At 70.1% G+C, this 55,931-nt stretch carries 50 protein-coding genes; 27 read left to right on the top strand and 23 right to left on the bottom strand.

Translation table 11 applies throughout. The features are described from left to right. Positions 1 to 11: 11 nt before the first annotated feature. Both CXY76_RS06995 and CXY76_RS06990 read right to left on the bottom strand, forming a co-directional pair. The gene (locus tag CXY76_RS06995; RefSeq protein WP_104163528.1) at positions 12 to 1,304 is read right to left on the bottom strand and encodes an MFS transporter; all 1,293 of its coding nucleotides are present in this window, start codon (positions 1,302 to 1,304) and stop codon (positions 12 to 14) included. 504 nt (positions 1,305 to 1,808) lie between these two features. Next, positions 1,809 to 2,363, bottom strand: a complete 555-nt coding sequence (locus CXY76_RS06990; protein ID WP_199190218.1) for a GNAT family N-acetyltransferase — start codon at positions 2,361 to 2,363, stop codon at positions 1,809 to 1,811. 361 nt (positions 2,364 to 2,724) lie between these two features. Between CXY76_RS06990 and CXY76_RS06985 the strand changes: the two genes are divergently transcribed. Both CXY76_RS06985 and CXY76_RS06980 read left to right on the top strand, forming a co-directional pair. Beyond that, complete coding sequence (locus tag CXY76_RS06985) at positions 2,725 to 3,324, top strand: hypothetical protein (protein WP_104163527.1); 600 nt, start codon at positions 2,725 to 2,727, stop codon at positions 3,322 to 3,324. Continuing rightward, positions 3,321 to 4,946, top strand: coding sequence for an FAD-dependent monooxygenase (locus CXY76_RS06980; protein ID WP_104163618.1), 1,626 nt, complete (start codon positions 3,321 to 3,323; stop codon positions 4,944 to 4,946). Before CXY76_RS06985 ends, CXY76_RS06980 begins: the two co-directional genes overlap by 4 nt. A gap of 12 nt (positions 4,947 to 4,958) precedes the next feature. Here the strand turns inward: CXY76_RS06980 and CXY76_RS06975 are convergent, their stop codons facing one another. Then, positions 4,959 to 5,387, bottom strand: coding sequence for a nitroreductase/quinone reductase family protein (locus CXY76_RS06975; RefSeq protein WP_104163526.1), 429 nt, complete (start codon positions 5,385 to 5,387; stop codon positions 4,959 to 4,961). Positions 5,388 to 5,609: 222 nt separating this feature from the next. Here CXY76_RS06975 and CXY76_RS06970 point away from each other — a divergent pair, with 222 nt between their 5' ends. Further along, a complete protein-coding gene (locus CXY76_RS06970; RefSeq protein WP_104163525.1) occupies positions 5,610 to 6,548 on the top strand; it encodes a hypothetical protein in 939 nt (312 codons plus the stop codon). A 33-nt stretch (positions 6,549 to 6,581) separates the two neighbouring features. Here the strand turns inward: CXY76_RS06970 and CXY76_RS06965 are convergent, their stop codons facing one another. Then, positions 6,582 to 7,121, bottom strand: a complete 540-nt coding sequence (locus tag CXY76_RS06965) for a helix-turn-helix domain-containing protein (protein WP_104163524.1) — start codon at positions 7,119 to 7,121, stop codon at positions 6,582 to 6,584. 170 nt (positions 7,122 to 7,291) lie between these two features. Between CXY76_RS06965 and CXY76_RS06960 the strand changes: the two genes are divergently transcribed. Together CXY76_RS06960 and CXY76_RS06955 are read left to right on the top strand one after the other, a co-directional pair. Beyond that, a complete protein-coding gene (locus CXY76_RS06960; protein ID WP_158253854.1) occupies positions 7,292 to 8,497 on the top strand; it encodes an MFS transporter in 1,206 nt (401 codons plus the stop codon). Between the two features lie 143 nt (positions 8,498 to 8,640). Further along, entirely contained in the window at positions 8,641 to 9,429 is a 789-nt protein-coding gene (locus tag CXY76_RS06955) for a phosphatase PAP2 family protein (RefSeq protein WP_104163522.1), read from the top strand. Between the two features lie 34 nt (positions 9,430 to 9,463). Here the strand turns inward: CXY76_RS06955 and CXY76_RS06950 are convergent, their stop codons facing one another. Further along, positions 9,464 to 9,868, bottom strand: a complete 405-nt coding sequence (locus CXY76_RS06950; RefSeq protein ID WP_104163521.1) for a DUF1801 domain-containing protein — start codon at positions 9,866 to 9,868, stop codon at positions 9,464 to 9,466. 230 nt (positions 9,869 to 10,098) lie between these two features. Here CXY76_RS06950 and CXY76_RS06945 point away from each other — a divergent pair, with 230 nt between their 5' ends. The 3 genes from CXY76_RS06945 (at position 10,099) to CXY76_RS19520 (ending at position 13,566) form a co-directional block, all read left to right on the top strand. Continuing rightward, on the top strand, positions 10,099 to 11,076 hold the full coding sequence (locus tag CXY76_RS06945; protein ID WP_104163520.1) for an aldo/keto reductase: 978 nt from the start codon (positions 10,099 to 10,101) through the stop codon (positions 11,074 to 11,076). A gap of 118 nt (positions 11,077 to 11,194) precedes the next feature. Further along, positions 11,195 to 11,599, top strand: a complete 405-nt coding sequence (locus tag CXY76_RS19385) for a hypothetical protein (RefSeq protein WP_158253853.1) — start codon at positions 11,195 to 11,197, stop codon at positions 11,597 to 11,599. Beyond that, positions 11,596 to 13,566, top strand: coding sequence for a DUF2207 domain-containing protein (locus CXY76_RS19520; protein ID WP_199190217.1), 1,971 nt, complete (start codon positions 11,596 to 11,598; stop codon positions 13,564 to 13,566). The genes CXY76_RS19385 and CXY76_RS19520 overlap by 4 nt, the downstream gene beginning before the upstream one ends. Here the strand turns inward: CXY76_RS19520 and CXY76_RS06935 are convergent. Then, positions 13,563 to 14,072, bottom strand: coding sequence for a GNAT family N-acetyltransferase (locus CXY76_RS06935; RefSeq protein ID WP_104163519.1), 510 nt, complete (start codon positions 14,070 to 14,072; stop codon positions 13,563 to 13,565). The genes CXY76_RS19520 and CXY76_RS06935 overlap by 4 nt on opposite strands. Before the next feature lie 109 nt (positions 14,073 to 14,181). Here CXY76_RS06935 and CXY76_RS06930 point away from each other — a divergent pair, with 109 nt between their 5' ends. The 3 genes from CXY76_RS06930 to CXY76_RS06920 are packed head-to-tail and all read left to right on the top strand — an operon-like array spanning position 14,182 to position 16,242. After that, the gene (locus tag CXY76_RS06930; protein ID WP_104163518.1) at positions 14,182 to 14,550 is read left to right on the top strand and encodes a GntR family transcriptional regulator; all 369 of its coding nucleotides are present in this window, start codon (positions 14,182 to 14,184) and stop codon (positions 14,548 to 14,550) included. Then, positions 14,547 to 15,461: an ATP-binding cassette domain-containing protein gene (locus CXY76_RS06925; RefSeq protein ID WP_104163517.1), complete on the top strand. Its 915-nt coding sequence runs from the start codon at positions 14,547 to 14,549 to the stop codon at positions 15,459 to 15,461. Before CXY76_RS06930 ends, CXY76_RS06925 begins: the two co-directional genes overlap by 4 nt. 10 nt (positions 15,462 to 15,471) lie before the next feature. Continuing rightward, on the top strand, positions 15,472 to 16,242 hold the full coding sequence (locus tag CXY76_RS06920; protein WP_146073394.1) for a hypothetical protein: 771 nt from the start codon (positions 15,472 to 15,474) through the stop codon (positions 16,240 to 16,242). 28 nt (positions 16,243 to 16,270) lie between these two features. On the opposite strand, the gene CXY76_RS06915 is transcribed toward CXY76_RS06920, so the two are convergent. After that, positions 16,271 to 17,005, bottom strand: a complete 735-nt coding sequence (locus CXY76_RS06915; protein WP_104163515.1) for an HAD family hydrolase — start codon at positions 17,003 to 17,005, stop codon at positions 16,271 to 16,273. Positions 17,006 to 17,273: 268 nt separating this feature from the next. Here CXY76_RS06915 and CXY76_RS06910 point away from each other — a divergent pair, with 268 nt between their 5' ends. Further along, entirely contained in the window at positions 17,274 to 18,293 is a 1,020-nt protein-coding gene (locus tag CXY76_RS06910; protein WP_104163514.1) for an LLM class flavin-dependent oxidoreductase, read from the top strand. 276 nt (positions 18,294 to 18,569) lie between these two features. Continuing rightward, positions 18,570 to 20,441: a GGDEF domain-containing protein gene (locus tag CXY76_RS06905; protein ID WP_104163513.1), complete on the top strand. Its 1,872-nt coding sequence runs from the start codon at positions 18,570 to 18,572 to the stop codon at positions 20,439 to 20,441. A gap of 25 nt (positions 20,442 to 20,466) precedes the next feature. On the opposite strand, the gene CXY76_RS06900 is transcribed toward CXY76_RS06905, so the two are convergent. From CXY76_RS06900 to CXY76_RS06890, 3 genes are read right to left on the bottom strand one after another with little or no spacing between them, the layout of a single operon-like run. Then, positions 20,467 to 21,444 carry an NAD(P)H-quinone oxidoreductase gene (locus CXY76_RS06900; RefSeq protein WP_104163512.1) on the bottom strand — a complete coding sequence of 326 codons (978 nt, stop codon included), beginning with the start codon at positions 21,442 to 21,444 and terminating at the stop codon, positions 20,467 to 20,469. A 37-nt stretch (positions 21,445 to 21,481) separates the two neighbouring features. Then, complete coding sequence (locus CXY76_RS06895) at positions 21,482 to 22,483, bottom strand: DUF2332 domain-containing protein (protein WP_233199619.1); 1,002 nt, start codon at positions 22,481 to 22,483, stop codon at positions 21,482 to 21,484. Further along, positions 22,476 to 22,709, bottom strand: coding sequence for a hypothetical protein (locus CXY76_RS06890; RefSeq protein WP_104163511.1), 234 nt, complete (start codon positions 22,707 to 22,709; stop codon positions 22,476 to 22,478). Before CXY76_RS06890 ends, CXY76_RS06895 begins: the two co-directional genes overlap by 8 nt. A gap of 266 nt (positions 22,710 to 22,975) precedes the next feature. Here CXY76_RS06890 and CXY76_RS06885 point away from each other — a divergent pair, with 266 nt between their 5' ends. After that, positions 22,976 to 23,833: a hypothetical protein gene (locus tag CXY76_RS06885; RefSeq protein WP_104163510.1), complete on the top strand. Its 858-nt coding sequence runs from the start codon at positions 22,976 to 22,978 to the stop codon at positions 23,831 to 23,833. Positions 23,834 to 23,886: 53 nt separating this feature from the next. On the opposite strand, the gene CXY76_RS06880 is transcribed toward CXY76_RS06885, so the two are convergent. The 3 genes from CXY76_RS06880 to CXY76_RS06870 all read right to left on the bottom strand — a co-directional run bounded on the left by CXY76_RS06880 (position 23,887) and on the right by CXY76_RS06870 (position 26,026). Continuing rightward, positions 23,887 to 24,219, bottom strand: a complete 333-nt coding sequence (locus CXY76_RS06880; RefSeq protein WP_104163509.1) for a DUF4190 domain-containing protein — start codon at positions 24,217 to 24,219, stop codon at positions 23,887 to 23,889. Between the two features lie 14 nt (positions 24,220 to 24,233). After that, positions 24,234 to 24,959 carry an META domain-containing protein gene (locus CXY76_RS06875; protein WP_104163508.1) on the bottom strand — a complete coding sequence of 242 codons (726 nt, stop codon included), beginning with the start codon at positions 24,957 to 24,959 and terminating at the stop codon, positions 24,234 to 24,236. A 113-nt stretch (positions 24,960 to 25,072) separates the two neighbouring features. Further along, entirely contained in the window at positions 25,073 to 26,026 is a 954-nt protein-coding gene (locus tag CXY76_RS06870; protein ID WP_158253852.1) for a helix-turn-helix transcriptional regulator, read from the bottom strand. Positions 26,027 to 26,292: 266 nt separating this feature from the next. Here CXY76_RS06870 and CXY76_RS06865 point away from each other — a divergent pair, with 266 nt between their 5' ends. The 6 genes from CXY76_RS06865 (at position 26,293) to CXY76_RS06840 (ending at position 34,216) form a co-directional block, all read left to right on the top strand. Beyond that, positions 26,293 to 28,137: an MFS transporter gene (locus CXY76_RS06865; RefSeq protein ID WP_104163506.1), complete on the top strand. Its 1,845-nt coding sequence runs from the start codon at positions 26,293 to 26,295 to the stop codon at positions 28,135 to 28,137. 8 nt (positions 28,138 to 28,145) lie between these two features. Further along, a complete protein-coding gene (locus CXY76_RS06860) occupies positions 28,146 to 29,735 on the top strand; it encodes an SLC13 family permease (RefSeq protein ID WP_104163505.1) in 1,590 nt (529 codons plus the stop codon). A gap of 27 nt (positions 29,736 to 29,762) precedes the next feature. After that, a complete protein-coding gene (locus tag CXY76_RS06855) occupies positions 29,763 to 31,307 on the top strand; it encodes a leucyl aminopeptidase (RefSeq protein ID WP_104163504.1) in 1,545 nt (514 codons plus the stop codon). An 83-nt stretch (positions 31,308 to 31,390) separates the two neighbouring features. Then, a complete protein-coding gene (gene cls / locus CXY76_RS06850) occupies positions 31,391 to 32,845 on the top strand; it encodes a cardiolipin synthase (RefSeq protein WP_104163503.1) in 1,455 nt (484 codons plus the stop codon). Positions 32,846 to 32,867: 22 nt separating this feature from the next. Then, positions 32,868 to 33,554: a GAP family protein gene (locus CXY76_RS06845; RefSeq protein WP_104163502.1), complete on the top strand. Its 687-nt coding sequence runs from the start codon at positions 32,868 to 32,870 to the stop codon at positions 33,552 to 33,554. A gap of 158 nt (positions 33,555 to 33,712) precedes the next feature. Next, positions 33,713 to 34,216, top strand: a complete 504-nt coding sequence (locus CXY76_RS06840; protein WP_104163501.1) for a cupin domain-containing protein — start codon at positions 33,713 to 33,715, stop codon at positions 34,214 to 34,216. Here CXY76_RS06840 and CXY76_RS06835 read toward each other — a convergent pair. After that, entirely contained in the window at positions 34,178 to 34,864 is a 687-nt protein-coding gene (locus tag CXY76_RS06835) for a DedA family protein (RefSeq protein WP_104163500.1), read from the bottom strand. The two genes, CXY76_RS06840 and CXY76_RS06835, sit on opposite strands and share 39 nt — an antisense overlap. Positions 34,865 to 35,128: 264 nt before the next feature. Here CXY76_RS06835 and CXY76_RS06830 point away from each other — a divergent pair, with 264 nt between their 5' ends. After that, on the top strand, positions 35,129 to 35,995 hold the full coding sequence (locus CXY76_RS06830; protein ID WP_104163499.1) for a DUF4433 domain-containing protein: 867 nt from the start codon (positions 35,129 to 35,131) through the stop codon (positions 35,993 to 35,995). A gap of 239 nt (positions 35,996 to 36,234) precedes the next feature. On the opposite strand, the gene CXY76_RS06825 is transcribed toward CXY76_RS06830, so the two are convergent. The 3 genes from CXY76_RS06825 to CXY76_RS06815 form a co-directional block, all read right to left on the bottom strand. Further along, on the bottom strand, positions 36,235 to 36,789 hold the full coding sequence (locus CXY76_RS06825; RefSeq protein ID WP_104163498.1) for an MOSC domain-containing protein: 555 nt from the start codon (positions 36,787 to 36,789) through the stop codon (positions 36,235 to 36,237). Positions 36,790 to 36,824: 35 nt separating this feature from the next. After that, a complete protein-coding gene (locus tag CXY76_RS06820; RefSeq protein WP_104163497.1) occupies positions 36,825 to 37,646 on the bottom strand; it encodes a DUF4097 family beta strand repeat-containing protein in 822 nt (273 codons plus the stop codon). A 107-nt stretch (positions 37,647 to 37,753) separates the two neighbouring features. Further along, the gene (locus tag CXY76_RS06815) at positions 37,754 to 37,963 is read right to left on the bottom strand and encodes a hypothetical protein (protein WP_104163496.1); all 210 of its coding nucleotides are present in this window, start codon (positions 37,961 to 37,963) and stop codon (positions 37,754 to 37,756) included. A 150-nt stretch (positions 37,964 to 38,113) separates the two neighbouring features. Between CXY76_RS06815 and CXY76_RS06810 the strand changes: the two genes are divergently transcribed. After that, positions 38,114 to 38,845 (top strand): endonuclease/exonuclease/phosphatase family protein, encoded by a 732-nt coding sequence (locus CXY76_RS06810; protein WP_104163495.1) that lies wholly within the window; start codon positions 38,114 to 38,116, stop codon positions 38,843 to 38,845. A 113-nt stretch (positions 38,846 to 38,958) separates the two neighbouring features. After that, entirely contained in the window at positions 38,959 to 40,209 is a 1,251-nt protein-coding gene (locus CXY76_RS06805) for an exonuclease domain-containing protein (protein ID WP_104163494.1), read from the top strand. Positions 40,210 to 40,223: 14 nt separating this feature from the next. On the opposite strand, the gene CXY76_RS06800 is transcribed toward CXY76_RS06805, so the two are convergent. After that, positions 40,224 to 40,514: a GNAT family N-acetyltransferase gene (locus tag CXY76_RS06800; RefSeq protein WP_104163493.1), complete on the bottom strand. Its 291-nt coding sequence runs from the start codon at positions 40,512 to 40,514 to the stop codon at positions 40,224 to 40,226. Between the two features lie 96 nt (positions 40,515 to 40,610). Between CXY76_RS06800 and CXY76_RS06795 the strand changes: the two genes are divergently transcribed. After that, positions 40,611 to 44,123 (top strand): bifunctional RecB family nuclease/DEAD/DEAH box helicase, encoded by a 3,513-nt coding sequence (locus CXY76_RS06795; protein ID WP_104163492.1) that lies wholly within the window; start codon positions 40,611 to 40,613, stop codon positions 44,121 to 44,123. Between the two features lie 4 nt (positions 44,124 to 44,127). Here the strand turns inward: CXY76_RS06795 and CXY76_RS06790 are convergent, their stop codons facing one another. Beyond that, a complete protein-coding gene (locus tag CXY76_RS06790; protein ID WP_104163491.1) occupies positions 44,128 to 44,487 on the bottom strand; it encodes a hypothetical protein in 360 nt (119 codons plus the stop codon). 3 nt (positions 44,488 to 44,490) lie between these two features. Further along, the gene (locus CXY76_RS06785) at positions 44,491 to 44,997 is read right to left on the bottom strand and encodes a MarR family winged helix-turn-helix transcriptional regulator (RefSeq protein WP_104163490.1); all 507 of its coding nucleotides are present in this window, start codon (positions 44,995 to 44,997) and stop codon (positions 44,491 to 44,493) included. Positions 44,998 to 45,107: 110 nt separating this feature from the next. On the opposite strand from CXY76_RS06785, the gene CXY76_RS06780 reads away from it, so the two are divergent. Continuing rightward, positions 45,108 to 45,740: an NADPH-dependent F420 reductase gene (locus CXY76_RS06780; RefSeq protein ID WP_104163489.1), complete on the top strand. Its 633-nt coding sequence runs from the start codon at positions 45,108 to 45,110 to the stop codon at positions 45,738 to 45,740. 74 nt (positions 45,741 to 45,814) lie between these two features. On the opposite strand, the gene CXY76_RS06775 is transcribed toward CXY76_RS06780, so the two are convergent. The 3 genes from CXY76_RS06775 to CXY76_RS06765 all read right to left on the bottom strand — a co-directional run bounded on the left by CXY76_RS06775 (position 45,815) and on the right by CXY76_RS06765 (position 53,493). Continuing rightward, the gene (locus tag CXY76_RS06775) at positions 45,815 to 48,823 is read right to left on the bottom strand and encodes an SNF2-related protein (RefSeq protein ID WP_104163488.1); all 3,009 of its coding nucleotides are present in this window, start codon (positions 48,821 to 48,823) and stop codon (positions 45,815 to 45,817) included. An 84-nt stretch (positions 48,824 to 48,907) separates the two neighbouring features. Continuing rightward, positions 48,908 to 51,208 (bottom strand): bifunctional diguanylate cyclase/phosphodiesterase, encoded by a 2,301-nt coding sequence (locus tag CXY76_RS06770; protein WP_104163487.1) that lies wholly within the window; start codon positions 51,206 to 51,208, stop codon positions 48,908 to 48,910. Between the two features lie 116 nt (positions 51,209 to 51,324). Further along, a complete protein-coding gene (locus tag CXY76_RS06765; RefSeq protein ID WP_104163486.1) occupies positions 51,325 to 53,493 on the bottom strand; it encodes a S9 family peptidase in 2,169 nt (722 codons plus the stop codon). Between the two features lie 195 nt (positions 53,494 to 53,688). Between CXY76_RS06765 and CXY76_RS06760 the strand changes: the two genes are divergently transcribed. Continuing rightward, the gene (locus tag CXY76_RS06760) at positions 53,689 to 54,780 is read left to right on the top strand and encodes a hypothetical protein (protein WP_146073393.1); all 1,092 of its coding nucleotides are present in this window, start codon (positions 53,689 to 53,691) and stop codon (positions 54,778 to 54,780) included. A 120-nt stretch (positions 54,781 to 54,900) separates the two neighbouring features. Then, positions 54,901 to 55,931: hypothetical protein (locus CXY76_RS06755; RefSeq protein WP_199190216.1), on the top strand; the 1,031-nt coding region annotated here is incomplete at its 3' end.

Below are 55,931 nucleotides of genomic sequence, written 5' to 3'. Positions count from 1 at the left end.
GCCGGCCGCGGTCAGGGCGCCGTCGTTGCGGGCGCTGGGGTGAGGTCCGTGTTGTCCGCGGGGGAGGCATCCGCGGCCCGGCCGTGCACCCGGGTGGCCAGCACCGGCGCGAAGAACACCACGAGCAGGCCGGCCACGGGCACGAGGAGCAGCCCGTAGCGCAGCTGGGAGAGGTCGGCGATGGCGCCGATGATGGGCGGCGAGAACAGGAAGCCCAGGCGCAGCAGCCAGGCGACGATGGTGAGGCCGGTGCCGGCCCGGAAACCGGGCAGCTCGTCTGCGGCGTGCATCGCGGCCGGGATCAGGGTGGCGACGCCGAAGCCGGCCAGCCCGAAGCCCACGATGGTGCCCGGGATCGACGGGAAGGCCAGGGCGGTGCCCATGCCCAGGAACACGATGGCACCGCCGGTGCGGGCCACAGCGCGCTGGCCGAACCGGTCGACGAGACCGTCGCCGAGTAGCCGGCCGATGAACTGCATGCCCTGCAGGGCGATGAAGCCCAGCCCGGCCACCAGGGCGGATGCGCTGAGCGCGTCGGAGAGGTAGATGGCCGACCACGACGCGCCGGCGTCCTCGACGACGGCGCCGGAGGCGGCGATCACCACGAGCGCGCCGAGCACCAGCCACTTGCCCCACCGGGCGGGGGAGCGGGTGGGTGTGTCGGCGTGCGGTTCCGGGGCGGTGGCTTCGGGTTCGAGAGGCTCGGGTCCGGCCAGGAGGAACCTGTAGCTGTACAGGGCGAACAGGCTAAAGGTGACGGCGGACACGATGAGGTGCTGGCCGCGCGGAATGTCGAGCTGCGCGGCGGCGGCGCCGAGGAGTCCGCCGGTGACCGCGCCGATGCTCCACACCGCGTGGAAGGAGTTGAGGATGGAGCGTTTGTAGAGCCGCTGCACGCGCAGGCCGTGCGAGTTCTGGGCGACGTCCGTGATGGAGTCCATCGCCCCGGCCAGGAAGATGCCGGCGGCCAGGGCCGCCCAGCTGGGCGCGATTCCGGCCAGGATCAGGCCCACCGCGGTGAGCATCGTCGACACCACGGCGACCCGGGACGAGCGGAACCGGCGGATGAGCATGCCCGCGGCGAGCCCGGCGATGAGGGCGCCGAGCGGGAACGCGGCGACGGCGAAACCGAATTCGGCGTTGCTGAGCCCGAGCTCGGACTTGATCGCGGGATACCGGGGGATCAGGTTGGCGAACAGGGCGCCGTTCGTGAAGAACAGCACGGCCACGGCGAACCGGGCGCGACGCACGGTCACATCGGGGCGGTCTGCGGTGCGTTCTGCGAAGCGGGCGGGAGGCGTCATTGCGTCAGCGGACTTTCTGGTGGTGGTGAGTGGCCGTCGGCCCCGTTGTTGAGCGCGGGCACGGGTTTCAAGCTTGGCACGGATGCCGGTGGCGGCGCACCTGGTCGCGCGGGCGGCATCCGGTGCGGTGGGGGTGCGTTGCGGTGGGCATCCGTTGCGGTGGGCATGCGCTGCGGCGGGTGTGCGTCGATGGATGCGTGTGTCGTGGCGCAGGTTTGTTCTCGTGGCGCGGGTTCTTTTGGTGGCGCAGGTTGGCGGTGGTGGCGCAGGTTATTGCGGGCGATATGCTGCGCCACGAGCACTATCCTGCGCCACGAGCACTATCGCGCGCCACGAGAGTGGGCGGGGCGGCGGTGCGCAACGAGTGTCGCGGCAGATGTCGTTCTCCGCGGCAGGTGTTGTCCTCGGCGGCACAGGTTAGAGCACGTGCCGCCGCAACAAAGGTGTGCCGCGAGAACAAAGCAGTGCCGCGAGAGCCGGGCGCTGCTGCCCGGGCGGTCCGGCTCAGCCGACGGGCAACTCGAAGATGGTTTCCAGGCCGTCCTCGTCGTCCCACTGCTCGCCCACCTCGACGAAGCCGAACTGGGCGATGAGGGCGCGCGAGGGCAGGTTGTCGGGGCGGATGGTGGCCCGCACCACCGTGACGGCCGGCTCGATGCGGGCGCGTTCGAGTAGCGCGGTGAGTGCGGCGCGGGCGTAGCCCTGCCGCCGGTACGCGGCATCCACGGCGTAGCCCACCTCCACCATGCCGGTGTCATCCGGAGGGCCGTGGTAGCCGGACTGGCCGACAGCGAGCCGCCGGGTGGGGTCGTAGATGACCCGGGTGATCCAGCTGGCGGCGGCCGGTGTAGCGGCGAGCTGGCGGCTGCGGTAGCGCCAGGTGTTGGCGTTGGCCCGTTCAACGAAGAAGGGGCTCAGCTCCACCGCCGCCTGCTCGTTGGCCAGGTCGAGGTCCTCCTGGGCGAGGGCGTCGATGGTGACCTGGCTCAACTGCACGAGGTGCACGGTGGGCGCCACGGTCGATGGCCACGGGTCGTCGAGCGAGGAGATGGGGATCATGGGTCCTTCGGGGCCGTGCCGGGTGGGGCTGATGGTGGACGGGCCACCTGGAGTCGTGAACGCGTTGTCGGCAGCAACCGGGGCCGCTTTCGAGCACGCGCACCTGAGGGTATCGCTCAGTGCACAGGTTTTTCGAGGATTTTTCCGGGGTTCGCCCAAGCGTGCACGGGGTGCCGGTGGCGGGCGCGCCGCGGGCCACCCGGGCACACATCGTGGCGCAACCGTGCACGCGCTGGTGCTTACCGGGCGAATCCCCCGGCCGAACCGGGCCTTCCCCGGAGTGGACGGGCTGCCTATGCTGGCAGCGTCGTGGACCGGCCGCCGTCGACGGGTGCTGGCCCTGGTAGCGGGAGGAGCGACCATGATGAGCGAGAAACCGCCCCTTCCGCTGGGCCCGGTGGTGCGGGGCCTGGCCGCCTGCGTGGCACGCACCGGCATGCTGCTCGCGCAGCGGCGCATCCACTTGCCACGGGCGAACGCCGGCAAACGCCTGTCGTTCGCCGACGGCAGCCGCGCGGTGGTCTACCGCGAAACCGTGGTGGACCGGGCTGCGGCCCAGGCGCCGGCGGTGTTGGTGGTGGGGTTTCGGTTGCGACTGTTGCGCGGCCGGGCGCACCGTTGGTTTCGGGTGCAGAGCATCATGAACACCCCGCTGTTCGTCGGGTTTCCCGGCTACGTGTCGAAGCTGTGGCTCACCCACGACATCAACGGGCTGTACCGGGGCATCTACGAATGGGACGGCACGGAACTCGCCGAGACCTACGCCCGCACCCTGTGGCGGGTGCTCGCGCTGGGCAGCGAACCGGGGTCGATCCACTACGCCGTGCTGCCCGGAGTGCACCGGGACGAGTTCCTGCGTGACCCGTACCGGTATTCGGCTGGAGCGGACGGCGTGGCGGGGGACTGGTGGCGCCCGGCCGAGCCGATGTCGGCCAAGCGCCGGGTGCGCGAACCGGCATGACCGATTTCGACGTCGACCTACTGGTCGTGGGGGCCGGCACCACCGGCCTCACCCTGGCGCTGCAGGCCGTCGACCACGGGGCCCGGGTGCGCATCGTCGAACGCCGGCCGGAGGAGTTCCGGCCGTCGCGGGCGATGGTGATGCATCCGCGCACCCTCGAACTGTTGCGTCCGCTGGGGGTGACGGATGCCCTGCTCGCACTCGGTGACCCCTCACCGTCGGTGCGGCTGCACCTGCGCTCGCGGGTGGTGCCGGTGTCGATCGAGCACCTCGATCTGCCCGGCACCGCGTTTCCCCACCTGCTCCTGGTGCGGCAGTCCGACGTGGAGACCGTGCTGGCCGCGGCGCTCGCCGAGCGTGGCGTGGCGGTGCAGCGCGGTGCGGAGGTGGTGCGGCTGGCGCGGCTGCGTCAGGGCGGTGCCCGGGCCGTGCTGCGCACCGCGGACGGCGAGCCGGACGAAGACGTGCTCTGCCGCTACCTGGCCGGCTGCGACGGGTCGGCGAGCCTGGTGCGCCGGTCGGTGGGCGGTTTCCTCGGCGGCGACTATGACCAGGAGGTGGTGCTCGCGGACGTGGAGCTGGGCCCCGCCGGCGCCGGGTCGCGGGCGGTGGCGCCGGTGATGCTCGAGACCGGGGTCGCGCATGTGGTCGTCGGGCGGCAGGGGCTGGTGTTCCTCTTCAACATCGGCGAACGGGCCACCTGGCGGATGCTCGCCACCCGGCGGGCGGGCGACGACCGGCAGCCGTTCGGCCAGCCCGGGCCGCCGGTGCCGCAGGACCAGCTGCAGCAGCTGGTCGACGAGGCCGGGCTGCCCGCGCAGATCACCGAGGTGGCCTGGTCGGCCCAGGTGCGGCTGCAGCACCGGATCGCCAGCCGGTTCAGCCGGGGTCCGCTCTTCGTGGCCGGCGATGCCGCCCACGTGCACTCGCCCGCGGGCGCGCAGGGCATGAACGCCGGCATCCACGACGCCGTGAACCTCGGCTGGAAGCTGGGGTTCGCCGCCGCGGCCGGGTCCCTGGCCGCCCGGCCCGGTTCGGCGCTGCTGGACTCCTACGCCCTGGAGCGTCGCCCCGCCGACCGGGCCGTGCTGCGCCTGACCCACACCATGTATTGGGCCGAGGCGAGCCTGCATCCGCTGGCCCAGCTCGGCCGGGCCGTGCTGGTGCCGCTGGCCGCGCCGCTGCTGCCGTGGCTCACCCGGCAACGCCGGCTCACCGCGGTCGGCGTCCGAACCCTCTCGCAGTTTCGGCTGCGGTACGCGCACAGTCCGCTGTCGTTGGAGGTGCGCGCCTCACTCACCCCGGTGCGTGGCGGGCTCGCTCGGCGGGTGCTGCGGCCGGGCTCGAGGGTGGCCGACACCCTGGTGCGCTGCCAGGGCCGCCGGGTGCGCCTGCACGCGTTGCTCGCGCGGCCGGGAGTGCACATCCTGCTGCAGGCCGACGCGCGCGAGGTGCCCGAGCGGATGCTGGGCCCGCTGGTGCACAGCTACCGGCTCGACGATCGGCCCGGCACCGGAATGCTCGTCGTGCGGCCCGACGGCTACGTGGGGTTGCGGGCTCCGGTGCTCGACGAACCGCACCTGGCAGCCTGGCTGCGCCTGGTGGGGCTGCCCGTGCGGTGAGGGACGACCGGGTCAGCTGCGCACCGGTGCTTCGCAGAGTTCGAGCCGGAAGATCGGATGGTCGGCCAGATCCGGCAGCTCGGCCAGAAACGGCCGGGCCCGACGGCCCAGTTTCTCGAGGTAGTCGGCGGCAACCTGGTCGTGTTCGAGGCCCCGCAACTCGGTGGCCCGGTACGGGTGACGACGCCACCGGATGCGCAGCTCGCAGCGTCCGGCGACCCGGAGATTGCGCACCCACTGGGTCTCGCCGCGGCCGGCGATGACATACCGGTGGCCCTCGAACCGGAACGGTGCCACCGGGGTGCTGAACTCGAGGCCGCTGATGCGACCCCGCACGATGAGGGTTGGAGTACCGCAGGCCTGGGCGACCGGGTTGACGACGTGCACCATGAATCGGCTGGGCGGCAGGTAACCGCGGCTGCGAATGGGCGTGCTGCTCAAGGTGGGCCTCCGTTCAGTGTCCTCGGTGCGGGGCGCATCCGCCTCATGCCAGACACGGTACTGCCGCGGCCGGAGCCGGGGAAGGTGCCCGTGCGGTCCTCCCGAACCCCGAGCGAGATCCCCCGATCGGGGGTATAACTCCTGCAGAGGTGTGTCCGCGGGCGGGCCATCCGCGGCTCATCGGGGGGGTGTTTTCTGGTCGGGCAGGTCCTACGGTGAGGTATGGACTGGGTGGGCGATGTGGGGCGCGGCGAGTGGCTGCGCGAACTGCTGGACGTGCAGTGGCGGAACATGCACTCCGCGGTGCCGCATGGTTTCGAGGCCTACGCGCGGGTGTTCCACCCCGTCGCGATTGACCGGCCCATCGGCCCTGGAACCTGGTCCGGCCCAGATCGTGGTTTTCCGTCGGGCATCGAGTACGAGTCCGTGTCGTGGGCGCGGGTGGCCGAGGTCTGGGGTGCCACCATGCATCCGCTGGCGCAGTCCGGCCGGCTGTACCGCGGGGTGCCCAACGAGTACAACGAACTCGTCGACGGCGACGGCTGGCGGTACTCCCAGCCCGCCGTGGGCAATCTCGACGTGGCCGTGCTCTCCGTCGTGGCCGCGCACCTGGCCGCCCACACCGGCACCCCGGATGCCGGAATCGCAGCCGTGTGGGAGGGCTGGGGCGGCCTCGTCAGCGGGATGGGGGTCTCCACGATCATGGTGAGCGACGACGGGGCTGCCGAGCCCGCAGCCGAGAGCGCGAGTGAGACCGGCGACGCGTTGCTGCGGCAGGCGGCGCTCGCCGCGATGCTCGAGCCCGCCGATTCGCCGGCCCCCGGCCTGCTGCCCGCCGACGTGTCATCCGGTGCTCGCCTGCAGTTGCCCGGGCGGGACTACGTCTTGTTCGACGCGGGCATCCGCCGGTTCGTCGACCCGGCCTGGGTGACGGATGCGCCGTGGACCGATTCGAGGTGGCCGCAGTCGCCGAGTCTGATCTGGCCCGACGACCACGCCTGGGTGCTGGTGAGCGAGATCGACTTCGACTCCACGGTGATCGCCGGTTCCCGGGCACTCGTGGACGCACTGGTCGCCGATCCCACCATCGAGGTCCTGGAGTTGCCGGAGGGCGCCGACCTCACCTCCGAGGGTGACACGGTCAACCTCCCGCAGCGCTGACCGCCGCCGACCCCGGCGGGCGCAATTCGGCCGTCAGTGGTGTGCGGCGGCGAGGGGGCGAATCGGACCGATCTCGAGGTCGTTCTCGCCGGGGCCGGGCACGATGGCGATGTCGGCGGGGTCGATGACCTGGCCGTCGGGGGCCACGAACGCGATCGTGGCGGCCTCACCGGTCTCGGCGTGCTGGTACAGCCGGCTGGGGCCGTGGCCGGAGGGCCGGAATTCGTTGCCCCACTGGGCGAGGGCGCCCAGCACCGGCAGCAGGGCCTCGCCGGCTGCGGTGAGGTGGTAGTCGAATCGCTCCCGGGCGCCGGGTTCGCGATAGCCGCGGCGTTCGAGGACTCCCGCGTCCACGAGCGAGCACAGCCGTGAGGTGAGGATGTCGGTGGGGATGCCGAGCACCCGGCGGAAGTCGCTGAACCGGGTGTGCCCGCGGAAACCCTCCCGCACGATCAGGATCGTCCACCGGTCGCCGAGTACCTGCATGGTGCGTGCGATGGAGCAGCGCAGGTCGTCGCCGGAGCGTTTCGGCGTCACGGGTGTCGGGGGAGCATCGGAAGATTCCGTTGTCATGCCCCCATCCTACATTGACTTGGAATACCCAACCCAGCCTGCTAGCGTGACGGAACGGCCGCCATCCGGCGGCCGGCCCTGCAATGGTGCGGCGCGCATCCGTTCCCCGATGGCAGACCTCGCCCCAGAACCTGGTCCCGCCGGGGGCCCGTCGTTCGGTTTGGAGCCGCATGTCGCCATCCCACCCCGCCGCCCGATTCTGGACGGCAGCCTCGGTGGCCATGCTCGCCCTCTGGGCCAGCGGTTCACCCACCATGATTTATCCGCTCTACGCCGAGGACTGGGCCATGACCCCCGCGGCCACGACCACCCTGTTCGCGGTGTATCCGCTGGTGCTGGTGGTGGTGCTGCTGGTGTTCGGCGACCTCTCCGACCACATCGGACGCCGCACGGCCCTGCTCGCCGGGGTCGCCGCGATGTTCCTGGGCGCCCTGCTCTTCGCTCTCGCGCCGTCCGAGGGCTGGCTGTTCGTCGCACGGGCCTTCCAGGGCCTGGGTGTGGGGCTGGCGATTGCACCGGCCAGCGCCGCCATGGTGGAGTTCAACACCCGCGGTGGCACGGCCAGGGCCAGCTCGGTGAACACGGCAGCCACCGCGGTGGGGCTGGCCGTGGCCACGATCATCGCCGGGGCCCTGGTGCAGTATGCCCCCAACCCGCGCCAGCTCAGCTATTGGGTGGTCGTGCTTGTCGCGGCGCTGGTCTTCCTGGCCGTGCTCACCCTGCCCAGGCACGTGGCCGGCGCCGAAACCTCCAGCCGGTGGCGGCCCCGGGCGATCCGGGTGCCGGAGGGTCTCCGCGGCGTGGTCACCGCATCCGCGCTTGCGATCACCACGGCCTTCGCGGTGGGCGCCGTGCTGCTCTCGCTCGGTGCACAGATCTCGGTGGACCTCATCCACTCCGACAACACCCTCGTGTCCGGGCTGGTGCTCGCAATCACATCGGTGGTGATCGGCATCACCGCGTTGGCCGCCAAACGGATGCCCGCCCGCCTCGCCATCGGCCTCGGCGGCCTGGCCAGCGCGTCGGCGGTGGCGTTGCTCGTGCTCAGCGCGGCCACCGCGTCGCTGCCGGTTTTCGCGGTCACCTCGGTGGCGGCCGGGGTGGGCTACGGGCTGCTGTTCCTCGGCGGGTTGGGCCTGCTCAACCAGCATGCGCCTGCGCACCACCGGGCGGGCACCATCTCGGTGGTGTACACCGTGGCCTACCTGTTGCAGGGAATCGTCGCCGTGCTGCTCGGCCTGGAGGCCACCGCGGTGGGCCTGCAGACGGCGCTCGGCGTCGCCGCCCCGGTGCTGATCGTGCTGGCGCTGAGCACCTCCGTGGTGGCGACGGTGCTCGGCCGCGGACCGGGTCGGGTCACCGTGCAGGAGGGGTAGCGTCGGGGTCCGACTGGATTTTCACCGTCGTCGCTGTGTAGGGTCATTCTCCACCGGCGGGACGCACTCGCACTAAGAATTACCTGCACCACCCGAAAGGACACCATGCGCCGACGCATCCGAGTCTCGATCGGGCAGCACTGATGAGCGCACCCTCGAACACCAAGCGGGAACGCTTGCGTGCCCTGAACGAGAAGTTCATCGTGCAGGACCGCTGGCGCACGGCCCGTGAACGCACAAGGCTCTACCTGATGGCGGTGGCGCTTGTCGTCATCGGTGTGGCCGGCTTCCTCGTGATACTCGCCGACGTCGTGCAGCGTGATGACGTGGCGAGCATCGATTCCCCTGTCAACGCCTGGCTCATGCAGAGCCGTACCGGAACCGTGACCGCGATCATGATCGGGCTCGCGATCGGGTTCGGGCCGGTCGCGCTGCCCGTGGTGGTTCTGGGAACCATCGTCCTCTGGGCATTCCTCGCCAAGCACCTCTGGCGGCCGCTGCTGCTGGCGCTGGGCACGCTCACCGGGCTGGTTCTCGTTCAGGCGATCACCCGCCTCGTCGAACGCGGGCGACCGCCCGTTGACCTCATGCTCTTCGGCGTCGACACCACCTATTCGTTTCCGTCCGGGCATGTGTCGGGTGCCACGAACTTCCTCCTGCTGCTCACCTACCTCATCTACTCGCGTCGGGCGGCGCGCCGGCGTGTGGCGGTGCTGGTCGGTGTGGTTCTGGTGGTCGCCATCGGGCTGGCCGCAATCAGTCGGGTCTACCTGGGCTACCACTGGCCGACGGATGCGCTCGCATCGGTCTGCCTGGCCCTCGCGATTCTCGGCGGGGTGATCGCCCTGGACACCTGGCGCACCGTGCGGGTGCGCCCGAGTGGGGGCGATGATGCGGCCGGGGCGGACGGGCGCGAGGCGACGGCAGCGTAACCTTAGCGGGCTCGCTGAGGCGGCGCACCGCGCGTCAGGCCGAGGGACCGGCCGGGGCGAGCCAGGCACGGACGACTCCGACGGCCGCGTCCTGTTTGGCCGCCAGGTCGGCGAGGTCGGTCACGAGCAGGCTCGCCCGAATATCGGAGTGCCAGGTGAGCAGGCCGTGCGGGTCGCCGGTGAAAGCGGATGCGGCATCCCTGTTCTCGGCGATGGTCGCGCCCCGGTGCAACACCAGGCGCACCCCGTTCTTGCCCTGAGCGCTGATCGTGGCCTGATCGACCCCGTCGAGCACATAGCTGGGGGAGTTCCACTTGATGTGCTCCTGAGCGGCGGGGTTGGCCTCGTGCACGAGCTGCCGCAGCGCCTCGATCACGGGCAGGCGCTCCACGGGCTGCGCGGCGAGGAACTCCTCTACGGAGCGATATCGATCGACCATGAATGGAGCGTACCGCGGGTGTCGGCGGGGCAGCGAGGGCCCGCCGAACCTCGCGTGCGAGCTGTGCGGGTCAGGCGCCGCTATGCGGGTGGCGCGCCACCCGCATAGCGGCGCGGCTCCCGCGCACCGCCGGGCTTCATCCGCGACGGCGCAATTGACGCCAGCTCGCCCAGGCGGTAGACACGAGTGAAGGCGTCTGAAGTGCTCGGTTTCGCAACGAAGGGAACGCCATGAAATATGTGCGACTGGGCAGCACCGGCCTCGAGGTATCGGCGATCACGCTGGGCTGCATGAGCTTCGGCAATCCGATGCGCGGCAACCATTCCTGGACCCTGCCCGAGGAGACCAGCCGCCCCCTGATCTGGCAGGCGCTGGAAGCCGGCATCACCACCTTCGACACCGCCAACGTGTACTCAGACGGCAGCAGCGAGGAGATCCTCGGCCGGGCGCTGCGGGACTTCAGCACGCGGGACCAGTACGTGCTCGCCACGAAGGTGCACGGGCGGATGCGCCCGGGCCCGAACGGCGCCGGACTCTCGCGCCGCGCCATCCTGGCCGAGATCGACCACAGCCTCACCCGGCTGGGCACCGACCACGTTGACCTCTACCAGATCCACCGCTGGGACCCGCTGACCCCGATCGAGGAGACCATGGAGGCGCTGCACGATGTGGTCACGGCCGGCAAGGCCCGGTACATCGGCGCCTCGTCGATGTACGCCTGGCAGTTCGCGAAGGCGCAGTACACCGCCGATCTGGGCGGATTCACCCGCTTCGTGTCGATGCAGGACCAGTACAACCTGCTCAACCGCGAGGAGGAACGCGAGATGCTGCCGTTCTGTCTCGATCAGGGCGTGGGCGTGCTGCCGTGGAGCCCGCTGGCCCGCGGCAAGCTCACCCGCGACTGGCACGACACCACCGACCGCTCCGAAACCGACACCTTCGGCCAGACCCTGTACAAACAGCACGAGGAGGGGGACCGCGAGATCGCGGCCGCCGTGGCCCAGGTCGCCGCCGAGCGCGCGGTGCCGCGCGCGCAGGTGGCGCTGGCCTGGGTGCGCCAGCAGCCGGCCGTGACATCACCCATCGTGGGCGTCACCCAGGCGCACCACCTCCTGGATGCCGTCGCCTCCGTCGACCTCACCCTCACTACCGACGAGCTGGCCCGCCTCGCCGCCCCCTACCGGCCGCACGTTCCCGAGGGCTTCTAGGCTCCGCTCCCGCCGGGTCGCCTGGCCGCCGGCCCGTCAGCGAGGCGGATGTCGGTGGCTCCGTTTAGCCTGCCGTCACCTACTCACCAACCCTCGTGCCGAGAAAACGGAGCAGATCATGAGGGTATTGGTGGCGACCTCGGCAACCCAGGGCACGCGGGAGACGGATTTCGCCTACTGCATAGAGGGCGAGCTGATTTGGCTCCATCCGATGTGCTCGGCGAGCGAGAATAACCCCTACGGATCGTGCGGGTGCGGACGTTCGTTCTCCGGCCTGAGCTCGACCCGGCACACCACCACCGCAGTGGTGCGGGACATACCCGGGCTTACCCGGCAGGAGTACCTCGCCGCGTCCATGGCGGGACTTGAGCTGATGGGATGGTGCCCGGACTGCAGCGACCTGCCCGTGGCGGACTTCGTCGATTGGTTGCTTGCCGTGGCCGGGGACTTGCCCGAGGGGACCGTCGTGGAGCGGCAAGCTTTCGAAGTCACGGTGAGGGGGTCACTAGGCTCGGGGGCGTGACGCGTCTTGTGAAGGTCCTGTCCTCTCTCATCGTGACGGCAGTGCTGGCGCTGGGCGCCCCGCTGGCGGCGAACGCCGGCGCGGCGCCAAGCCTGGTCGGAAGCGTGTCCGCGGCCGTGGCGACCGACACCTCGAACTTCAGCTTCGCCCTCTACGCGGGGGAGTACTACCTGGGCCGCGACGACGCCGGGCACTCCACCCTGCGCACGGTGGAGACCTTCGTGGCCGAGTTCCCCGACTTCGACCAGAACCGCGGCATCATCCGCGCCATCCCCAACGACTACGACGGTGTGCCGCTGCACACGACGGTCGAGTCCGTCACCGATGCCCAGGGTGAGCCGGTGTACTTCGCGACCGAGATCAACGGTGGTTTCACCGAGCTGGCACTCGGCACCGACGAGTTCGTGCGCGGCACCCAGACCTATGTCATCAGCTACACCCAGCAGAACGTGGTGCGCACGTTCGCGGACACCAACGCCGACGAGCTCTACTGGGACACCAACGGCACCGGTTTCGACCAGCCGTTCGGCGCCGTCGCCGCCCGCGTGCACGTCGATCCGGCCATCACACCCTTCCTCACCGGCACCAGCGCCTGCTACACCGGGGCGCAGGGCGAGAGCGGCGACTGCCAGATCGTGCAGGAAGCCGACCCGGATGCCGTAGCCCCGGACGCCGCGGCCCCGGCCGGCCAGATGTTCACCGCCGAGGCCACCGACCTGGGCCCGGGGGAGAACCTCACCGTGGCCATCGGCTTCACGCCCGGCACCTTCGTGCAGGTGCCCGCCGAGGCGCGGCCCGACGCCGATAACGCGTCCGGTTTCGGTCCCTCGGCCGTCCTCGGCGGGTTCCCGTTCGGGCTGCTCGGCATGCCCGTGCTCGGCGGCGTGTTCGCACTCGCCTGGGCCTTCGTGCGCCCCCGCGACCCGAAGGGCGGCACCATCATCGCCCAGTACAGCGTCCCGGACGGCTACAACCTCCTCGAGGCCGGCGACCTCATCGGGCGATCTGTCACGGCCATTGCCGCGCAAATCGTGAGTTTCGCGGTGCGCGGCAACGTGCGCATCCTCGACTACCCGGTGAGCGCCGACGGCGGCGACTACACGCTGCAACTGCTCTCGACCGACGGCGTCGACGACCAGGAGCTCGCCGTCCTCGCCACCATTTTCCCCGGGCTGCCGGACGGTGCGGTCTGCGAACTCGGGGTCACCAACGACGCGCTCGCCCGCGGGCTCAAGGCCGCGGCGACGGATGCGACGGTTCGCAACACCGCCCGCGGCTGGCGCGCGCGACCGGCGCTGACCAGGGCGAGGATTCGCCTGCTTATCGGTCTCGGCGCGCTGGCGGCGCTGGTCGTGGGTGTTCTCGCGATCGTCGATCCGCCCGCGATCTGGTGGACTCCGTTGCTGCTCCTCGTCGCAGCCGCCGTGATCGTGGGCGTCGTTGCGGGGAGCCGGCCGCTGCTGCTCACCGCGGCGGGCCGTGAACGGCGCGACTACCTCGCCGGCATGAAGGTGTACCTCGACCTCGCCGAGGCGGACAGGTTCCGCATGTTGCAGAGCCCCGAGGGTGCGCTGCGCGTCCCCGTGCCGCGATCCGTGCCTGACGCCGCCGCATCCGCCGCATCCGCCGCTTCTGCCGAATCCGCCCCCGACACCGTGGAACTCGTGAAACTCTACGAAAAGCTGCTGCCGTTCGCGGTGCTCTGGGGTGTCGAGAAGGAATGGGCCGCGGAGCTCGCGGTGTACTACGAGCGGGAAAACACTCCGCCGGGCTGGTTTGTGTCGCAGAACGCCTTCAGCGGCATGTACCTGACTTCGGCGCTGAACGGGATCGTCAGTTCGGTACAGACGACACAAACGCCGACGTCTTCGTGGTCTAGCAGCGGGGGCGGCAGCTTCTCCGGTGGATCCGGCGGTGGCGGGTTCTCCGGCGGCGGAGGAGGCGGCGGTGGTGGCGGCGGCCGTTAGAGCGGCTTGACCATCTCGATCTCCATGGCACTGGAGTCCAGGACGTACTGAACCCGGTGTCCGGACTCGGTGAATCCCCGGCGGAGGTAGGCGGCGCGGGCGCGGGAATTGTCCTCGTGCACGTGCAGGGTCAGCACGGCGCCCTCGCTGCGGGCCCACTCCTCGATCGCGCCGAGCAGGGCGTCGAAGACTCCGGCCTCGCGGCCGCGGTGGTCCGGTGACACGTACACGCCCACCAGCAGCGCGCCGGTGGTCGCGTCCGGAACGTAGCCGCCCATGGTGCCCACCCAGCGACCGGCCGAATCGATCGCGACGAGGGCGATGCCGTGTTCGGCGGTGCCGCGGGCGGCACGCATCCGCCATTCGCTGTCGGAGTGGCCGAGGGCATCCTGCAGGGTCTCGCCGAACGCGATCGGGGTGTCCTTCAGCATCTCCAGGCGCAGCGCGCGCACCTCACGCCAGTCGTCCACCTGTGTGGCGCGGATGCTGAACCCCTCGGTAACCATTCGCCGAGCTTACCCAGTCGCGTGCGCAGGTCTTCGCGTCGGGGTCTTGCGTTCACGGCGGTCCTGTGGTTCATTAGTTAGGTAACTAACCACGGAGGTGGGCGTCGTGATGGATGAAGGTCGACCGATCTTTCAGCAGATTGCTGAGCGGGTCGAGAACGACATCCTGTCCGGCGCGCTCAGCGAAGAGGGCCAGGTGCCCTCGACCAACGAATTTGCCATGTTCTACCGCATTAATCCGGCCACCGCCGGTAAGGGCGTGAACATGCTCGTCGAGCAGGGCATCCTCTACAAACGCCGCGGGATCGGCATGTTCGTGGTCGCGGGTGCCCGGGAACGTATCACGGCACGTCGGCGTGAGCTCTTCGTGCTGGAGTACATCGCCCCAATGCTCGCCGAAGCCGCCAGCCTGGGCATCGCGCCCGACCAGATCACCCAGCTCATCGAGAACCAGCTCATCGAAAGGGAGACACGATGAACAGCCAGACCCCGGTCATCCAGGTGGATGGCCTCAGCCGCAGCTACCGGGACGTCGCGGCCCTGCAGGACGTGACGTTCACCCTCCAGCCCAACGTCATCTGCGGGCTGCTCGGCCGCAACGGCGCCGGCAAGACCACCCTGATGCGGATGCTGACCGGCCAGGCCTTCCCGAGCGCCGGCAGCGTGCGCCTCTTCGGCGAGAATCCGGTTGAGAACAGCGCCGTGCTGCAGCAGATCTGCTTCGTCTCGGAGGCTCAGCGTTACCCGGACGGTTTCCAGGCCCGGCATATTCTGGCCGGGGCCCCGTGGTTCTTCTCCAATTGGGATGCCGCGTTCGCCGATGAGCTGGTCGGCAAGTTCCGGCTGCCGCTCAAGCGAGACGTGAAAAAACTCTCCCGCGGCCAACAGTCCGCTCTCGGCGTCATCGTGGGCCTGGCCAGCCGGGCCAGCATCACGATCTTCGACGAGCCCTACCTCGGCCTGGATGCCGTGGCCCGGCACACCTTCTACGACACCCTGCTCGCCGACTACGCCGAGCAGCCCCGCACGATCGTGCTGTCGACCCACCTGATCGATGAGGTGAGCAACCTGCTCGAGCACGTGCTGGTCCTCGACGAGGGCCGCCTGCTGCTCGACCAGAGCGCCGAGAGCCTGCGCGGCAGCGCCTCCGCGGTAGCCGGACGGGCCGGCGACGTCGACAGCTTTGCCGAGGGGCGTCAGGTTCTGCATCGCGACACCCTCGGCGGCCTGGCCACGGTGACCATCGCGGGCCGGCTGACCGCCGCCGACCACCGCGCCGCCGCCGCCGCGAACCTCGAGATTGCGCCGGTGTCCTTCCAGCAACTGATCGTCGACCTGAGTACCCGATCGGCGCCGGCGCCCGCCGTGGCGTCGGTCGTCCACGAGTGAGGAGCATGTCATGACCGCAATCAGTACTGCACCTCCGGTGCCCCGCCTGTCCAACCGGCGCCGGACCATCAAGGTGATGCGGCTGCACCTGGTCAATCGCCTCACCTATGTCGGCATCCCCTGGATCATCACCGGCGTCGCCCTGGTTGTCTCGATCGTGGTGGCTCTGTTGATCTCAGCGTCGGTGCCCGAGGCGAACCGGCAGGACGCCCTGCAAGGGATGAGCTACAGCTGGGCGGTACTCTCGCCGCTCTGGTACCTCGCCGTGGTGGGCGTTCAGGCCGTGAACGCGGTGTTCCCGTTCGCGATGGGCTTCAGCATCACCCGCCGCGAGTACGCCCTGGGCACGCTGCTCACCTATGTCGTGATCGCGGCCTTCAACGCCACCGGCTGGGCGATCCTCACCGAGATCGAGCGTGCGATCAACGAGTCGGGTGTCGTTTTCCACCACTTCACGGCGCTCTGGTTCGGCGAGGCCGGCGCCGGAACCGTGTGGCTGTCGCTGTTCAGCCTGCAGATCCTGCTCTTCGCCGTCACGTCAGCGTTCGGAGCCGTCTACGCCCGCTGGCGGGCGATGGGAATGCTGGTGCTCTGGGTATCGGTGGCCCTGGTGGTGCTGGGCCTCATGGCCTTCGCGGTCCTCACCGGCATGGCCCCGCCGTTTCTCGACTGGCTGATGGGCATGCCCGCACCGAGCTTCTTCGCGGCGCTCCTGCTTCCGTCCGCGCTCGCGTTCGCGCTCGGCTGGGGAGCCCTGCGTCGGGCCCCACTGCGCGGGTAACGCGCCGCGGGCCGGGATCCCGCAGGAGTTATGCCACCCCGCGGGTGCTGATGGGGCGGGTGCTCGGGTAGCGGAACGAGAGCAGGTCGGGCAGGTCGAGCACCGAGGCGACCCGGCGGGTCTCCGGCACACCGTCGCGCGGGGCGGGCGCGACGAGAACGGCCTCCATGCCGTGCGCGCGGGGGCCGTCGAAGTCGGCGTCCCAGGTGTCGCCGACGAAGATCACCCGGGCCGGATCGGCATCCGCCCGGTCCAGGGCCGCCTGGTAGATCGCGGAGTGGGGCTTCCGAAAGCCCACCTCGAGCGACGTCACGATGTTGGCGATGAGGTCGGTGGCACCCATGGCCGCCAGCTGGCGGGGCACGACGGATGCGCTGTGCGTGTTCGAGACGATGGTGAGGGTGAAGCTCTGGCCCAGTTCCCTCAGCGTCTGGGCCATGCCGGGGATCAGCACCACTCCGCGCTCCCAGTCCGCCATGTTGCTCGCGGCGCCGGCGGCGATCTCGGTGGCGTCGGGTTCGCGGCCGAGCAGTCGCAGGATGGCGCGCCGCGACAGCTCCTCCATGGTGAACTCGCGGTGGTCTTCGTCGGACTCCGCGTTGAGCCGGTGGAAGGCGTCCAGCCAGGCGTCGGCGGTCTCTTGCTCGGTGCCGGCCGCGCCGAAGGCCCGCATGCTCGCGTGGGTGTCGGCGTAGCCCTGGCCCGCGCGGGAGTCCGCGTAGTTGACCAGCGTGCCGAAGAAGTCGAGGAACAGATGCCGCATGACCTCAGCTTGGCAGGGTGTGGGGCCTCGGCCGGTTAACGACCCGGCGCAGCCTCCTCAATCGGCACGGGTCGGGCGCCGCTATATGGGGCAGTAGGGCCGTTGTGCGGGCCAGGCGCCGGTCTGCGGGTGGCGCGCCACCCGCATAGCGGCGCCTACCCCGCGCAGCACCATCGAGCCGCCGCCGCCACCCCGCCGGCCCCCTCGGCGGCACAGAACCGCGGATGAGATCGGGAATACGCCACGGCCCGGCAACCTTGCACGAACCATGAAGAAGATCGGGTTCTTGTCCTTCGGCCACTACCAGGCGGTGCCGGGATCGCTCGTGCGAACCGCACGGGATGCCCTGCTGCAGACCGTGGAACTCGCGGTGGCGGCCGAGGAGCTCGGCGTGGACGGCGCGTCGGTGCGGGTGCACCACTTCGCCCCGCAGCTCGCATCGCCGTTCCCGTTGCTGGCCGCGATGGCCGCCCGCACCAGCCGGATCGAGCTGGGCACCGGCGTGATCGACATGCGCTACGAGAACCCGCTCTACATGGCCGAAGAGGCCGCGATCACCGACCTGATCAGCAACGGACGGCTGCAGCTCGGCCTCAGCCGCGGCTCACCCGAGACCGCACTGCGCGGCGCCGAGGCGTTCGGCCACGTGCCCCGGCCGGGCGAGAGCGACGCGGATGACGCCCGCGAGCGCACCGCACAATTCCGCCGCGCCATCAGCGGGGCCGGGGTCGCCGCCGCAAACCCGCAGCTCACCGGGCACAGCAACTTGCTCGCCATCCAGCCGCAGGCACCGGGCCTGGCCGAGCGCATCTGGTGGGGCTCCGGCAGCCGAGCCACCGCGAAGTGGACCGGCGAGCAGGGCATGAACCTGATGAGCTCCACCCTGCTCACCGAAGACACCGGCGCCGACTTCGGCGACCTGCAGGCCGAACAGATCGCGATCTTCCGCCAGGCGTGGACGGACGCCGGGCACACCGGCACTCCGCGAGTGTCGGTGAGCCGCAGCATCATGCCGCTGGTCACCGACGAGGACCGCCGCTACTTCGGCCTGCGCGCGCAGGCCGACAATCGCGACCAGGTGGGCCACCTCGACGGCGGTCTGGCCAGATTCGGCAAGAGCTACATCGGCGAACCCGATGTGCTCGTCGAGCAGCTGGCGCAGGATGCCGCGGTGGCGGCCGCCGACACCGTGCTGCTGACGGTGCCCAACCAGCTCGGTGTGGACTACAACGCGCGGCTGCTCGAGTCGGTGCTGCGATTCGTGGCTCCCGACCTCGGCTGGCGCTGACCGGCGTGAGGCTCCGGTCGCCTCACGGCCTCCTCGTACCTGCATCCGTGAGGGCTCGATCCCTTTTTGTCGAAATCACCCGCGAATGGGGGCTTAGGAGAGCTGCACACAGCCCCAGTGGCCGGTGCGGCGCTGCTAGGTTCGGAGTTACGAGCAGTTTGGGGACTGAGCCGTGAACGTACATGGCGTATCATCACAGCACTTCCCGCTGAGACGAGCGGGCAGTGCGCTCAGCCTGTCTGCCCTTCTTGCTCGCGCCCGGGCCGGTGACGCGTCATGACTGCATTCGATGACCTGGTGGCCCCGCTCCCGGCCGGCGCCACGGTACCGTCCGAGCCGCCGACATCCGACGCCCTGCTGGCCACCGTTGATTCGGTGGCGGATGGCATAGCCGACCTGAGCCAGGCCGACGGTGGTCGAGACACGACCCTGCCCGGCGGTTTTGTGGAGCTCGCCGACCTGCCGGGCCCGGCGCCAGACGATGACCTGCACCAGCCGGGCCACGCACCCGGCTTCCCGGCCTCGCTCGCCCGTCGGTCCACGATCGAGAGGCTGCTCGCCGAGAGCGCCCAGGCCAACCAGGACGGCCAGCACAATACCGGCGCCGCCCAGGCCGAACAGGTGCTCGCCGACCCCTTCATCACCCCCGGCCAGGAGGCCCGCGCCCGTCAGCTGCTCTCCGGCCACCGGCTGCGGTTGGGCGAGTTCGAGGCCTCAGTGCGGCACGGACTTCTCGCCCTGGAGTACCTCACCGCCAGCGGCGACCTGCTCGGCCAGTCGATGGTGCACTGCACACTCGCTCTCGCGTTCCACGAGACCGCGCTGGAAGAACCCGCGCTCGGCCACGTGCTCGGCGCTCTCGAAGCCGCGCGGGTCTGCGGCAGCCGCACGGCGGAGTTCTGGGCGCTGTCGCGTTCGTCGATGGTGCATCAGGCTCTCGGCGACGCCGAGCGCAGCATCGAGCTGGGCCGGCAGGCCCTCGCCCTGGCCGACACCCTCGGAGACCCGCAGGCCGAGTTCGCGGCGCGGAACAACCTGGGCGACAGCTACCTGGAGATCGCCCGGGCGCAGCGGGCCAAGGGCGAGGACGCCCAGGCGGCCCTGCACGACGGGATCGCCATCATTCGCGCCGCTGTGGCGCGATCGGTAGAGCAGCGGCACGCCTTCGACGAGACCATCGCGCGCACCAACCTCGTCGGGTTCCTCATGGAGCGCGGCGAATACGCCGAAGCGCGCCGGCAGGCCGGCCGGTCCAAGACCATCGCCATCACCAACGGCTACCGCAACCTGGCCGTGAACAACGATGCGCAGCTGGCCGAGGTGGCGCAGGCCGAGGGCCGCGTCGACCTGGCCTGCGCCATGATGAACGCCCAGCTCGCCGACCCGTCCGTGGCCGAGGACGCGGCCCTGAACGTGAAACTGCACAGGTCGCTCTACGAGATGCACCGCGACGCCGGCCGGTTCGAGCAGGCCCTGCACCATCACGAACGGCTGCACGTGCTGATCCTCGGACTCACCAGGCAGACCGCCGGGCTGCAGTCGCGGATGCTGATCAACTCCCTGGAAATCGAGCAGGCCCGCCACGAGGCGCAGCGTTCACAGCTGGAAGCCGAGATGCAGCGCATCCGCGCCGAGGAGCTCGACCAGCAGGCGCACACCGACCCGCTCACCCGGCTGCCCAACCGCCGGGCCCTCGACCGGCAGCTGCCCGAGATGATGCGCACCGCGAGGGAACGGTCGGAACCGCTCTGCGCGGTGATGGTCGACATGGACCACTTCAAGCGGGTCAACGACGAGCACGGTCACGCGACCGGCGACCGGGTGCTCACCACCATGGCCGAGATCCTCGGCGAGGCCACTCGCGACAGCGACCTCGCGGTGCGGGTCGGTGGCGAAGAATTCCTGCTGGTGCTCGGCAACACCACCCTCGACCAGGCCGTGCAGATTTGCGAGCGCCTGCTCGGCGAGGTGCGCACCCACCCGTGGGGCGTAGTCACGGCGGGGCTCCGCTGCACCGCCAGTGTGGGTGTCGCCCTGCTCAAGCAGGGGGAGAGCGTCTCCCGCTGGCTCGGCCGCGCCGATGCCGCCCTGTACGAGGCCAAGGCCGCCGGCCGCAACCGGGTCGAACTCGCCGGCTCCCGGGCCTGAGGCCGCACCGCCCGACCGGGCGCGCTCAGGGCACCAGCACGATCTTGCCCACGTGAGCGGATGCCTCCAACCGGCGATGCGCATCCGCCGCGTCGGCGAACGAGAACCTGCTGTCGACCACCGGCTTCAGTGCGCCGGATTCCAGCCACGGCCACACCCGGCTGAGCAGGTCGGCCATGATGGCCGCCTTCTCCACGGCGGGCCGGGCGCGCAAGGTGGTGCCCCAGTAGCGGCCGCGCTTCTGCATGAGATGGAACGGGTTGAAGACGGCGTCCTCACCGCTCTGGTTGGCGATCACCATGATGGTGCCGCCCAGGGCGAGCGCCGCCACATTGCGGGCCGCGTATGAGCCGCCCATGATGTCCAGGATCACGTCGGCGCCGTGCCCGCCGGTCGCGGCGAGCACCTCGGCCACGAAGTCCTGCTCGCGGTAGTTGATCAGCACCTCCGCGCCGAGCTGCCCGCACACGGCCAGCTTTTCGGCGGATCCGGCCGTGACCAGGACCCGGGCGCCGGCCAGCCGGGCCAACTGGATAGCGGTGGTACCGATGCCGCTGGCGCCGCCGTGCACGAGCAGGGTTTGGCCGGCCCTGAGGCCGGCGCTCATGAAGACGTTCGACCACACCGTCGCCAGCGCCTCCGGCAACGCGGCGGCGTCGGTCAGGTCAACCCCCTGGGGAACGGGCAGGGCGAGGTCCTGGTGCACCACGGCCTCGGTGGCGTAGCCGCCGCCGGCCAGCAGCGCGCAGACCCTGTCGCCGACGGCGAACCGGGTGACGGCGATCCCGGTCTCGGTCACGATGCCGGAGACCTCCAGGCCCGGCCACTTCGGTGCTCCCGCTGGGGACGGGTAGAGGCCCTGGCGCTGCTGCACATCGGCCCGGTTCACGCCGGCCCCGGCCACTTCGATCCGGATGTCGCCGGCGCCGACGACCAGGTCGGGGACGGTTTCGAGGGTGAGGGCGTCCGGGCCGCCTGGGGTGTGGACCACGAGTGCACGCATACCGCCATCTTAGAAGCGTGCCCGATGAGCGGCAGGCCTAGCCGACGATCCAGTCGAGGGTCTGTCCGTGCGCACCGCACCGGGCGAGGGGCCGGCCGTCGAGGGAGACGATGAAGTCGCCCGGCACCGGTGTCTCCGGCAGCAGCGCGTCGACTCGGGGCAGCACACCGACGCCGTCCAGCGAGATCCAGCGGCCGAAGCCGGTCACGGCATCCGCGAAGGCCGCCCGCTGCGCGGGAGCCAGGTAGACCAAAACCGCGGGACTGACGATGACCAGCGGCACTCCGTCCGGCGCGCGCGCGACCAGCGCCTCGAGATCCTGGGCGGCGTCCCCACCCACGAGCAGCGGTGGGTCCCGGCGCACGATCGCCATCGCCGCATCCAGTCGACGGCGACGCTCGGTCTGTTCGGGCCAGACGAGAGTCTCCAGCCAGCGCACGTCCTCGGGGTCGTGCACGTCCAACGGATTCAGGTCGAGGCCGGCGCGCCAGACGACCTCGGGCGGATGCTCCGGGAGCGGCACCGGCCCGGTGGTCTCGGCAGCGAGCAGTACCGGGCTGGGTCCGTCGGCCGGATCCACCCGCCGGCCTGAATAGTCGTAGCTGTACCGGTCGGGGTAGAGGCAGAGTCCCGCGCTGGCGCCGACCTCGATCAGGGCCACCCGCGGGCCGATCGAGGCGAGGACCGGCATGATCGCGGTGAGGCGGCGCGGCTCGTTGGTCTGGGTGGCGCGCACCCGCGCCTCGGCGGCGACCGCCGGCCAGTGCTCGAGAAGCCAGCGGCGGAAGACCGGATAACCCGACAGCGGTGCGCCGAGCAGGCGCGCGCAGGCGAAGATCAGGTTCGGCTGGCGTTTGGGCCGCGGCAGAGTGATGAGCAGGGCAAGGACCTCGGCATCGCCCTCGACCCCGCCGGCCCAGTCGGCGTAGAGCCCGGACTGACCCGGAGTCTCGAACAGCCGGAAGCGCCGGTACCAGTCGGCGGTCTTCTCCAGGTCCAGGGCGCGCTGCTCGGTGGGCGTCCGGGGGAGGTCAGGCACCGGTGCGGATGCGCTCCAGGAGTAGGGCGAACAGCAGGCTGGAGCGCTGCTCGTCGTTGATGATGTCGATGAGCTCGAGCACGGCCGCCCGGTCGGCTTCGGGGGCGTTGGCGACGTCGACGTCGTTGATGCTCTCGATTGCCGCGATGAGACGGTCGGCGCTGGTGGGAGCCCCGGCCCCAGCGGAGGAGGCGGGGGCCTGCGGAGTGTGATCTGTTGTGGGCATCTTTTTACGGTACCCCACCCGGCATTTGCCGCTCTTGGCGGCACGCGGTGCGAATAGCCCGCTGGCCGGGCATTCTCATGGACAAATCGGCACCGTTCGGGCCGCCGTGCGGCTCCCGTTCACATGGGTTTGGCAGGAAAAAGTGAGGTTCCGTTCAGGTAGCTTGGGCAGGCTAGGCCGCTTGCCCGACGCCGATCCACGCGCGTGGGCCAACCCAATTAGTAAGCGTGCCCGATGGAGCGCACCACGACACGACCTGGAAGTCTATGCGCCCCGATAACTCTCTGAACGCCACGCCCGAAATCCCCAGTACCAGCAGCACCCGTAGTACCCGCGCCGAGCGCAAGAGCCGCTCCCGCAGCAAGCGTCTCACCCTCCTCGCCGGCGGCCTCGTGCTCGCCGGGGTCGTGACCGGCACCGGTTTCACTGTGCAGTCGGCTGTCGCCGACCAGCAGCAGCAGGCCCAGCAGGAGCGCGACGACCGTGCCGCCGCCAAGGCCGCGGCCATCAGCAAGACCCACCTCGCCGCATCCGTGGCCCTGGTCGACGCCGACACCGCGCTCGATGCCGCCGTGGACAAGGTGGATGCGTCCGCCCTGTCGACCACCTCCAGCACACTGGCCGGCTACATCTCGATGCCGCTGGCCGAGGTGACCGAGCTCACCTCGCAGGCCAAGGAGCAGACCGCGTCCGTGCAGGCCGCCGCCGTCGAAGCGGACCGGGTTGCCACGGAGGCCGCAGCAGCGCAGGCCGCCGCCGACGCCCAGGCTGCCGCCGAGGCCCAGGCCGCGGCCCAGGCCGTCGCCGGCGGCAACACCCCCGCCGGGGCCAAGGCCACCGCCGCGAGCCTGGCCTCGTCACGGTACGGCTGGGGAGCGTCGCAGTTCTCCTGCCTGGCACAGCTGTGGGAGAAGGAATCCAACTGGTCGTACACGGCCTACAACGGTGACGGCGGGGCCACCGGCATCCCGCAGGCGCTGCCCGGCAGCAAGATGGCCTCGGCCGGCTCGGACTGGGCCACGAACGCCAGCACCCAGATCGCCTGGGGACTCGAGTACATCAACGGCTCCTACGGCACCCCGTGCGCCGCCTGGTCGCACTCGCAGGCGATGAACTGGTACTAAACCAGCCCCACCCCCGGCGAGTTGCCCAGGTGGGCAACTCGCCACGGCGCCGGTCAGGTCCAGTAGTTGTTCTGGTACAGAAAGACGATCACGCCCAGCTCCAGGGCGAGCAGCAGGTAGCCCACCCACAGTGCCGCGTAGGCGAAGGTGCGCCCGCTGGCCTCGCCGCGCGCAATGCGGGACAGGGTGACATGGCCCAGCACCACCCCGATCAGCGGCAGGATCAGCGCCAGCACGAAGCTGAGCACGGCCAGCGCTCCCGTCGCATCCGGGTTCGGGTCGATGGCGGCAGCGGCGGCGTTCTGGCGGATGCCGAACCGCAGCAGGAACACCAGCGCGATCGCGCCGCCCACGATGAGCACGATGGTGATCGGATAGGTGCCCATGCGCTGCCTCTTCCCTAGCGGGCCGTCAGTTGGCCGAGCACGGTGCCGTCGGCGGCCTGCAGCGTCATCACGCCGGCCTGCACCCGGCCCTGGGCGGCCTGGTTCAACCACTGGTCCACGCCCTCGCAGGCCATCAGCGTCGTCGCGCCGCCGGTGAAGAGAATCGCCTCGTCATCGGCCTGCTCCCACGCTCCGGTGAGCACGTTGCAGCCGTCGTTGCCGGAGTAGGTGCCGTCGGCCTCGATCGAGAGGAACGGCGCCGTCGGGGTGTTCGACTCCACCCAGTAGCCGATCGGGAGCCCCTGCGGGCCCACGGTGCTGTCGGTGGACCGCACCAGGGTGGTCTCGGTCGAGTCGAACGAACTGTGGATGACCAGCGTGTCACCGTCCACCTGAACCCGGGTGCCGCGGCTGACCGCCAGCGGCAGCTGGGCGCCGGGGCACGCCATCATCGTCTGGGGGCCGGAGGTCGTGGTCAGGGTGCCGTCGGCGTCGACCTCCCAGGTGCCCTGCACCCGGTTGCAGCCGTCGGAGGCGCTCCAGGTGTTGTCCTGCACGAAGGAGATGTACGGCTGCTCCGGGCTGTCGAAGGTCTCGTCGAGCACCCAGGTGCCCACGAGAGCGCCGGGCTGTACCGTGCCCGACGGGGAGGCCGCGTTCGGCGTTTGGATGGTGCAGCCGGCGACGACCAGCAGAAGGGCCGCGGCGGCAAGAAACCGGGCGGAGGGATGGGGTGCCATGACAGGAGACCTCTCGGCTGGGGAACATGCACTGGGTGAGTGCGGGTGGAGCGAGCTGCTGTTCTGCTCACTATGGAGTCAGCCAGCCCCGGGCAGGGGAAGCTGACGCGGAATCACGCATCCCGAGGCGCGGAACTGCGCTCGGCACCGGGAACCAGTTGATGGCTTCGATACTCCGAGGGAAGCATGGCATACCGCGCCTTGAAGCCGGCCCGCAGCTCGAAGGTGGAGCTGTACCCGGCCCTGGCCGCCACATCCGCAATCGTCAGGCCCGAGGAATGCGGCATAGTCAGCAGCACCGCGGCCGATTCGGCCCTCGCCCGGACGATCTCGTGGGCCACGGTGCCGCCGCTGCCCTCAAAGGCCCGCTGCAGGTGCCGCAACGAGACGCCAAGCTGCGCGGCCAGGGTCGCCGGGGTGAGGTCGGGGTCCCGGTGCCGCGCATCTATCTGACTGCGCGCCCGCACCCGCAGGCCCGTGCGCAGGTCCTCACTGTCCATCGCATAACCGTCGGCCTCCAGTAGCAGGCCCACCACGAGGTCCTCGATGGTGCGCTCCACCATCAGGGTGCCCACGCCGCTGGGCGACCAGGCGCTGTCGACGATCGACAGCGCGAACAGCCGCAACGGCAGACCGAGCGAGCCGGAATCGTCGATCGGCTGGTGGTCGCTGCGCACGCGCACCCCGCGTTCGGCGAGCCGGGACTGCGGCAGCTGGATGGCGAGACCGCGGGTCATTTCGGTGCTTTCCAGCGTCACGGAGTCCCAGCCCGGCACCGTGTAGCCGCTGATCGGGCGCAGGGTGCGCACCGGGCCGCCGCCGATCCGGATGCCCATCAGCCCGTTGAGCAGGAACACCACGTTCAGAAGATTCGGGGCCACCTCGGTGCTGCCGTCGAACCGGAACGGCGACTGCGTGGTGAGAGTCACCGAGGTCTGCCCGATCAGGCGCCGCTTCGCCGAGAAGTGGAACACCGTGGACTCCGGCACGAAGAACCGCCGGGCCAGCGCGGTCACCGCCCGGTCGGGCAGCGGAACCGGACCGGCCTGGGCAATGATGTGCTGCATGGCTCCGACGGGAATCGGTACCCACATGGTGCACCCCCGGTTGGTCTGAGCGGCGCCGCGAACAGCGGCCCTGGTCCTGACGTGAATTCACGCAGCACGGTACTGCGAGACACCGGTCCCGGCAACGGAGGTGGCCCACATTGGGCAATTTTGCGCCAGCGGTTAGGCAGACTCGCGCCAGATTCTGCACCGGCCGAATTCCCGGTCTTATGGTGACTCTCATTCAGGCCGGGTGAGTGACCGGGTGAGCGAGGGGATCAATAACCATGGCCGCACACACCCTGCCGGAGAGCCCGACGGCGCCACCACCGACGGCCTCCTGGCTGCCGCTGATCGTGGTGGTACTCACCCAGATCCAGGCCTCTTTCGCCGTGAATGCGCTCACGGTGTCGATGCAGGGCATCACCACCGACCTCGACACGCCGGCCACCAGTGTCGGAACGGCCATCACCGCCGGCACCTTCGCGATGGCGGCGTTCATCCTGCTCGGTGCCAAGGTCGGCGCCAAGTTCGGCTCCCGCCGGGTGTTCCAGATCGCCGTGGTCATCCACGGCCTGGCGATGGCCGCCGTGGCGCTCAGCGTCTCCCCGGCCATGCTCTTCGTGGCCCAGGCCGCCTCCGGCGCGGTGATCGCCCTCATCGCCCCGGCGCTGGTGGTGTTCATCGCGGCGAACTTCCACGGCGAGCAGCAGGCCAAGGCGATCGGCTACCTGGCCGCCGCCATCCCGGCCGCCGGCGTGCTCGCCCTGCTCATCGCCGGCACCTTCGCGTCGACGATCGGCTGGCGGTACTCCTTCGCGCTCATCGTGGTGCTCGCCGGCGTGAACCTGTTGCTCAGCTTCCGGCTCAAGGTGGTGCCGCCGCAGACGGAGGTCACCATCGACTGGGTGGGGGCGCTGCTCGCGGCAGGGGCCATCATCCTGCTCAGCTTCGGCTTCAGCGGGCTCAACACCTGGGGCGTGGTGCTGGCCACCGACGCGGCCCCGTTCAGCATCCTCGGTGTCTCTCCGGCGCCCATCCTGATCATCTTCGGCGCCATCATCGGCCAGGTCTTCTTCGTCTGGCTGCGCCGGCAGAAGGCCGCCCACCGGCCGCAGATCTTCGACCTCGAGGTTCTCAAATCGGGGTCGGAGAAGGCGACCACCTTCGCGATGGCGGCGATGCTCTTCGTCGGCACGGCGGCGAACTTCCTGATCCCGCTCTACATCCAGATCGTGCAAGGCCGGTCGAGTTTCCAGACGTCGATCGCGATCATCCCGTACACTCTGTCGATCTTCCTCGCCAGCACGCTCGTCGCCACCCTGTACCGCCGATACCCGCCGCACACCATCGCCAGGGTCGGCTTCGTGGTGGTGGCGTTCGGCCTCACCCTGCTCGCCTTCACCATCCGAAACGAGTGGGAACAGTTCGTCGTGATCCTCGGCCTCATTATCCTGGGCCTGGGCCAGGGCGCGATCGTGGCACTGGTGTTCAACACCCTGCTCTCGGCCGCGCCCAAACGGCTCGCCGGCGACGTGGGCGCCTGGCGGGGCCTGGTGCACAACATCTCCGGCAGCATCGGCATCGCCGTGGCCAGCGTCTTCGCGGTGGGCCTGCTCAGCGCCCTGATCAACACGAGCGTGACAGACAGCCCCACCCTGCCGCCGGAACTCACGGCACAGGTGCCGCTCGACAGTGTGAACTTCGTCACCAACGAGCGGCTGGAGGAGGTGCTCAGCGACACCACCGCCACCCAGGAACAGGTCGACGAGGCCGTGCTGATCAACGCGGCTGCCCGGTTGCTGGCCCTGAAGATCTCCCTGCTCGGCCTGGCCGGCGTCGCGCTGCTGGCCATCATCCCCGCCGGCCGGATGCCCGACTACCGNCTGAAGATCTCCCTGCTCGGCCTGGCCGGCGTCGCGCTGCTGGCCATCATCCCCGCCGGCCGGATGCCCGACTACCGGCCAGGCGACATCCCCCCGGTGCTCTCCAGCGGCGCGGAGCCCGACCCGGCCGAGGCCGACGGCGCCGCGGCCGAGGGCACCGCGGCGGACGGTGCCGCGCCGGACGCCACCGCTCCGCACCCAGCAGCGCCGCACCCCGCACCGCGCCACGCCGCCGCAGGGGAGTAGGCCGACCCGTGGACCCCATCGCGGTGACCCTGGTGGTGCTTGCAGTCGCCGTAGTGCTCTTCGTCTGGAACCGGCTGCCGGTGGAGATCGTGGCGATCGGGGTGGCGCTGGCCCTGTTCGCCACGGGAGTGCTGACCTTCGAGCAGACCCTGGCCGGCTTCGGTGACCCGGTGATCGTGTTCATCGCCGCGCTCTTCGTGGTGAGCGAGGCCCTCGACGCCACGGGCCTGACCACCTGGGCCGGCCAGCGGCTGGTTGCGCGCGCCGGCACCAGCCGGCGCCGGCTGCTGGTGCTGGTGATGCTGCTGGTGGCCGTGGTCACCGCGCTGATCAGCGTGAACGGCGCCGTCGCCGCGCTGCTGCCGATGGTGGTGGTTCTGGCCATGCGCATCCGTCAGCCCCCGTCACGGATGCTGATGCCCCTCGCGTTCGGCGCCCACGCGGGGTCGCTGCTGGCCCTGACGGGAACCCCGGTGAACGTGCTCGTCTCCGAACTGGCGGTGGACAGCGGCGAGCGGGCGTTCGGCTTCTTCGAGTTCGGGCTGGTGGGGCTGCCGCTGGTGACCGGCACAATCCTGATCACTGTGCTGTTCGGCGGCCGGCTGCTGCCCGACCGCGCCGCGGTCTCCGCTCCGCGCGACCTCAGCGCGCACGCGCAGACCCTCGCGGACCAGTACCGGCTGCCCGCCGACGGCGGGCCGGCCGGATTGCTCAACCGGGAGGTCGGCCTCACCGAGGTGCTGGTGCCGCCACGGTCGCCGTTCGTGGGCGAACACGTGTTCACCGGCATGGTCACCGACAGCGGCCGGCTCGTCGTGGTGGCCATCCAGCGCAGCGGCGACGACCTCACCGAGACCGTGCTGGTGCCGGGCGACCTGCTGCTGCTCCGCGGAACCTGGGACGCACTGGAGACCACCTCCGGCGACCCCGACGTCATCGTGGTCGACGAGCCGGACAGCATCCGCCGCCAAGCCGTGCCGATGGGACCGCGGGCCAAGCCGGCCCTGATCGTGCTGGCCGGCATGGTGATCCTGCTGGCCACCGGGCTGGTGCCGCCGGCGGTGGCGGCGCTGCTCGCCGCGTGCGCCATGGTGCTGCTGCGAGTGCTCACCGTGCCACAGGCGCACCGGTCGATGGCCTGGACCACCCTGATCCTGGTGGGCGGCATGATCCCGCTGTCCACCGCCATCCAGGTCAGCGGCGCGGCCGACCTCCTGGCCGCGGGACTGGTCGACGCGGTGGGCCGGATCGGCCCGGCGGGGGAGCCGAGCCCTGTGCTGCTCCTGTTGGGCATCGCTGTGGTCACCGTGATCCTCGGCCAACTGATCAGCAACATGGCCACCGCCCTGATCGTGGCGCCCATCGCGATCGCCATCGCCGGCGAAACGGGCATCTCGGCGCTGCCGCTGCTGATGGGCGTCGCCGTCGCCGCGGCCGCGTCGTTCCTCACCCCGGTGGCCACACCCGCCAACACCATGGTGCTCGGTCCCGGCGCCTACCGCTTCGGCGACTACTGGAAGCTCGGCCTGCCCCTGGTGGCGCTCTTCCTCGCCGTCGCGACCCTGCTGGTGCCCGTCTTCTGGCCCTTCCACCCCTGACCGTTCGCCCAACCCTAGGAGCCCCGCATGTCCCTCGGATCGCACAAACTCATTCCAGAGTCGTTCACCGCGGCACCCTCCCTCGACCCGGCAAACGCGGTGGGCGTGCTGGTGGTCAGCGAGGTGTCGGTGGGCCTGGATGCCGTCGGCTACCTCGTCGGGCCCACCGGGGACCTGCCCGACACAGTGACGGTGCCCCGCGAGGCGCTCGCCGGGCTCGGCTTCGACGCCAACCCGGGCCAGTCGCTGCTGGTGCCGCAGCAGTCCGGCCCGCAGCTCTACCTGGTGGGCACCGGCCCCGCCGAGGAGGTCACCGACGCGAGCCTGCGGGATGCCGCCGCCACCTTTGCCAGGGCCGCGCACCGGCACCCCCGGGTCGGCCTGCACCCGGGTGTCATGCCCCTGCCGCCCGAGCGGGTCGGGCAGCTGATCACGGAGGGCGTGCTGCTCGCGCGCTATCGGTACACCGTGGTGAAACCATCCAGCCGCCACGTGCCCCTCATCTCGCTCGACATCGTGGTCGCGCCGGAGCAGGCCGGCGCGGTGGCCGACGGCGCCCACCGGGGCGAGATCCTCGCCCGCGCCACCAACCTGGCCCGCGACCTGGCGAACACCCCGCCGAGCCACCTCACCGCCACCGACCTCGCCGACCTCGCGGTGCGGCTCGGCGCCGACCGTGACCTGGAGGCGACGATCTTCGACAAGGCCCAGATCATCGAGCTGGGCTGCGGCGGTCTGCTCGGCGTCAACGCGGGCAGCGTCGAGGAACCGCGCATCATCAAGCTGGTCTACCGGCCGGACCCCGCCCTGGCGGTGGCACCGGCCCGGCTGGCCATCGTGGGCAAGGGCATCATGTACGACTCCGGCGGCATCTCCCTCAAGCCCTCCGACCCCATGCACCTGGCGATGAAGATGGACATGGCCGGAGCCGCGGCGGTGCTCGGCGTCCTGACGGCGCTGAAGGACCTGGGCTGCACCACCCAGGTCACCGCGTTCCTGATGTGCACCGACAACATGCCCTCCGGCTCGGCGATGAAATTGGGCGACGTGCTGCACATCCGCGGCGGCACCACCGTGGAGGTCAAGAACACCGACGCCGAAGGCCGGTTGGTGATGTCGGATGCGCTGGTGCTGGCCGGCGAGGAATCGCCGGACGCGATCGTGGACATCGCCACCCTCACCGGGGCGGCGCTGATGGCGCTGGGCCAGCACACCGCCGCCGTGTTCGGCACCAGCCAGCCGCTCGTCGACCAAGCCGTGGCCGCCGGGCGGGAGGCCGACGAATCGCTTTGGCAGTTGCCGCTGGAGAAGCGCTACCGACCGCAACTGGACTCCGAGGTCGCCGACCTGTCGAACATGGGCGGCAAGTACGCCGGGGCCACCACGGCCGCGCTGTTCCTGGCCGAGTTCGTGGGAGACATCCCGTGGGCGCATGTGGACATCGCCGGGACCATGCAGGCCGACAAGGACGAGTCCTGGCGCAGCCAGGGGGCGACCGGATTCGGCACCCGGCTGCTGCTGGAACTCGCCCTGCGGTTCAGGCCGGTGAGCCCCGGAGCCCCGATGGCGTGATGCTGGTGTACGTTCACGTCGAGTCCACCCTGTTGACCTCGCGCACCGCGCCGTACCGCAGCACACAGCACTAAGGAGGAACGATGGTGGATTTTCAGGTCGGTGCCTGGCTGCTCGTGGCGCTGCACGCCCTGCTCGTGCTCATCGCCACGGTGTACGTCTCGGCCAACCGTCGGCCGTCCGCGGCCATCGCCTGGGTGCTGGCGATCATCTTCATCCCCTACCTCGGCGTGCTGATCTTCCTGCTGGTGGGTGTGGGGCGGCTGCCCAAGGCCCGCCGTGAGAAGCAGCACGAGGTGAATCAGCTGATCCTGGCCCGCACCGAGGGCCTGGACCAGGTGAGCCACCGCGACGAGTGGCCGGCCTGGCTCGGCTCGGCCGTGCGGCTGAACCGCAACCTCGGTGCGCTGCCCATGGTGGGCGGCAACCGGGTGGAGCTGCTGCCGGACTACGAGGACTCCATCAAGCGGATGGTGGAGGCCGTCGACGAGGCCACCGAGTTCGTGCACGTGCAGTTCTACATCCTGGTGCTCGACACCGTCACCCAGCCGTTCTTCGACGCCCTGGCCCGGGCGATCCAACGCGGCGTGCAGGTCAAGGTGCTCTCCGACTACCTCGCCTGCCTGATGCTGCCGCGCCGCAAGGAGACCATCGCGGCGTTCACATCGATGGGTGCCGAGTGGCATGCGCTGCTGCCGCTGCGGTTCTGGAAGGGCCAGTGGCGCCGGCCGGACATGCGCAACCACCGCAAACTCCTCGTCGTCGACGGGCGGCTGGGTTTCAGCGGTTCGCAGAACATGATCGACGCCACCTACCTCAAGCCCGGCAACCTCAAGCGTGGACTGCGCTGGCACGAGCTGATGATGCGCATCGAGGGGCCGGCGGTGCGCGAGCTGAACGCCGTGTTCCTCGCCGACTGGTTCAGCGAAACCGATGAGATCCTGCCCTTCGACACGTCGCCCATCGTGCTCGACCCCGCCCCTGACCTGCTCGACGCCCAGGTACTGCCGAGCGGCCCGAGCTTTGAGAACGACAACAACCTCAAGCTCTACGCCATGCTCATCCAGAAGGCCGAGCACCGGGTCAGCATCACCAGCCCCTACTTCGTGCCGGAGGAATCGACGATGCTGGCCATCGTCACGGCGGCGTCGCGCGGGGTGGAGGTGGAGCTGTTCGCCTCCCACATCGGCGACCAGGCGCTGGTGTACCACGCGCAACGGTCGTACTACGAGGAGCTGCTGCGGGCGGGAGTGTCGATCTACCTCTATGCGGAGCCCACGGTGCTGCACGCGAAGCACTTCACCATCGACGACGACGTGTCGGTGGTGGGGTCGAGCAATATGGACATCCGCTCGTTCAGCCTGAACATGGAGGTGTCGGTGCTTGTGCACGGCGCCGAATTCGTGCGGCGGATGCGGGTGGTGCAGGACGGCTACCGGGCCAACAGCAGCAGGCTCGAGCTGGCCGACTGGCTCAACAGGCCGGCCAGCGCCAAGGTGTTCGACAACCTGGCCCGACTGACCTCGTCGCTGCAATAGCTGGAGAAGGGGAGGTGCGCGGGTGAACGAGTGGGGCCAGCTGTTGCCGCTGGCGTTGACCATCGCGCTCAGTCCGCTGCCGCTGGCGGGACTGCTGCTGATCCTGCTCGCCCCCGACGGATTCAAGGCGGCGGCGGGGTTCAGCATCGGCTGGTTCATCGGGGTGCTGTTCTCGGCCACCCTGCTGGCGCTCCTGTCGTCGCTGCTGCCGCACGACAGGTCGGTCGGCACCCGCACGCTGCAGGTGGCGGTGCCGTTGCTGCTCGGCATCATTCTGATCGTGCTGGGCCTGGTGCAGTGGCATGACCGGCCGCAGCGCGGCGCAGAGGTGCCGCTGCCACGCTGGTTGAACGCGCTGGACCGGCTGACCCCGGTGCGGGCGACCATCATCGGCGTCGGCTACGCCGCGTTCCGGCCGAAGAATCTGGTGATGGCCGCCGCCGCCGGGGTGGTGATCCTGGGCGCCCACTCCGACCCCACCGGCATCGTGATCTCGGTGGCCGTGTTCACCGCGCTGGCCTCCATCACCATGCTCGGCCCGGTGCTCGCCTACGCGTTCGGCGGCCCCGCTGTGCGGGAGAAGCTGGTGCGCCTGCGCGGCTGGCTGGTGCGCAACATGCCGGTGATCACGGTCATCACGGTGTTGCTGCTCGGCGTCTTCCTGGTGCTGGTCGGCCTCGGTGAGTGGGCCGGCCAGCTGTTCCGCTGAGCCGGCCGCTGGGCGGCCAGCCGGCCAGCCGGGCTGAGCATAACTCCTGCTGAAATTCGGGCACCGCATCGGTCTCCGCGGAACGACGCGGCGGACGCCGGCGTGCGAGGAGAATTGCAGGAGTTATGCCCCCCCGCCCTCGACGATGGAGACCACCGATGGCCGCACAGGACCGAAACAGCCGCCTCGCCACCCGCCGCACGGCCGCCGGCGAGTTCATCGAACGCCTGGAGCGCCCGGCGCTGGCGATCGAACTGGGCCTGGAACCGCATCCGGAGGGCGGCTGGTACCGGCGCACCTGGACGTCGCCGGTGCCGGTGACACTCACGGATGCCGACGGCTCCGAACGGATGCGTCCGGCGGCCACGCTCATCCACTTTCTGCTGCCGGCCGGAGAATTCTCTGCCTGGCACCGGCTGTCCTCCAGCGAGATCTGGATCTGGAACGGCCAGGGCGCCGTGCACCTGGAACTCGGCGGCGACGGCGACGAACCCGACACCGAGACCAGCCCGGTCCTCGGCGGCCGGCTGCTGCGCGGCGAGCACAGCCAGGTGATCATCCCGGCGGATGTCTGGCAGCGCACCGTGCCCAGCGAGGAGGACGCCCTGGTGAGCTGCCTGGTGTCACCCGGCTTCGACTTCGCCGACTTCACGATGGAGTAGCTCCCGGTGCGGCGCCGGCGCTGACGCCCGGGTGGGGACGCCGGCCCGCCGGCGCACGACCCGCAGCACGATGGCGTCGATGAGCACGCCCAGCAGCAGGGCAACGGCCACGGCAAGCATCGCGCCCAGCAGCGGGTTGTGCCGCAGCCACGCGCCGGCGAGCACGCCGACCAGCACCGAGTAGGTGGCCCAGCCGAGCCCGCCGAGAGCTGCGAAGGAAACGAACCGGCGCAATGGAAAGCCCGTGGCGCCCGCGGTCATGTTCACGGCGACCCGGCCGACGGGGATGTACCTGGCCGTGAGCAGCAGCGATGCCGGCCGGCTCAGCAGGGCCGTGCGCGCCCTGGTAGCGATCCGCACCGCGCCGGGGCGGCGCTGCCAGCCGAAGCGAGTCAGGCCGATCCGGCGACCGATCAGGTAGGCGATGCTGTCGCCGAGCACGGCGCCCACCGCGACCACGCCGATGAGCCAGCCGAGGTTCGGCGTTCCGGCGGAGACGGCCAGGGCGCCGAGCGCCACGACCACCGTCTCGCTGGGAAGCGGCGGGAAGAAGCCGTCGATGACCACACAGAGGAACACGACAGGGTAGACCCAAGCCGACCCGGCCAGGGCGAGGACGAGGTCGTTGAGGGCATCAAAGGCAGGCATGTCCTCACGGTAAGGAGAGCCGTGCGGCGCCCGCGTCGGTCGGAGGGACGATTCGCTGCACCGTTGGGATGATCCGGGCCGCCGCAGCGTTCTGCGGCCTCGTCAGGGGGTCAGTGACCCGGTTGGGTCCGGATCGTCACCGGATCACCCCCGGATGGCCCCGGATGTGTCACCACGACCGGCGAAATGACCGTAACTTAGATAGGTAGGCACATGTCCGTCGAACCCGACGCGGTCGAGCCTACGCACACGAAAGGTTGAGTTGTGAACGAGGAATGCATCCACGGACTGGACGGGGAGCTGTGCGCCCTGTGTTTCCCACCCGCCGCCCCCGTCGCACCGACCGTGCCCGCTGCCCGCGCCCCGCGTGCCAGCCGAGCCCGCACCCCCGAGGCGCCGACGGCGCTGCGCACCATCGTCGCCCCGATCACCACGGGCACCGCTCGCACCAAACGCCACGACGACAAGGTCGGTGAGCAGCGGATCTACCACCTCACCCACATCCGCAACCTGCCCGGCATCCTCGCCACCGGCCGGCTCCTGGCCGACACCAGCGCCGACTGGGCCGACCGTCCCGTCGTCGACATCTCGTCGCCGGAAAACCGTAGCGCCCGCCGTGACGCCCGCGTCTCCGGCGCCGACAGCCTCGCCGTCGCCGACCACGTGCCCTTCTTCCTCTCGCCCAACGCCCTGGTCTGGGAGAACATCCGCGCGCAGTCCCTCGACCCGCGCCTGTCCGACGACGCCCACGACGCCGCCGCGTACGACTTCGTGATCCTGGTCTCGACGGTCAAGAAGGTGCTCGACGCGCAGGTCGCCGCGGCCGCCGACCCGTCCGCCACCCACTTCGCCGTGACGGATGGCGACGCCGCGTTCACCGCCACCCGCTTCGGCGCCACGGCCGACTCGGCCGACCGGATGCTGCAGACGCTGCGCGCCGACCTCGACTCCGATGCGATCCTCAAGGCCGAGCTGCTCGTGCCGGGCGAGGTGCCGTTCGGCCTGATCACGCTGATCGGCGTGGCCAACGATAGAGTGCGGGATGCGGTCAAGCCGATCCTCGCCACCCTGAGCCACAAGCCCAAGGTCGCCGTGTACCCGCCGTGGTTCCACCCCACCGAAGAGCTCTAACCGCCAGGCCGGGGCGCCGGTGTCCGTCCCGGATGCCCTCGTGCGGCACCGAGTTGCCGCAAGCCGCCCTTTCGGGAGCGTTTTGGGGGCACTTTCCGGCAACTCACAATGGAGTTCTTGCGTGAGTTGCCGCAAAGCGCCCTTGCGGGAGGGTGTTGGGGGCACTTTCCGGCAACTCGGCAGCCACGCACTCGGCAGCCACGCACTCGGCAGCCGGGCGCCCAGCCGGCACGGTTGAATTAGACGACGCCCAGGGGTTGCGGCTCACCGGCGGGCAACTCCACGCGCAGCGTGTCGCCGGGCAGCACGGTGCCGTCGGCGACGACGATGCCCATGATGCCGGCCTTGCGCACGATCCGGCCCGCGTCATCCGTGTGCTTGAGTGTCTTCTTGAGGCCCGACTGGAACTTGTCGATCATCGAGCAAGGGTCGCGCATGCCGGTGACCTCGACGACGGCGTCGTTGCCGAGGTGCAGCCGGGTGCCCAACGGCAGCGCCAGCAGGTCGATGCCGACGGTGGTGATGTTCTCGCCGAGCTGGCCGGGGGAGACGTCGAAGCCCTCGGCCGCGAGCTCGGCCAGCAGCTCCGAGCGCATCAGGTGCACCTGGGTGAGATTGGGCCGCGTCGGGTCGGTGCGGATCAGGTAACGGTGCTGGGTCGTGGCGCCGGCGTGCGAGTCGCCCTCGATGCCGTACCCGGCCACCAGGCGGATGCTGGGCACCACCGGCTTGCTGAACCGGTGCCTGTCGTCCCGGCTCACCGCCTCGACGGTGCCCGTCTGTTGCTCGCTCATGCCGCCATCCTGCCAGATCCGGCCCGGCCGGCGCACTAGCGGGTGGCTTCGATGGTGATGCCGCCGTTGGTGGTCCGCGCGCTGATGGAGCGGCGCGACGTGCTGTCGGAGGGCACGGTGTCGTCGGTCACGGTGCCGTTGGTGGTCTGTGCGGTGATCCGGTAGCTGACGTCGTCGACGGGCACCCGCACGGTGATCTGCCCGTTCGTGCTGCCGGCCTCGACAGTCTCCGGGGCATCCACGAACGCCAGGGTGACCGAACCGTTGGTGGTGGCGGCGACCACGGACTTCGAGACGGCGTCCGTCACCCGGATATCGCCGTTGGTGGTCTGCAGGTCGACCGGTCCAACCGTGCCGTCGGTCTCGATGACGCCGTTGGTCGTGGTGAGGGTGACCCGGCCGGTGAGCCCGGATGCGGCGATGCGGCCGTTCTCACCGGCCGCGGTGACCGGCAGCGCCTTGGGCAGTTGCACGGTCACCGTCACGGAGCACCGGGAGAAGATCTGGGCCCGGCAGCCGCCGCGCACCTCGGTCACGCCGCCATCGGTGTGGGCGGAGAGGGTGGGCTCGTTGCCGAAATACGAACCCGTCATGCGCACGTGCACCTCGTCGTCGGTGCTCGGTTCGAGCACGATCACGGCGTTGGGCAGCTCCACGCTCAGGCTGGTGCCCGGCGCGAGGTCGGCGCTCTGATCGACCGGACCGCTGCGGCCCCACAGCGCGATCACGAACGCCGCGATGAGCAGGAGCGCCCCCACGATCGGGATGAGGACGTACAGCAGGATGCGCCAGACGGGAGTCGGGTTCTTCCCGGCCGGCGGTGGCGGTGGCGGTGGCAGTGCTGAGGTGTCGGTCATGGCAGGCTCCCCGGATCAACGGCGCCGGGCGCGCCGGACCGGGCCGCGCGAGGCATCCGTGTTGGGGACGCTAGCAGGGTTGCCGGCGCCTCGATATGGCACCCGGGTCAGCGCTTGGTGATGTCCCTGCCGCGGTAGCGCAGCACGCGGGCACGCACCGAGAGGATGCCGCCGAGCACGAGGGCACCGATCGCCACGGGAAGCAGCGTCGTCAGCATTGTGTTGCCGGTGGCGGCGTTGAAGATCATGAGGGCCACGGCGAAACCGCTGCAGGCGAACGCGGCGACGGTATAGGTGGTGAACGACCAGGATTTCATGGGTAAGCATCCATTCTGTGGCGGTCGGCGTTTCGGGCGCCGGGCTGACTACACGGTAGCAGCGTGCCCCCGGCACGCGGCCCGATGCGGTGTTCGCCACGAAGCGAAAGTAGGCTGGATGTCTACCACCGATTCAGAGATAGGTCTGACGTGAAGGTCATCAGCTACAACCTGCGCAAGAACAGTGCCAGCGGGGAACTCATCGCCCTGGCCGAAGAGTACGACCCCGACCTGCTGTGCCTGCAGGAGTGCGACACGCTCGACCTGCCCGCCGAGGTCGGCCTGCTGCATCTGGCGGATTCCACCACCCGCAACCGGCTGGGCCTGGCCGTGTACTACCGGCGGGACCGGTTCACCGCACAGAAGACCCAGACCTTCGCGCTCAAGAAGTCTCTGCACGACCTCGTGCTCACGCCGGCGCACGAACGACTGATCGGCACCCGCCTGTTCGACATGGCCGCGCAGCGTGAGCTCGTCGTGGCGTCGTTCCACGCCGCGCCGCTCACGGCGCTGAACTCGCTGCGACGCAACCAGATTCGCTCGGCCCATGAGGAACTCGCCGTGCTCGGCCCCAACCTGCCGACACTGATGGTGGGCGACTACAACTACCCGATCTTCAAGAAGCACCTCAGCAGGGAGGTCAAGGAGTCCGGCTACGACCTCACCCTGAGCGACAGCCGCACCTACACGCGGTACAAGTTCTTCCGCGGCCACTTCGACCTGGCCACCTCGGTGGGGCTCACCATCGACAACGTCGAGACGCTGCCCCGCGGCACCTCAGACCACATGCCGATCCTGGTCACCTCGTCCTACACCAACGGTCCGGCCGAGGGTTCCCCGGAGGCCGCCGCGGCCCCTGTCGACGGCGAATTCTCGATCTAACCGGCACCCGCCCACCCCGCCCGGCCGCCGGCCGGTCCGCTGCCGCGCTTCCGCGGCACTCCTGACCCTGCCCGCGGGTCTAGAGTCAGGCATACAGATTGCGAAGGAGCCCCATGGCCGGTCCTGGTTTCGCCGTGATCGATTTCGAAACCACCGGCCTCTTTCCCGCTCATCACGACAGGGTCATCGAGCTCGCCGTGGTGCACGTCAGCGACCGGGGCCTCATCGAGGGCCGCTGGGAGACGCTGGTCAACCCGGGCCGGGACCTCGGCAGGCAGGACATCCACGGCATCCGGGCGGCCGACGTGCTCGACGCCCCCTCCTTCGCCGAGATCGCCCCGCGGCTCATCGAGTTGCTGCGCGGCCGCGTGGTCGTGGCGCACAACGCGAGCTTCGACATCCGGTTTCTGCTCGCCGAACTGAGCCGGGCCGGCCGGGCCGCGCCCGCCGAGATCGTCAGCCTGTGCACCATGCAACTGGCCCGCGATTTCCTGCCCGGCGCTGGACGCTCCCTCGCCGACTGCTGCGCGGCCCTCGACATCGACCCGGGCGCCGCCCACCGGGCCTCCGTCGACGCTCTCGCCACCGCCCGACTGCTCGCCGCGTACATCGAGGCAGCGGATGCGCCGGAGTTCTGGTTCGCGCACCTCGCCGCGGCCGCCGCGTCGCAGTGGCCGGCCGGCGAGGTGTCGTCGCTGCCGTGGTGCGCGCGCACGGTCTCGTCGCACCCGATGACCGCGGACTCCTTCCTCGAGCGCATCACCACCCGGTTGCCGGATGTGGCCGGCCCGGCCGAGTACGTCGACTACCTGGCCCTGCTCGATCGGTGCCTGCTCGACCGGGCGCTGTCGGTGCACGAGGCCCAGTCGCTGGTGCGGCTGGCCGGCGAACTCGGCCTGAGCCGGTCCACCTGTGAGGCGCTGCACCGGCAGTACTTCGCCGCGCTGACCGCGCTCGCCTGGTCGGACGGCATCCTCACCGGCGGGGAGCTCGCCGACCTGGTGAGCGTGGGCATGCTCCTCGCGCTGCCCACAGAGACCATCGCTGCGGCGCTCGACGAGACCCGGCAGCAGACCCCGGCCCCGGCCGCCGTGGCGCCGGCCGGACCCGGCTTCGTCCTGGTGGCCGGTGACCTCGTCGTGCTGACGGGGGAGATGAGCCGCACCCGCAGCGAGCTGGAGCGGGAGCTGCGCGAGCTCGGCCTGGTGCCGTGGCGGGCGGTGACCAAGAAGGTTAAGCTGCTCGTGGCCGCGGACGCCGATTCGCTCTCCGGCAAGGCCCGCAAGGCCCGCGACTACGGCATCCCCATCGTCGACGAGGCCACCCTGGCCCGCCTCGCCGGCGCGCGCTTCGCCGGGGCGTGAGCCGGTCGGGTTCGCTAGTCGCGCACCCGCAGCAGGTTGGCCCGCTCCGGATGCTTGGCGAACCACTTGCCCACGTACCAGCAGTCCGGCGACACGGCCCGGGTGCTGGTGGCCTCGACGTCGTCCATCGCGAACTCCACGACCTGCCCGGCCAGGCCCTGCCCGCGGCGGTGGGGATCGGTGAAGGTGTGGTTGAACGAGACGATGTCGCCCTGTACGCGGTAGTCGGCCAGGGCGGCGAGCTCGCCGTCGATGTAGAGGGCGTAGCGGGAGGCATCCGGTTCGTGCACGAGAACTGTGGTCACCCGTTAAGCGTAGACCGCCGCTTGCCCTGCGGGGAGCGGGCCGGTGTCGGTGGCCTCCGGTAGCCTGACCACATCCCAGCAGGTGGAGGCGCCTTCGTGTTCTTGCTCGATTCAACAGTGATCTTCAGTGCGAGCGACCTCGGCGCCGCCGCGGGCTGCGAGTGGGCCGTGATGCGAAAACTCGACGGCAAACTCGGCCGCATCGAGACCGTGCACGACGAGGGTGACGCCATGCTGCGCCGGGCCGGCGCTCTCGGCGACGAGCACGAGCTGCGCTATCTCGAACGGCTGCGGCAGAGCCGCGACGTGGTCGAGTTCGCCCGCCCGTCGATGCGGGACCTGCCGGAGGCGGCGGCCGCGACGGCGGACGAGTTCCGGGCCGGCGCCGACGTGCTTTTCCAGGCCACCTTCTTCGACGGCCGCTTCGTCGGGTTCGCCGACTTCATCATGCGCACCGAGGACGGCGCCTACGAGGTCTACGACACCAAGCTGGCGCGCTCGGCGAAGATCACCGCCCTGCTGCAGGTGGCCGCGTACAGCGACCAGCTCGACAGGCTCGGCATCCGCACCGGCGAGCAGGTGCACCTGCTGCTCGGCGACGGACGCACGAGTTCGCATAGGCTCCGTGACATCCTGCCCGTCTACCGCAAGCGCCGCGCCCGGCTCGAACGCCTGATCGACGAGCGGATCGCCGACCCGGAGCCCACCCCGTGGGGCGACCCGCGCTACGCGGCCTGCGGGCGGTGCGCGGCGTGCTCCGTTGAGGTGGAGGCGCACCGCGACGTGCTGCTCGTCGCCGGCATGCGGCTCACCCAGCGCCGGCACCTGCTCGAGGCTGGCTTGACCACCATCGAGGCCCTGGCGGCGAGCACCGGCCCGGTCGACGGGCTCGTGGACGCCACGACCGAGGCACTCCGCGCCCAGGCCCGGCTGCAGCTGCAGTCCCGCCAGCTCGCCACCGGGCAGTCCGGCCATGCCGACGCCCCCGCCTTCGAGGTCTACAACCCGGTGGCGCTCGGTGCCCTGCCCGAGCCCGACGCCGGCGACATTTTCTTCGACTTCGAGGGTGACCCGCTCTACAGCGAGACCGCCGTCGGCACCGACAGCCCGGAGTGGGGCCTGGACTACCTTTTCGGCCTCATCGAGACCGACGGCACCTTCCGTCCGTTCTGGGCGCACGACTACGCCGAGGAACGGCAGGCCCTGATCGACTTCCTGGCCTATGTGGCCAGGCGACGCGCCCGGCACCCCAATTTGCACATCTACCACTACGCCGCGTACGAGCGCACCCACCTGCTCTCGCTGGCGGCCCGGCACGGTGTGGGCGAAGACGCCATCGACGACCTGCTCCGCGACAACGTGCTCGTGGACCTCTACCCGGTGGTCAAGAAGAGCCTGCGGGTGGGCTCCCGCAGCTACTCGATCAAGAAGCTCGAACCGCTCTACATGGGCGACGAGCACCGCGAGGGCGTCGACAACGCCGCCGACTCCATCACCGAGTACGCCGACTCCCGCGACCTGTTCAGGGCCGGGCAGACGGATGCCGCTCAGGCCAAGCTCGACGCCATCGCCGACTACAACGAATACGACTGCCTCTCCACGCTGCGCCTGCGCGACTGGCTGCTCGCCCGCGCCGACGAGGCCGGCATCCCGCGCGCGGCCGCCCGGGACCTGACGCTCGACATCCCGGTGCGCGAGCCCAGCCCGGTCTACCTTGCCCTGGCGGCCGAGGTGGCGGATGCGCCGCCCGGCGACCGCACGGCCGACCAGACCGCGATCGCCCTGGCCTCCGCCGCCATCGACTACCACCGCCGGGAGGGCAAGAAGTTCTGGCAGGAGCACTTCGACAGGCTGCGCAACCCCGTCGACGAGTGGTCGGCCACCCGTGACGTGCTGATCGTGGCGCAGGTCACCGTCGAACGCGACTGGGGCCTCGTGGGCCGCGACCGCAACCTGTCCAGGGTGCTGCGCATCGAGGGCGAGCCGGCGCCGGGAAGTTCGCTCAAGCTCGGGCAGAAACCGTTCCTGCTCTACGACGCCCCCTACCCGCCGCTCGCCCAGGCCGGCGAGCCCGGCTCGAGGGTGGCGCACGAGCGCACCGAGATCACCGGGCTGGTCGACGAGGCCACCGGCGAAGAGGTGCTCTATGTCACCGAGAAGCTCGGCCGCGGCGTCGACGCCTACGACCAGTTGCCGATGGCGCTGACCCCGGCGACCCCGCCGCCGCCCGGTACGCAGGTGCCGGCGATCGCCGAGTGGGGCCAGCGGGTGCTTGACGCGTTACCGGCGATGCTGCCGGATGCGGCGCTGGACGTCTTGCGGCGGGTGCCGCCGCGGCGCATTTCGACAGGCTCAGCACAGAGGGTGGTCTCGACAAGCTCGACCAGCGGGGTCTACTTCGACAAGCTCAGCACGGCGTCGACAGGCTCGAGTGACATCACCACGGCCATCCGGGACAGCCTGCTCAGCATCGACAGGTCGTACCTGGCGGTGCAGGGCCCGCCCGGCACCGGCAAGACCTACACGGGCTCGCGGGTGATCGCCGAACTCGTGCGGGACCACGGCTGGAAGATCGGCGTGGTCGCCCAGTCGCACGCGACCGTGGAGAACATGCTCAGTGCCGTGCTCAAGGCGGGACTCGGCTCCGGGCACGTGGGCAAGAAGGCCAAGGCGGGGGAGCAACCCCGGGAGAACGGCTGGACCGCACTGGCGCCCAACCGTTTCGCCGAGTTCACCGGCCAGGCCGGCGGCTTCGTGCTCGGCGGCACGGCCTGGGACTTCAGCAACGCCGCCCGCATCGAACCGGGCTCGCTGGACCTGCTCGTGATCGACGAGGCCGGCCAGTTCTCCCTGGCCAGCACCATCGCCTCCGCAGTGTCGGCCCGGCGCCTACTGCTGCTGGGCGACCCGCAGCAGCTGCCGCAGGTGAGCCAGGGCTCGCACCCCGAGCCCGTGGACGTGTCGGCGCTCGGCTGGCTCACCGACGGGCACGATGTGCTCCCGGCCGAGTTCGGCTACTTCCTGGCCAAGAGCTGGCGCATGCACCCCGCGGTGTGCGCGCCGGTCTCCGCACTCTCCTACGAGGGCAAGCTCGAATCCCAGGCCGCCGCCCGGCACCTCGACGGGGTCGAACCCGGCCTGCATCCGCTGCCCGTGCCGCACACCCTCAACTCCACCTCGTCGCCCGAGGAGGCCGACGCCGTCGCCGGGCTGATCGGCTCGCTGCTGGGCCGCGCCTGGACCGTCAACGGCGCGAGCACCCCGCTCGGCCAGCAGGACCTCATCGTCGTCGCCCCCTACAACGCGCAGGTCGAGGTGATCCGCCAGCGGCTGGCGATCGACGGCTGGCACGATGTGAGCGTGGGCACCGTCGACAAGTTCCAGGGCCGTGAGGCGGCCGTGGCGATAGTGTCGCTGGCGGCATCCAGCGCTGAGGAGGTGCCGCGCGGGCTCGAATTCCTGCTGCTGGCCAACCGGCTCAACGTGGCCATCTCCCGTGCGCAGTGGGCGGCGTACCTGCTCTATTCACCCGCGCTCACGGATGCCCTGCCCCACAACGCCGGCACTCTCGCGCAGCTGAGCGCCTTCATCGAGCTCGTCGAAGGCTGAGGCTTCAGCGCCCGAGTTGCTCCGCGAAGCGCTCTGGCAGCACCACGTTGGCGCCGACCCCGGCGAAGAACGGTGCGACCTCGGTGGGTGTGTAGCCGGCGATGCCGCAACCGATCTCGGTCACCAGAAACCTCAGTTCCGGATGCTCGGCCGCGAAGCGAACGAATCCGGTCACCTCGTGCCGCAGCACGGCCAGTCCGCTCATGCTGTTGATCGCATAGGACTGCCCGTGCAGCCCGTGGCCCTGGCCCCAGACCGCGCCGAATTTCTCGTGGGCCAGTGCGGCGGCGCCGGCCGCGTGCAGCCCGGTCGCGTTGGACCCGAAGACGAAGACCTCGCCGGGTTCAAGCCGCGTGATCCGCATGACTCAGACTCCCGTCGGGGACCCGGGATTGAGGCGGTTGGTGGGATCGAGCTTCATCAACAGCTGGTTTGAGATGGCGTCGAGCTGCGCGATCTGCTCGTCGGTGAGCGGGTCGATCACGTTCTCCCGCACCGTGCGCACGTGCCCGGGCGCGGCGGCCTGCACGACGGCCCAGCCCTCCTCGGTGAGGCTGGCGTTCGTCGCCCGCCGGTCGCTCGGACACGGGGTGCGTTGCACGAGCCCGCGGTCTTCGAGCCGGCGCACCACGTGCGAGAGCCTGGGCAGGCTGGAATTGGTCATCGAGGACAGCCCGGTCATCCGCAGGGTGTGGTCGGGCGCCTCGGAGAGCATGGCGAGCACGTAGTACTCGAAGTGGCTCAGGTCCGAGTCGCGCTGAAGCTGGGAGTCGAGCAGGCCGGGGACCAGCTCCACCACGGCGACGAAACGCAGCCAAGCGTGCAGTTGGGCCTGGTTGAGTCCCTGCACGGCGGGCGTTTCGTTCGTGTCCATGTGGATAGCTTATCAAGCAGATCCAGCTTTAGTTGACGCAACAACTAAAAGCCGATACATTACTTGTAACAACAACCAATCATCCGCCGCAAGGCGAGAGGGAGTACGTCATGACGAGCATCAGCATCATCGGGGCAGGCAACATGGGAACCGCGATCGCGACGATCGCGGCCACGGGCGGCGCTTCAGTGCAGCTGCTGGCCCAGGACGCCGACAAGACCGCGGCGGCCGCGGCGCTGGCCGGCGCATCCGTCGTGTCGGGTGTCGTGGGCGATGCCCTCACCGGTGAGATCGTGGTTCTCGCCCTGCCCTACCCGGCGGTCGCCGGGGTGCTCGCTCAGTACGCCGGCCAGCTCGACGGCAAGATCCTCGTCGACATCACCAACCCGCTCGACTTCGCCACCTTCGACTCGCTCGTCGTGCCGGCGGACGGCTCCGCCGCGCAGGTCATCGCCGAGACGGTTCCCGGCGCCCGCGTGCTCAAGGCCTTCAACACCACCTTCGCCGCCACCCTGGCCACCGGCGGCGTCAACGGCGTCGCACCCACCACGGTGCTCGTCGCCGGCGACGACGCATCCGCCAAGGAGGCCCTGATCGCCCTGCTCATCGCCGGTGGCGTGCTCGCCCTCGACGCCGGTGCCCTCAAGCGCGCCCGCGAACTCGAGGCCCTCGGCTTCCTGCAGCTCACTCTCGCCGCGGGCTCCTCCATCGGCTGGACCGGCGGCTTCGCCCTGGTCAAGTAGCCAGCCCCTTTCGCGAACTGAGAGAAAAGCCCCAAGAATCCAAGATTCTTGGGGCTTTTCTCACGGTTCGCGGGCTATGCGAGCAAGGCGCGGATGTCGTCGGGGGTGAGGGCGGCCGCGAATACGGCATCGTCGTCGAGGACCGCCTCGACCAGCTTGGCCTTGGACTCCTTGAGCGCCATCACCTTCTCCTCGATGGTGTCGGCGGCCACCAGCCGGTAGACCATCACGTTGCGGGTCTGGCCGATGCGGTGGGTGCGGTCGATGGCCTGGTTCTCGCTGGCCGGGTTCCACCAGGGGTCGAGCAGGAACACGTAGTCGGCCTCGGTGAGGTTCAGGCCGAAGCCGCCGGCCTTGAGGCTGATCAGGAACACCGGTGCGTCCCCGGTCTTGAACTCGTCGATCACGCCCGGCCGGTCGGTGGTGGAACCGTCGAGGTAGCTGTACCGCACGCCCCGGGCGTCCAGGCGGGCGGCGGCCAGGGCCAGGTAGGAGGTGAACTGGCTGAAGATCAGCGCCCGGTGCCCCTCGGCGACCACCTCGTCGAGTTGCTCGAACAGCGCATCAAGCTTGCTGGAGGGCACGCCGGCATACTGCTCGTCGACCAGCGAGGCATCCAGGCTCAGCATCCGCAGCAGGGTGATCGACCGGAACACGATGAAGCGGTTGGCCTCCAGGTCGTCCATCAGGCCCAACAGCTTCTGCCGCTCGCGCTGCAGGAAGGTGTCGTAGATCTCCCGGTGTTCCGGGTCGAGGTCGATGTGGAGCACCTGCTCCTGTTTGGCCGGCAGGTCGCGGGCCACGACATCCTTGGTGCGCCGCAGCATCAGCGGGCGGATGCGCCGCCGCAGCCGGTCGATCAGCTCGCGCTGGGAGCGCACCTTGCGTTCGGCCGGGCGCAGGTACTCCTCGGTGAAGCGGCGGGCCGAGGGGAACAGGCCGGGGGCCACGATGGCGAACTGCGCCCAGAGTTCGAGCAGGTTGTTCTCCAGGGGCGTGCCGGTGACGGCCAGTTTGAAGGGCACGTCGAGGTCGCGGGCCGCGCGGTGCAGCTGCGAGGTGCGGTTCTTGACGAACTGGGCCTCATCGAGGATCAGCCCCGCCCAGCCGTGCGCCTGGTAGGCCTCGAAGTCGAGGCGCAACAGTGCGTAGGAGGTGACGAGCACGTCCACGCCGTCGGCCTGGTCGGCCAGGGAGCGGCCGCTGGTGGCCTGGGTGCTGGTCACCGAGCCCACGCGGAGGCCCGGCGTGAACCGGGCCGCTTCGGCGAGCCAGTTGGAGACCACGGAGGTGGGCGCCACGACCAGGAACGGCCGGCGGGGCTCCCCGGTGCCGGCGGGGTGCTGCACGGCGTGGCTGAGCAGCGCCAGCACCTGCAGCGTCTTGCCCAGGCCCATGTCGTCGGCGAGGATGCCGCCCAGGCCGTGCTCCCAGAGAAAGACCAGCCACTCGAACCCGGCCAGCTGGTACGGGCGCAGGGTGGCGTTCAGCCCGGCCGGCAGCGGCGTGGCCCGGGGCAGGGCCGCGGCATCCGCTTGACCGCGCTCGAGCTGCAGCAGCCCGCCCACCGCGGCCCGCCACGAGACGGCCTGCTCGGTCTCGTCGGCGAGGTCCTCGAAGTCCGACCACAGGCTGGCCTGGTGCCGGTTGATGCGCAGGCCGGTCTCCCATTCCGACAGCGCCCTGGCCTCCTCGATGAGTTCCCGCAGCCTGTCGAACACCGGCTGGGTGAGCGAGAGGTAGCTGTTGTCCACCAACAGCAGCTTCTTCCGACCCTTCGCCAGCGCCGTGAAGATCGGGTTGAACGGGATGCTGCGACCGTCGATCCGCACGATCACGCCGAGGTCGAACCAGTCGCGTTTCTCGGTCTCCACTGTCGTCACGATCAGCTGTGGGGTGCCGGTGAGCTCCCGGTAGTCCGGCTTCTCGCCGATCAGCTGCACCCGCACCCCCGGAATGGCGTCGAGCCGGGGCAGGGTTCGGTCGGTGTATTCGGCGGCGGACAGGCCCTTGAGGGTCACGGGCAGCGCGTCAGGGTCGGCGGGCGCGGACAGGTCGGGCAGGGCGGTCGTCACCCTGGCCAGGACCTCGTCCTCGGCCTGCTCGTCGCGGTCGCCCTGCCACTGCCAGTCCAGCCGCACGGCCTGCTTCGGTTCGAAGCTCACGGTGTGCACGAGCACCGGAGGAGGCGGCGGCGGGAACTCTACGGAGGCATCCGTGCTCACGATCGGCAGGCTGCGGCGCAGGGTCGGGTAGTACTCGCGCAGGAACTCGTCGACCTCGCCGGCCGGCACGACCAGGCCGGGCGCGCCCGCCGAGCGGTCGCCGGTGCTGCCGAGCAGACGGCGCTGCTCCGCGCTCAGCGGTTCGAGGCTCGGGGCCAGCACGATGGCCGGGTCGGCGCCGAGCCTGTAGGCGTAGACACCGTGGTCGCCGAGCGCGCCGGCATCGCCGACCGGATGCCGGTGCCCGTCGATGTTGAGCACGGGGGAGAGGGTGAGGGCCTCGGGGGTGTGCACGGCATCGAGCAGCACACTCGCCGTGGCGGCCACCGTCACGGCGGCGTCCTTGTGGCTGCCGGTCAGGCCGATGCCCAGCCGCTGCGCTTCGGCGAGCAGGTGCCAGAGCAGGGGGCTCTCGAACTCGTCGAGGTAGAGCCACTCGGTGTCCTGGCCGTTGTAGACCGGCCGGTCGACCCTGTGCAGCGGCACGAACTGGCAGAACCAGCGGTGCTGAGCAACGTTGAGGTTCTGCCGATTGAGCTGGTAGCCCACGTTGCTCCAGGTGATCGTGGACTTCACCCACTTGCCGGCGTCGCTGCGGAGCACCGGGCGCACGCCGAGCCGAACAGCGCCGGTCCTGGCCCGGGTGGCCGAGGCGCGCACGGCGGTGGCCCCGCGCCAACGGTCGTTGCTGCGGGGGGTCTGCTCCCGCAGCTCGAAGAGCAGTCCCATGGCCGTGCGCGCGCCGTCGCCGGGTTCGTCGACGGGCGGCAGGGTCGGCTCCGCCGGGGCCGGGCCGGTGAGTGCCTCAACGGCCGACTTCCAGTCGGCTGCGCCAGGTGACGGCGGGGTGGGCGGCATGGCTCAATGCTCTCACGCACCCACCGACAGCCGGGCCGAGGCCGGGGGCATCCGGTCAGGTCGGGCGTGGTCCGGTGTCGGTGGCTAGCGGATGGCCCGCAGCCCGACCGGCATCGGCGTGCGGGAGTCGAGCCAGCGCTCCAGCTCCGCCGCGGGAATCGGGCGCGACAGGTGATAGCCCTGCGCCATGTCACAGCCGAACTGTGCCAGCTGGTCCAGCACCTCCACGGTCTCGACGCCCTCGGCCACGATGCGCATCCCCAGGCTGTGGCCGAGGTGGATCGAGGACGCGACCAACGCCGACGCCCTGTCGTCGTCGAGCATCGGAATGACAAAGGACTGGTCGAGCTTGAGTTCGTCGATCGGCAGGTCGCGCAGGTAGGCGAGCGAGCTGTAACCGGTGCCGAAGTCGTCGACGGCGATCAGCACGCCGGCCTTCCGCAGCCGCAGCAGGATGTTGCGGGCGCGGTCGCGGTCCACCAGCAGGAATTCCTCGGTGACCTCGAGCATGAGCGCGGAACCGGGCAGCCCCCGTTCGGTGAGCATCGTGGTGACCACCCCGGCGAGCTGGTAGTCGGCCAGCGACCGCGACGACAGGTTGACGGCCACCGTCACCGTGCGCCCCTGGGCCTGCCAGAGCACGGCCTGGTCGAGGGCGAGTTCGAGGACCACCCGGGTGAGGGTGCGCATCAGGCCACCGTTCTCGGCAACGTCCAGGAACGCGGCAGGGTACAGGAGCCCCCGCGTCGGGTGGTTCCAGCGCACCAGTGCCTCGACGCCGGGCACGGTGTCGGTGGGCAGGTGCACCTTGGGTTGGTAGTGCAGCACGAGCTGGTTGTTGGCCAGGGCGATGCGCAACTCATGCAGGGTGCGCAGACGGGCTTCGTCGTTGCTGTCGTCGCCGGGGGAGTAGACGTGCTGGCCCACCCGGCTGGACTTCGCCGCGTACATGGCAATGTCGGCCTTGCGCATCAGCCCGCTCAGGTCGGAGCCGTGCTCCGGCGACAGCGCGATGCCGATGCTCAGCCCGATCTCGAGGCTCAGTCCGTCGATCACGAGGGGACGTGCGGTCACCAGGCGCAAGCGGCGGGCCATGGCCGTGGCGCGTTTTTGGTCGGCGTGGTGCAGGTGGACGGCGAATTCGTCGCCGCCGAGCCTGGCCAGCAGATCCCCGGCCTGCAGGGCGTCGGACAGCCGGGCGCCGATTCGTTCGAGCAACAGGTCGCCCGCCTCGTGGCCGAGGCTGTCGTTGATCTCCTTGAACCTGTCCAGGTCCAGCACCAGCAGTGCGCTCGGCCTGGCGTCGACGGCGCGCAGCCGGGCGGCGACATCCACGGCCAGGGCCCGTCGGTTGGGCAGCCCGGTCAGCTCGTCGGTGCGGGAGAGGGAGTGCAGCTGGCGCTGCCTGAAGGCCAGCGGGATCGCGGCCAGTGCCAGGGTGCCGCCGGCGAGGCCGACAGCCAGCACCGAGACGTGGGTCTGGCTGGCCAGCAGCAGCACGGCCAGGCCGGCGGCCGTGGCCGCCATCGGAGCCGTCACCGACGAGGCGGCGTCGGTGGTGCCGTCGGCGACGGTGACCACCGCCGAGTCGTCCGGCAAGGGGCGGCGGCGCCCCGAAGCGAGCACCCACGCGGTGATGAGTGCGAAGCCGATCGCCCAGACGCCGTTGAGGGCCGATCCGATGAGCACCGAGTCGACCTGCACCTGCAGGGCGTAGACGGCGTCGGCCGTGGCGAAGAGCAGCAGACCGACCGCCAGCAACAGCCCGGAGCGGCCCAGCACCCGGCCCGGCATCGCAGCGACGCCCGCGAGAGCCGCGATGAGCAGCAGGTCGAGCACCGGAAACGCCATGCTGAGAAAGACCGGCACGGAAAACGGGGAGTTGAACGCCGTTTCGAGGGCCGGGGTGAGCATCATGGCGAGCACCGAGGCGGCTCCCAACGCGCCGACGGCGCTGTTGAGAAGCACCGGCCAGGCCGGCGCGCGCAACGAACGGCGGGCTATCACGGCGAGCACGCCCACCATGAAGACGTAGAACAGCAGGTAGCCGGTGTCGGCGAGCGAGGGCATGAGCGCAGCGCCGGCATGGTCAGGAAGCAGCCTGTACGCGGTGTCGCCCACGGCCAGTGCCGTCACCGCTGCCGCGGCGAGGATGATGTCGGGCCGGGAGAGGCGCACCCGGTTGACGGCCAGCCAGACAAGCACCACGGCTGCCCAGTCGCTGAGCACGGCCAGCCAGCCGTCAACGAACGGGTTGAACCGGCCGCCGTGGAACACCAGGCCGAGGAGGTTGGCGAGCAGCAGCACGGCGATGCCGCCGAACACGACGTAATCGGCGCGGGACAGCCGCGGCCGGGGACGCGGGATGGTCGACACTGACGTCATCGTCGAGTCCCCCCTCCGAGACCAAGTACCTTGCGGACACACTGCCGCGACCTGCTCACTTTACTGGGTTGTGCACCGTCGCCGACCAGCGTCCCACCCCCTGGCCATCGAGCGGGCTAGGCGGCGTCGCCGTCTGCGCCGCTGAGGGAGGCGAATTCGCCTTCGCCAGACGGGTGCGCTCCGGCCGCATCGATCACCCAGGCGTAGTCGAAGGCCCGCTCGCGCCAGCCGGCGTAGCGACCCGAGACACCGCCGTGGCCGGCCGACATCTCGGTCTTCAGCAGCGCATCCGCCCCTACCTCGCGGAGCCTGGCGACCCACTTGGCCGGCTCCACGCAGAGCACCCTGGTGTCGTTGAGGCTGGTGACGGCGAGGATGCGTGGGTAGTGGGTCTGGTGCACGTTCTCCAGCGGCGAGTAGCTCTTCATGTAGGCGTACACCTCGGCGTCGTGCAGCGGGTCGCCCCACTCGTCCCACTCGATCACCGTGAGCGGCAGGCTCGGGTCGAGGATCGAGGTGAGCGGGTCGACGAACGGTACTCCGGCGAGGATTCCGGCGAACAGCGACGGCGCCATGTTCGCTACGGCGCCCATCAGCAGGCCACCGGCGCTGCGGCCCTCGGCGACGAGCTTGTCCGGCGAGGTGTAGCCGCAGTCGATGAGGTGCTCGGCGCAGGCGACGAAGTCAGTGAAGGAGTTGCGCTTCTGGTGGGTCTTGCCGTTTTCGTACCAGAGCCGGCCGAGCTCCCCGCCGCCGCGCACGTGGGCGACCGCGAAGATCATGCCCCGGTCGAGCAGGCTGAGCCTGGAGATGCTGAACGACGGGTCGATGCTGATCTCGTAGGAGCCGTACCCGTAGAGCAGGGTCGGCGCCGGGATACCGGGCTCGACGAGGTCTTTGCGGTAGACGATGGAGATGGGCACCCGGGTGCCGTCGGCGGCCACGGCCCACTCGCGGCGCTGCTCGAACAGGGTCGGGTCGTAGTGGCCGAGCACCGGCTGCTGCTTGAGCAGGCGCAGCTCGCCGGTGGCGACCACGTAGTCGTAGACCGTCGAAGGGGTCACGAAGCTCGTGTAGCCCAGACGGATGGTCGGCTGGTCCCATTCCGGGTTGCCGCCGGTGCCCACCGAGAAGAGCTCCTCGTCGAAGGTGATCTCGGTGAGGCCGCCGCCGCGCTTGGTGGCGTAGGCCACCCGGGTGAGGCCGTCTTTGCGGTACTCGACAACGACGAAGTCGCGGAACGCGTCGACGCTCTCGAGCCGGATGCGCTCGCTGTGCGGCAGGACCACCCGGCCCTCGTCCTGCGGGTCGCCGGCCGGGACGCTGACGAGTTCGAAGTTCACGGCGTTGTGGTTGTGCACGATCAGCAGGCGGTCCTCGCCGTCGATGACGGCGTGCTCCACGTCGTACTCCACGTTGTCGCGCCGTGGCCAGACCACCGTGAACTCGCCGGTGGGGTCGGCGGCGTCGAGGAGGAAGGTCTCGCTGGTGACGCTGGAGCCGGCTTCGATCATGAGGTAGCGGTTGCTGCGCGAGCGGCCGACGCCCACCCAGAATCGTTCGTCGGGTTCGGTGAACACCGTCACGTCTGCCTCGACCGGGGTGCCGACTTCGTGGCGCCAGACGGTATCGGGGCGCCATGCGTCGTCGACGGTCGTGTAGAACACGTAGCGACCGCTCGGGTCGAAGAGGGCGCCGGCGCTGGTGTTCGGGATTTCGTCGGGCAGGTTCGCGCCGGTCGCGATGGTGCGGATCCGCACCGTGTAGCGCTCGTCGCCCTCGACGTCGACGGCGTAGAGCAGCGTGGTGCCGTCGTCGCTCACGTCGAAGCTGCCGAGGGAGTAGAAGTCGTGCTCAGCGGCCTCGGCGTTGTCATCGAGCAGCACCTGCTCGCCGGGCAGGCCGGGGGCGGATTCGCCCGCATTCGTTCCGGTGGCCGGTTCGATCACCGGGGGAGTCCAGTCGTCCGGGCCGCTGATGGGCGCGCGGCAGTGGATGCCGTACTCCTGCCCCTCCACCGAGCGGGTGTAGTGCCACCACTGCCCGCGGCGAACCGGAACGCTGAGGTCGGTCTCCTGGGTGCGGTCCTTGATCTCCTCGAAGATCTGCTCCTGCAGCAGCTCCAGGTGGCTGGTGCGGGCATCCGTGTAGGCGTTCTCGGCCGTGAGGTGCGCGGTGACCTCCGGGGTGTCCTTGTCGCGCATCCACTCGTAGTTGTCGACGAACACATCGTTGTGGTGGATGCGCCGCGTGGGCTTCCGGGCGGCGACGGGAGGAAGGTTCATGACTTCAGCGTAGCCATCTCGTCCGACCGTGTCCCGTGTGGCTCCGTGCAGTGGCGCATCCCGGTTTGGGGGGTGATCCGGGCCGGCTGCGCGCCGAAGCATAGGCCTAGGGTGTGGATTGGAGTGGACGAGCCAATGAAAGGCCTGGGGGATATGCGCGCACCGAATCGGATGACAGCGGCTACGCATCGTGCCGTGGCGGCAGGCACACTACTGGTTTTGCTGACGGGATGCTCCGGTGGCTCGCAACCGTCGGAACCGTCGTCGTCGGCCGCGCCAACCGCCCTGAAACAGGAAGCGGAAGTTCTCGCGCCCCTCGACTGCCCGGCCGTGGTGCCGGCCGCGGCTGTCGCCGGCATCCTGGGCGTGCCCGTCGAGGATCTGGCCCAGGTCTACCCCGACCCGTCGACGGGCGGCGCGTCCCCGAACAGTGAGGCCGTGGCGATCGTGATGGCGGCTGCCGCACGAGAGGCGTCGGGCGAGCAATCGTGCGGGTACTGGGCGGCAGCCGGTACGGATGACGAGTCCTCGGTGCGTGTCTCGGTCCTGCCCGGCAGCGCGAGGTATTTCGCTCTCACCGAGCCCGACCCGAACGACGGCCACCCCATGCTCCCGGTGGGCCTCGGTGACGCGGCGTTCTTCGCCTGTCGGGGTGGCGAGTGGGACGGGTGCCGGGCGCAGATATTGGTCGGTGAGAACTGGCTCTCGGTCTCTGTCGCCAAGCAGGAGCCCGATGAGGCGGAATTCCTGGCCTACGCGGGCACCCTGGCCGATGCCGTCGCCGAGGTGACACTGACCAGTCCGCCGATCGCGCCCCGGGTAGAGTGCGCGGCGCTGCTCAGCCCGTTCGACCTGACCGAGTCAGGTCACCTCATCGATGCGGGCGGAGGTGACATCACGCCGGTTGGCAGCGGTAATTTCCGATTCGAGGTCCCGGCGTATCTCGCCGGCCTGGTGGATTGCTCGTGGGGCTCCGACCAGGGCGCCGGCGGGGACCGGGTACACCTCACGGTGCTGCCCGCCGCGCAGAGCGCCTGGAGTCAAGCGTCGATCGCGAGCCTGAATTCGTCGATTCCGGTGCAGCCCGTCGACCTGTCGCACGACGCGGATGCTCGGTGGCCTGACGCGGGAATCGAGGCTTTGTCGGGCTGCTCCGACCACGACTGCCAGGTGACCGTGCTTGCGGATGGTGTCTGGCTCACCGTGACCACCACGGGCCCGGCAGGCCTTGCGGATGCCACGGCGCTCGCGGTGAAAGCTTTCGCGCGCTACGCGGCGGCTGTGTAAGAGCTGGCCGAGCGCCTCCGGCTGGCAGCTTCCCCTCTACGGCGAAAGAACTTCTGGAAGTGTCATTAAATATAGTGACATTTTCTCGCATAAAGGTTCGATTCGTGAGAGAATGGGGTTATGGATGACGAGCTAGTGGGCTCCACCGCACCGACGGGAACTCCTCCCGCCGGGTCGAATCTCCATGATTGGAACACCGCCCTGGCCGGCCCGGCGCCGGATGCTTCCGGCAGTGCTGCCGCCGGCTCGGATGCCGCCAGCCTCAGTGGCAGTACTGACACTGTGACGACAGGCGCAGGCCCCTCTGGCAGGCCGCGTCGCGGCCGGGGTGAGGGGAAGCCCGAGTGGCGGGATCCGGCCGAACTGCCCGGGGTGCAGCGTGCTCACACCGGGCCGTTCGGCGAGAAACTTCAGGCCTTGGATGACGCGGCGCGCACGGTGCGGGCGGTGATGGATTCCATCGACGTGAACGCGTTGAGCGACCCGGAGGTGGTGGCGTTGACGCAGATGGTGGAGCGCACCGGCCGGCCGGTGGATGCCGCCCGGGTCAGCACCGCGACCGTGGTCGGGTACCGGTCCCGGTCTGCGTTGGGCCGGGAATCCCTGGCCTGGCGGTTTGGGGCGACGCATCAGAACGATCTGTTGATCCGGTTGACGGGCACGTCGGTGCCGGAGATGAAGCGCCGGGTGGCGCTGGGTGAGAAGGTGGCCCCGCGGGCGTGGAGCGGGGCGGTGTTGGAGCCGGTGTTCCCGTTCGTGGCCGCGGCGATGGCCGCTGGCGAGCTCGGTATCGACGCGGCGGAGAACATCGTGACGGGCCTGGCCGACTACAAGGTGCACGGCCGTTTCGACGCGAACCAGACCCAGGTCGATGGCGGGGAGGCCGCCCTGGTGGAATCGGCGACCGGATCGGTGTTCGGCCGGACCCGCGGCCCGAACGACCCTGGCAGCGAGAGCGACGGCGATACCGGCGCCGGTACCGACACCGACGTTGTCTGTACCGGACCGATCAAACGCTTGGGCGCCTCGGTCGGGTTCACCTTCCCGGCGGACCGGATCCGGGAGATGGCCGCGACGTGGCAGGCGGTGCTGAATCCCGACGGGGCCGCCCCGAACGATGCGGTTTTTGAGGCGAAGTCCACGTTCTCGTT

Origin of the sequence: Cryobacterium sp. N22, from assembly GCF_002929555.1 — a bacterium.
Lineage (GTDB): Bacteria > Actinomycetota > Actinomycetes > Actinomycetales > Microbacteriaceae > Cryobacterium.
This window is presented reverse-complemented; position numbering and strand designations above follow the sequence as displayed.

Excerpts from the sequence above, each read along its gene's own strand:
- CXY76_RS06945 (WP_104163520.1), top strand. The coding sequence starts at position 10,099 with ATGAAATATGTGCGACTGGGCAGCACCGGCCTCGAGGTATCGGCGATC.
- CXY76_RS06840 (WP_104163501.1), top strand. The coding sequence starts at position 33,713 with ATGGCCGCACAGGACCGAAACAGCCGCCTCGCCACCCGCCGCACGGCC.
- CXY76_RS06900 (WP_104163512.1), bottom strand. The coding sequence starts at position 21,444 with ATGCGTGCACTCGTGGTCCACACCCCAGGCGGCCCGGACGCCCTCACC.
- CXY76_RS06885 (WP_104163510.1), top strand. The coding sequence starts at position 22,976 with ATGCGCCCCGATAACTCTCTGAACGCCACGCCCGAAATCCCCAGTACC.
- CXY76_RS06970 (WP_104163525.1), top strand. The coding sequence starts at position 5,610 with ATGGACTGGGTGGGCGATGTGGGGCGCGGCGAGTGGCTGCGCGAACTG.
- CXY76_RS06955 (WP_104163522.1), top strand. The coding sequence starts at position 8,641 with ATGAGCGCACCCTCGAACACCAAGCGGGAACGCTTGCGTGCCCTGAAC.
- CXY76_RS06890 (WP_104163511.1), bottom strand. The coding sequence starts at position 22,709 with ATGCCCACAACAGATCACACTCCGCAGGCCCCCGCCTCCTCCGCTGGG.
- CXY76_RS06950 (WP_104163521.1), bottom strand. The coding sequence starts at position 9,868 with ATGGTCGATCGATATCGCTCCGTAGAGGAGTTCCTCGCCGCGCAGCCC.
- CXY76_RS06870 (WP_158253852.1), bottom strand. The coding sequence starts at position 26,026 with ATGCAGCACATCATTGCCCAGGCCGGTCCGGTTCCGCTGCCCGACCGG.
- CXY76_RS06785 (WP_104163490.1), bottom strand. The coding sequence starts at position 44,997 with ATGGACACGAACGAAACGCCCGCCGTGCAGGGACTCAACCAGGCCCAA.
- CXY76_RS06835 (WP_104163500.1), bottom strand. The coding sequence starts at position 34,864 with ATGCCTGCCTTTGATGCCCTCAACGACCTCGTCCTCGCCCTGGCCGGG.
- CXY76_RS06960 (WP_158253854.1), top strand. The coding sequence starts at position 7,292 with ATGTCGCCATCCCACCCCGCCGCCCGATTCTGGACGGCAGCCTCGGTG.
- CXY76_RS06985 (WP_104163527.1), top strand. The coding sequence starts at position 2,725 with ATGATGAGCGAGAAACCGCCCCTTCCGCTGGGCCCGGTGGTGCGGGGC.
- CXY76_RS06925 (WP_104163517.1), top strand. The coding sequence starts at position 14,547 with ATGAACAGCCAGACCCCGGTCATCCAGGTGGATGGCCTCAGCCGCAGC.
- CXY76_RS06790 (WP_104163491.1), bottom strand. The coding sequence starts at position 44,487 with ATGCGGATCACGCGGCTTGAACCCGGCGAGGTCTTCGTCTTCGGGTCC.
- CXY76_RS06775 (WP_104163488.1), bottom strand. The coding sequence starts at position 48,823 with ATGCCGCCCACCCCGCCGTCACCTGGCGCAGCCGACTGGAAGTCGGCC.
- CXY76_RS06770 (WP_104163487.1), bottom strand. The coding sequence starts at position 51,208 with ATGACGTCAGTGTCGACCATCCCGCGTCCCCGGCCGCGGCTGTCCCGC.
- CXY76_RS06930 (WP_104163518.1), top strand. The coding sequence starts at position 14,182 with ATGGATGAAGGTCGACCGATCTTTCAGCAGATTGCTGAGCGGGTCGAG.
- CXY76_RS06995 (WP_104163528.1), bottom strand. The coding sequence starts at position 1,304 with ATGACGCCTCCCGCCCGCTTCGCAGAACGCACCGCAGACCGCCCCGAT.
- CXY76_RS06805 (WP_104163494.1), top strand. The coding sequence starts at position 38,959 with ATGGCCGGTCCTGGTTTCGCCGTGATCGATTTCGAAACCACCGGCCTC.
- CXY76_RS06915 (WP_104163515.1), bottom strand. The coding sequence starts at position 17,005 with ATGCGGCATCTGTTCCTCGACTTCTTCGGCACGCTGGTCAACTACGCG.
- CXY76_RS06875 (WP_104163508.1), bottom strand. The coding sequence starts at position 24,959 with ATGGCACCCCATCCCTCCGCCCGGTTTCTTGCCGCCGCGGCCCTTCTG.
- CXY76_RS06880 (WP_104163509.1), bottom strand. The coding sequence starts at position 24,219 with ATGGGCACCTATCCGATCACCATCGTGCTCATCGTGGGCGGCGCGATC.
- CXY76_RS06780 (WP_104163489.1), top strand. The coding sequence starts at position 45,108 with ATGACGAGCATCAGCATCATCGGGGCAGGCAACATGGGAACCGCGATC.
- cls (WP_104163503.1), top strand. The coding sequence starts at position 31,391 with ATGGTGGATTTTCAGGTCGGTGCCTGGCTGCTCGTGGCGCTGCACGCC.
- CXY76_RS06935 (WP_104163519.1), bottom strand. The coding sequence starts at position 14,072 with ATGGTTACCGAGGGGTTCAGCATCCGCGCCACACAGGTGGACGACTGG.
- CXY76_RS06825 (WP_104163498.1), bottom strand. The coding sequence starts at position 36,789 with ATGAGCGAGCAACAGACGGGCACCGTCGAGGCGGTGAGCCGGGACGAC.
- CXY76_RS19385 (WP_158253853.1), top strand. The coding sequence starts at position 11,195 with ATGAGGGTATTGGTGGCGACCTCGGCAACCCAGGGCACGCGGGAGACG.
- CXY76_RS06920 (WP_146073394.1), top strand. The coding sequence starts at position 15,472 with ATGACCGCAATCAGTACTGCACCTCCGGTGCCCCGCCTGTCCAACCGG.
- CXY76_RS06905 (WP_104163513.1), top strand. The coding sequence starts at position 18,570 with ATGACTGCATTCGATGACCTGGTGGCCCCGCTCCCGGCCGGCGCCACG.
- CXY76_RS06765 (WP_104163486.1), bottom strand. The coding sequence starts at position 53,493 with ATGAACCTTCCTCCCGTCGCCGCCCGGAAGCCCACGCGGCGCATCCAC.
- CXY76_RS06965 (WP_104163524.1), bottom strand. The coding sequence starts at position 7,121 with ATGACAACGGAATCTTCCGATGCTCCCCCGACACCCGTGACGCCGAAA.
- CXY76_RS06855 (WP_104163504.1), top strand. The coding sequence starts at position 29,763 with ATGTCCCTCGGATCGCACAAACTCATTCCAGAGTCGTTCACCGCGGCA.
- CXY76_RS06910 (WP_104163514.1), top strand. The coding sequence starts at position 17,274 with ATGAAGAAGATCGGGTTCTTGTCCTTCGGCCACTACCAGGCGGTGCCG.
- CXY76_RS06980 (WP_104163618.1), top strand. The coding sequence starts at position 3,321 with ATGACCGATTTCGACGTCGACCTACTGGTCGTGGGGGCCGGCACCACC.
- CXY76_RS06820 (WP_104163497.1), bottom strand. The coding sequence starts at position 37,646 with ATGACCGACACCTCAGCACTGCCACCGCCACCGCCACCGCCGGCCGGG.
- CXY76_RS06990 (WP_199190218.1), bottom strand. The coding sequence starts at position 2,363 with ATGATCCCCATCTCCTCGCTCGACGACCCGTGGCCATCGACCGTGGCG.
- CXY76_RS06815 (WP_104163496.1), bottom strand. The coding sequence starts at position 37,963 with ATGAAATCCTGGTCGTTCACCACCTATACCGTCGCCGCGTTCGCCTGC.